Source organism: Veillonella sp. HPA0037 (assembly GCF_000411535.1).
Lineage (GTDB): Bacteria > Bacillota > Negativicutes > Veillonellales > Veillonellaceae > Veillonella > Veillonella atypica.
This window is the reverse complement of sequence record NZ_KE150483.1, coordinates 749,149-806,819: the sequence shown is the minus strand read 5'-3', so window position 1 is coordinate 806,819 and position 57,671 is coordinate 749,149. Positions and strand designations below refer to the sequence as shown.

General features: G+C 38.4%; 51 protein-coding genes, 1 tRNA gene and 2 CRISPR repeat arrays (1 of these 54 running past the window's edge). Of the genes, 45 read left to right on the top strand and 7 right to left on the bottom strand.

Annotation, left to right across the window (positions count from 1 at the left end):
- A protein-coding gene (locus HMPREF1477_RS03810; RefSeq protein WP_016475885.1) for a VWA-like domain-containing protein crosses the window boundary here: on the top strand, positions 1–1,279 show its 3' portion. The gene continues 359 nt to the left of window position 1, outside the view; only the last 1,279 of its 1,638 coding nucleotides appear in the window; its start codon lies off the left edge, out of view; the stop codon is at positions 1,277–1,279.
- A 726-nt stretch (positions 1,280–2,005) separates the two neighbouring features.
- Here the strand turns inward: HMPREF1477_RS03810 and HMPREF1477_RS03805 are convergent.
- The gene (locus tag HMPREF1477_RS03805; RefSeq protein WP_016475884.1) at positions 2,006–2,683 is read right to left on the bottom strand and encodes a metal-dependent hydrolase; all 678 of its coding nucleotides are present in this window, start codon (positions 2,681–2,683) and stop codon (positions 2,006–2,008) included.
- Between the two features lie 105 nt (positions 2,684–2,788).
- Here HMPREF1477_RS03805 and moaC point away from each other — a divergent pair, with 105 nt between their 5' ends.
- The 13 genes from moaC (at position 2,789) to HMPREF1477_RS03740 (ending at position 14,978) form a co-directional block, all read left to right on the top strand.
- Entirely contained in the window at positions 2,789–3,301 is a 513-nt protein-coding gene (gene moaC / locus HMPREF1477_RS03800; protein WP_005378574.1) for a cyclic pyranopterin monophosphate synthase MoaC, read from the top strand.
- 112 nt (positions 3,302–3,413) lie between these two features.
- Positions 3,414–3,899, top strand: coding sequence for a tRNA (uridine(34)/cytosine(34)/5-carboxymethylaminomethyluridine(34)-2'-O)-methyltransferase TrmL (gene trmL / locus HMPREF1477_RS03795; RefSeq protein ID WP_005381877.1), 486 nt, complete (start codon positions 3,414–3,416; stop codon positions 3,897–3,899).
- Between the two features lie 67 nt (positions 3,900–3,966).
- On the top strand, positions 3,967–4,335 hold the full coding sequence (locus tag HMPREF1477_RS03790) for a YlbF family regulator (protein ID WP_005378601.1): 369 nt from the start codon (positions 3,967–3,969) through the stop codon (positions 4,333–4,335).
- Complete coding sequence (gene murB, locus HMPREF1477_RS03785) at positions 4,307–5,239, top strand: UDP-N-acetylmuramate dehydrogenase (RefSeq protein ID WP_016475883.1); 933 nt, start codon at positions 4,307–4,309, stop codon at positions 5,237–5,239. Before HMPREF1477_RS03790 ends, murB begins: the two co-directional genes overlap by 29 nt.
- 139 nt (positions 5,240–5,378) lie before the next feature.
- Positions 5,379–6,335, top strand: coding sequence for an epoxyqueuosine reductase (locus tag HMPREF1477_RS03780; protein WP_016475882.1), 957 nt, complete (start codon positions 5,379–5,381; stop codon positions 6,333–6,335).
- Positions 6,336–6,540: 205 nt separating this feature from the next.
- Positions 6,541–8,352, top strand: a complete 1,812-nt coding sequence (gene typA / locus HMPREF1477_RS03775; RefSeq protein WP_005378604.1) for a translational GTPase TypA — start codon at positions 6,541–6,543, stop codon at positions 8,350–8,352.
- 264 nt (positions 8,353–8,616) lie between these two features.
- Positions 8,617–9,339 (top strand): DUF4198 domain-containing protein, encoded by a 723-nt coding sequence (locus HMPREF1477_RS03770; RefSeq protein WP_016475881.1) that lies wholly within the window; start codon positions 8,617–8,619, stop codon positions 9,337–9,339.
- Positions 9,340–9,490: 151 nt separating this feature from the next.
- Positions 9,491–11,737 (top strand): autotransporter outer membrane beta-barrel domain-containing protein, encoded by a 2,247-nt coding sequence (locus HMPREF1477_RS03765; protein ID WP_016475880.1) that lies wholly within the window; start codon positions 9,491–9,493, stop codon positions 11,735–11,737.
- A 151-nt stretch (positions 11,738–11,888) separates the two neighbouring features.
- On the top strand, positions 11,889–12,488 hold the full coding sequence (locus tag HMPREF1477_RS09835) for a helix-turn-helix domain-containing protein (RefSeq protein WP_016475879.1): 600 nt from the start codon (positions 11,889–11,891) through the stop codon (positions 12,486–12,488).
- Positions 12,404–13,330: an IS3 family transposase gene (locus HMPREF1477_RS09830; RefSeq protein ID WP_304412408.1), complete on the top strand. Its 927-nt coding sequence runs from the start codon at positions 12,404–12,406 to the stop codon at positions 13,328–13,330. The genes HMPREF1477_RS09835 and HMPREF1477_RS09830 overlap by 85 nt, the downstream gene beginning before the upstream one ends.
- 315 nt (positions 13,331–13,645) lie before the next feature.
- A complete protein-coding gene (locus tag HMPREF1477_RS03750) occupies positions 13,646–14,281 on the top strand; it encodes a flavodoxin family protein (protein ID WP_016475877.1) in 636 nt (211 codons plus the stop codon).
- A gap of 36 nt (positions 14,282–14,317) precedes the next feature.
- A complete protein-coding gene (locus HMPREF1477_RS03745; RefSeq protein WP_016475876.1) occupies positions 14,318–14,776 on the top strand; it encodes a low molecular weight protein-tyrosine-phosphatase in 459 nt (152 codons plus the stop codon).
- A gap of 127 nt (positions 14,777–14,903) precedes the next feature.
- Positions 14,904–14,978 (top strand) — tRNA-Arg (locus HMPREF1477_RS03740).
- A gap of 47 nt (positions 14,979–15,025) precedes the next feature.
- On the opposite strand, the gene HMPREF1477_RS03735 is transcribed toward HMPREF1477_RS03740, so the two are convergent.
- On the bottom strand, positions 15,026–15,442 hold the full coding sequence (locus HMPREF1477_RS03735) for a hypothetical protein (RefSeq protein WP_016475875.1): 417 nt from the start codon (positions 15,440–15,442) through the stop codon (positions 15,026–15,028).
- 298 nt (positions 15,443–15,740) lie between these two features.
- Between HMPREF1477_RS03735 and HMPREF1477_RS03730 the strand changes: the two genes are divergently transcribed.
- The 4 genes from HMPREF1477_RS03730 (at position 15,741) to HMPREF1477_RS03715 (ending at position 19,322) form a co-directional block, all read left to right on the top strand.
- On the top strand, positions 15,741–16,460 hold the full coding sequence (locus tag HMPREF1477_RS03730; RefSeq protein WP_016475874.1) for a LemA family protein: 720 nt from the start codon (positions 15,741–15,743) through the stop codon (positions 16,458–16,460).
- Positions 16,461–16,631: 171 nt separating this feature from the next.
- Positions 16,632–17,948 carry an RNA-binding domain-containing protein gene (locus tag HMPREF1477_RS03725; RefSeq protein WP_016475873.1) on the top strand — a complete coding sequence of 439 codons (1,317 nt, stop codon included), beginning with the start codon at positions 16,632–16,634 and terminating at the stop codon, positions 17,946–17,948.
- Positions 17,949–18,153: 205 nt separating this feature from the next.
- On the top strand, positions 18,154–18,972 hold the full coding sequence (locus HMPREF1477_RS03720; protein WP_016475872.1) for a class I SAM-dependent methyltransferase: 819 nt from the start codon (positions 18,154–18,156) through the stop codon (positions 18,970–18,972).
- Positions 18,973–18,980: 8 nt separating this feature from the next.
- Positions 18,981–19,322: a nitrous oxide-stimulated promoter family protein gene (locus tag HMPREF1477_RS03715; protein ID WP_005381955.1), complete on the top strand. Its 342-nt coding sequence runs from the start codon at positions 18,981–18,983 to the stop codon at positions 19,320–19,322.
- Positions 19,323–19,383: 61 nt separating this feature from the next.
- On the opposite strand, the gene HMPREF1477_RS03710 is transcribed toward HMPREF1477_RS03715, so the two are convergent.
- Complete coding sequence (locus tag HMPREF1477_RS03710) at positions 19,384–19,662, bottom strand: hypothetical protein (RefSeq protein WP_016475871.1); 279 nt, start codon at positions 19,660–19,662, stop codon at positions 19,384–19,386.
- A 172-nt stretch (positions 19,663–19,834) separates the two neighbouring features.
- On the opposite strand from HMPREF1477_RS03710, the gene ilvB reads away from it, so the two are divergent.
- The 21 genes from ilvB (at position 19,835) to cas2 (ending at position 44,030) form a co-directional block, all read left to right on the top strand.
- Positions 19,835–21,562 (top strand): biosynthetic-type acetolactate synthase large subunit, encoded by a 1,728-nt coding sequence (ilvB, locus tag HMPREF1477_RS03705; protein ID WP_016475870.1) that lies wholly within the window; start codon positions 19,835–19,837, stop codon positions 21,560–21,562.
- Between the two features lie 8 nt (positions 21,563–21,570).
- Positions 21,571–22,083, top strand: a complete 513-nt coding sequence (gene ilvN / locus HMPREF1477_RS03700; RefSeq protein ID WP_016475869.1) for an acetolactate synthase small subunit — start codon at positions 21,571–21,573, stop codon at positions 22,081–22,083.
- A gap of 281 nt (positions 22,084–22,364) precedes the next feature.
- Positions 22,365–22,952: a carbonic anhydrase gene (locus tag HMPREF1477_RS03695; protein ID WP_016475868.1), complete on the top strand. Its 588-nt coding sequence runs from the start codon at positions 22,365–22,367 to the stop codon at positions 22,950–22,952.
- Between the two features lie 167 nt (positions 22,953–23,119).
- The gene (locus HMPREF1477_RS03690) at positions 23,120–24,442 is read left to right on the top strand and encodes a metallophosphoesterase family protein (protein WP_016475867.1); all 1,323 of its coding nucleotides are present in this window, start codon (positions 23,120–23,122) and stop codon (positions 24,440–24,442) included.
- 248 nt (positions 24,443–24,690) lie between these two features.
- On the top strand, positions 24,691–25,878 hold the full coding sequence (locus HMPREF1477_RS03685; RefSeq protein WP_016475866.1) for a M20 family metallopeptidase: 1,188 nt from the start codon (positions 24,691–24,693) through the stop codon (positions 25,876–25,878).
- Positions 25,879–25,940: 62 nt separating this feature from the next.
- Positions 25,941–26,951, top strand: coding sequence for an ornithine carbamoyltransferase (gene argF, locus HMPREF1477_RS03680; protein ID WP_005378617.1), 1,011 nt, complete (start codon positions 25,941–25,943; stop codon positions 26,949–26,951).
- Between the two features lie 60 nt (positions 26,952–27,011).
- A complete protein-coding gene (gene argC, locus HMPREF1477_RS03675) occupies positions 27,012–27,962 on the top strand; it encodes an N-acetyl-gamma-glutamyl-phosphate reductase (protein ID WP_016475865.1) in 951 nt (316 codons plus the stop codon).
- On the top strand, positions 27,959–28,816 hold the full coding sequence (gene argB, locus HMPREF1477_RS03670; protein ID WP_016475864.1) for an acetylglutamate kinase: 858 nt from the start codon (positions 27,959–27,961) through the stop codon (positions 28,814–28,816). The genes argC and argB overlap by 4 nt, the downstream gene beginning before the upstream one ends.
- Before the next feature lie 89 nt (positions 28,817–28,905).
- A complete protein-coding gene (locus HMPREF1477_RS03665; protein ID WP_016475863.1) occupies positions 28,906–30,093 on the top strand; it encodes an aspartate aminotransferase family protein in 1,188 nt (395 codons plus the stop codon).
- A 131-nt stretch (positions 30,094–30,224) separates the two neighbouring features.
- Complete coding sequence (locus tag HMPREF1477_RS03660; protein ID WP_005378597.1) at positions 30,225–30,407, top strand: hypothetical protein; 183 nt, start codon at positions 30,225–30,227, stop codon at positions 30,405–30,407.
- 128 nt (positions 30,408–30,535) lie between these two features.
- A complete protein-coding gene (locus HMPREF1477_RS03655) occupies positions 30,536–31,714 on the top strand; it encodes a M20 family metallopeptidase (RefSeq protein ID WP_016475862.1) in 1,179 nt (392 codons plus the stop codon).
- Positions 31,715–31,845: 131 nt separating this feature from the next.
- Positions 31,846–33,201, top strand: a complete 1,356-nt coding sequence (gene dcuC / locus HMPREF1477_RS03650) for a C4-dicarboxylate transporter DcuC (protein WP_016475861.1) — start codon at positions 31,846–31,848, stop codon at positions 33,199–33,201.
- Positions 33,202–33,552: 351 nt separating this feature from the next.
- Positions 33,553–34,449: a CRISPR direct-repeat array (repeat unit 31 nt; unit sequence GTTAAATTAAATAATCCCCTGATGGGGACGG).
- Between the two features lie 248 nt (positions 34,450–34,697).
- Positions 34,698–37,253, top strand: a complete 2,556-nt coding sequence (gene cas10 / locus HMPREF1477_RS03645) for a type III-A CRISPR-associated protein Cas10/Csm1 (protein ID WP_016475860.1) — start codon at positions 34,698–34,700, stop codon at positions 37,251–37,253.
- A gap of 10 nt (positions 37,254–37,263) precedes the next feature.
- On the top strand, positions 37,264–37,764 hold the full coding sequence (gene csm2, locus HMPREF1477_RS03640) for a type III-A CRISPR-associated protein Csm2 (RefSeq protein ID WP_016475859.1): 501 nt from the start codon (positions 37,264–37,266) through the stop codon (positions 37,762–37,764).
- Between the two features lie 15 nt (positions 37,765–37,779).
- Positions 37,780–38,463, top strand: a complete 684-nt coding sequence (gene csm3 / locus HMPREF1477_RS03635) for a type III-A CRISPR-associated RAMP protein Csm3 (protein WP_016475858.1) — start codon at positions 37,780–37,782, stop codon at positions 38,461–38,463.
- Between the two features lie 9 nt (positions 38,464–38,472).
- Positions 38,473–39,471 (top strand): type III-A CRISPR-associated RAMP protein Csm4, encoded by a 999-nt coding sequence (csm4, locus tag HMPREF1477_RS03630; protein WP_016475857.1) that lies wholly within the window; start codon positions 38,473–38,475, stop codon positions 39,469–39,471.
- Positions 39,464–40,654: a type III-A CRISPR-associated RAMP protein Csm5 gene (gene csm5, locus HMPREF1477_RS03625; RefSeq protein ID WP_016475856.1), complete on the top strand. Its 1,191-nt coding sequence runs from the start codon at positions 39,464–39,466 to the stop codon at positions 40,652–40,654. Before csm4 ends, csm5 begins: the two co-directional genes overlap by 8 nt.
- Positions 40,644–41,414 carry a CRISPR system precrRNA processing endoribonuclease RAMP protein Cas6 gene (gene cas6, locus HMPREF1477_RS03620; RefSeq protein WP_016475855.1) on the top strand — a complete coding sequence of 257 codons (771 nt, stop codon included), beginning with the start codon at positions 40,644–40,646 and terminating at the stop codon, positions 41,412–41,414. Before csm5 ends, cas6 begins: the two co-directional genes overlap by 11 nt.
- Positions 41,411–42,730, top strand: a complete 1,320-nt coding sequence (locus HMPREF1477_RS03615; protein WP_016475854.1) for a CRISPR type III-a/mtube-associated protein csm6 — start codon at positions 41,411–41,413, stop codon at positions 42,728–42,730. The genes cas6 and HMPREF1477_RS03615 overlap by 4 nt, the downstream gene beginning before the upstream one ends.
- A gap of 27 nt (positions 42,731–42,757) precedes the next feature.
- Positions 42,758–43,753: a CRISPR-associated endonuclease Cas1 gene (gene cas1, locus HMPREF1477_RS03610; RefSeq protein WP_016475853.1), complete on the top strand. Its 996-nt coding sequence runs from the start codon at positions 42,758–42,760 to the stop codon at positions 43,751–43,753.
- Between the two features lies 1 nt (position 43,754).
- Positions 43,755–44,030: a CRISPR-associated endonuclease Cas2 gene (cas2, locus tag HMPREF1477_RS03605; protein ID WP_016475852.1), complete on the top strand. Its 276-nt coding sequence runs from the start codon at positions 43,755–43,757 to the stop codon at positions 44,028–44,030.
- A gap of 301 nt (positions 44,031–44,331) precedes the next feature.
- Positions 44,332–45,000: a CRISPR direct-repeat array (repeat unit 35 nt; unit sequence GTTAAATTAAATAATCCCCTGATGGGGACGGAAAC).
- 253 nt (positions 45,001–45,253) lie between these two features.
- On the opposite strand, the gene HMPREF1477_RS03600 is transcribed toward cas2, so the two are convergent.
- A complete protein-coding gene (locus tag HMPREF1477_RS03600; protein ID WP_016475851.1) occupies positions 45,254–46,390 on the bottom strand; it encodes a hypothetical protein in 1,137 nt (378 codons plus the stop codon).
- A 402-nt stretch (positions 46,391–46,792) separates the two neighbouring features.
- Positions 46,793–49,093 carry an autotransporter outer membrane beta-barrel domain-containing protein gene (locus HMPREF1477_RS03595; RefSeq protein ID WP_016475850.1) on the bottom strand — a complete coding sequence of 767 codons (2,301 nt, stop codon included), beginning with the start codon at positions 49,091–49,093 and terminating at the stop codon, positions 46,793–46,795.
- A gap of 378 nt (positions 49,094–49,471) precedes the next feature.
- Between HMPREF1477_RS03595 and HMPREF1477_RS03590 the strand changes: the two genes are divergently transcribed.
- The 3 genes from HMPREF1477_RS03590 (at position 49,472) to HMPREF1477_RS03580 (ending at position 52,269) form a co-directional block, all read left to right on the top strand.
- On the top strand, positions 49,472–50,068 hold the full coding sequence (locus HMPREF1477_RS03590; RefSeq protein WP_016475849.1) for a DNA-3-methyladenine glycosylase I: 597 nt from the start codon (positions 49,472–49,474) through the stop codon (positions 50,066–50,068).
- A 128-nt stretch (positions 50,069–50,196) separates the two neighbouring features.
- A complete protein-coding gene (locus tag HMPREF1477_RS03585) occupies positions 50,197–50,913 on the top strand; it encodes a DUF554 domain-containing protein (RefSeq protein ID WP_016475848.1) in 717 nt (238 codons plus the stop codon).
- A 171-nt stretch (positions 50,914–51,084) separates the two neighbouring features.
- Positions 51,085–52,269, top strand: coding sequence for an MFS transporter (locus HMPREF1477_RS03580; RefSeq protein ID WP_016475847.1), 1,185 nt, complete (start codon positions 51,085–51,087; stop codon positions 52,267–52,269).
- Positions 52,270–52,354: 85 nt separating this feature from the next.
- Here HMPREF1477_RS03580 and HMPREF1477_RS03575 read toward each other — a convergent pair whose 3' ends face one another.
- The gene (locus tag HMPREF1477_RS03575) at positions 52,355–53,341 is read right to left on the bottom strand and encodes a GMP reductase (protein WP_005378610.1); all 987 of its coding nucleotides are present in this window, start codon (positions 53,339–53,341) and stop codon (positions 52,355–52,357) included.
- Between the two features lie 195 nt (positions 53,342–53,536).
- Complete coding sequence (locus HMPREF1477_RS03570) at positions 53,537–54,466, bottom strand: IS481 family transposase (protein WP_016475598.1); 930 nt, start codon at positions 54,464–54,466, stop codon at positions 53,537–53,539.
- A 160-nt stretch (positions 54,467–54,626) separates the two neighbouring features.
- Here HMPREF1477_RS03570 and thiT point away from each other — a divergent pair, with 160 nt between their 5' ends.
- From thiT to HMPREF1477_RS03555, 3 genes are read left to right on the top strand one after another with little or no spacing between them, the layout of a single operon-like run.
- A complete protein-coding gene (thiT, locus tag HMPREF1477_RS03565; RefSeq protein ID WP_005380713.1) occupies positions 54,627–55,157 on the top strand; it encodes an energy-coupled thiamine transporter ThiT in 531 nt (176 codons plus the stop codon).
- Entirely contained in the window at positions 55,150–56,274 is a 1,125-nt protein-coding gene (locus HMPREF1477_RS03560; RefSeq protein WP_016475846.1) for a molybdopterin-guanine dinucleotide biosynthesis protein MobB, read from the top strand. Before thiT ends, HMPREF1477_RS03560 begins: the two co-directional genes overlap by 8 nt.
- The gene (locus HMPREF1477_RS03555) at positions 56,255–57,490 is read left to right on the top strand and encodes a molybdopterin molybdotransferase MoeA (protein WP_016475845.1); all 1,236 of its coding nucleotides are present in this window, start codon (positions 56,255–56,257) and stop codon (positions 57,488–57,490) included. Before HMPREF1477_RS03560 ends, HMPREF1477_RS03555 begins: the two co-directional genes overlap by 20 nt.
- Positions 57,491–57,671: the final 181 nt, after the last annotated feature.

The following is a 57,671-nucleotide window of genomic DNA, read 5'->3' as shown; positions in this document are numbered from 1 at the left end:
TGATGGATATGAACAACGGTTATGGCATATTTTGCATGATGTAAATAGTTTATTGCTTGACGAGGATCAATTCTTTGGCTATTTTTATCTACAAATGACGCATCGTGTACGCTTAGATATGACTAGTGCTTTTGGCGTAAACCTCAAACATGGGGGCTATGTGCTCTATGTCAATCCTTTCATTATGTTACGACAACCGCCGGATGTTATGAAAGACGGCATTAAACGAGAAATATTACATGTTATATCCGCTCATTTGATGCGGGTCAAAGAACTTAGTCAACGGTTTAATAAAAAAGCTGTTCACATGGCTATGGACATGGTTGTAAACGATTATTTAGAACATGTAGACCGCGATGCTATAACCGTTGCCAATGTAAATGCGAGATATGGACTATTACTAAAGAGATTTCGTACATTAGAATATTACGCAAAGGCCATTGATAAGGCGATGCAGGAAAAACCAGACCTTTTTGTATCTGTCGATGATGCTAGTCAAGTGGTGGCTATGGAGTTTAATGCCGATTCGAGTCATGATATATGGGATGAGTCCGATTCTATAGATACAGAAACTATGGATAAAATTACGGAACGTTATATCAACGAAGCATCAAAAGGGGATATGGAAGGCTATGTAAAAGGCCTTATCGATACATTCCAAAAGACGCGCCGTTCCTTGCCATGGTATTTTTATCTTAAAAAGTTGATGGGTAAAGTGGCTAGTGGACATAAAAAAACGACGATGCGTCGCAATCGTCGTCAGCCCGAGCGTTTGGAATTATCTGGCACATTACGCCAACATAAGGCGAATGTGTGGGTAGCCCTCGATATGAGCGGTAGTATTACAGATGCAGAATTTACCAATGCGTTAGAACAAGTATTACAAATTGTTCATGCCTATAATCATCGCATTACCATTGTAGAATGTGATAACGAAGTACGCCGCACTTATACAATGGAAACTGTAAAAGATGTCAAACCACGCCTTGATGTGCGCGGGTCTACCGCCTTTTCACCGGTATTTTCCTTAGCCAATCAACATCACGTAGACTTACTCGTATACTTTACGGATGGCAAAGGCGAAGATCGTCTTCGCGAATCGCCAAAAGGCTACAAAGTACTTTGGGTCCTTACGGGCTCTGAACCTAAACTGTCTTTGCATAATCCGTACGGCATAGTTCGTGAAATGGGCTACGTAGCCGTTGACGAAACACAAGACATTGACGAATTTGTGAGAATGAGCAGTCGGTCGGGGTTTTCCATGGCAAATCAAGAGTAATCATTGATTACCAATCTTAGAGTTTTTTGATTACGGCAGAGGGGGACGAGGGTGACTAAAATCTTCCACCGGCTTTTTCTTCGCCCTAAAGGGCTCAGGCCAAAGTCAGATTTTAGTCACCCTCGTCCCCTTTCTGAACGTAGATGCTACCAAGCTTATTAAGATTGGTAAGTCATTGATTACATCGGGTAAAAAGAGAACGGGCCAAAGTCAGATTTTAGACACCCATACCTCCCTTTTGAACGTAGATGATATTTGCTCCATTAAGATTGTTAAGCAGCTGATCACTTCGGGCATAATAAAGAACGGGCCAAAGTCAGATTTTAGTCACCCTCGTCCCCTTTCTGAACGTAGATGCTACCTAGCTTATTAAGATTGTTAAGGCACTGATTACACTGGGGTTCTGAAATTAGAACAGGCCTGTTCTAATTTTAAAATACATATATCAAGGGCGGGAAAGACTAGATTTTAGACGTCCCTATATCTTTTTTGAGTGTAAATACTATGTAATTTATTGAGATTATGAAAGTATTCTTCCAATATAAAAGGACGCAATTGCGTCCTTTTTTGCACTCTATTGATTTATCTGTATTAGTTTTATAATAGATAAATTACCAAGGTGGAATGACAAAAATGGCCCCCAAACTCTGACTTTGGCCTGAGCCCGTAGGGCGAAGAACAAGCCTGTGGAGGAGTTTTGGGGCTGTTTTTGTCACAACGTTGTAATTAGTTATTTAAAACAATAGAAGAACCTGGATCGATAATAACTGCAGTTTGGTTGTATTTGCCTTCTACTAGGCTTGTGAATACAGCTGGTTCGCGGTCGATAACAGGCCATGTTTTGTAGTGGATTGGGATGGAAATACGAGCTTTTACATAGCTAGCTGCAAGGGCTGCATCTTCGACGCCCATTGTGTAGTTATCACCGATAGGGAGAAGTGCGTAGTCGATATCGCCAAAGCGGTTTAATAGTTTCATGTCGCTAAAGAGGGCGGTGTCGCCTGCAAAGTATACGATGTCGCCAAAGAAGTTGACGATGCAACCTGCTGCGTGACCACCTGGTACGCCAGCACCATGGAATGCAGGAACGATACGAACGGAACCAAATTCAAAGTCATATTTACCGCCAAGGTGCATAGCGTGTGTACGGCAACCTGCAGCAGCTGCTTTGCCAGCAACTTCAGCTGTAGAGATTACGAGCGCATCGTTAGCTTTAGCGATGAACTCTGTGTCGCCGTAGTGATCATCGTGACCGTGGCTGACGAAGATGTATTGGCATTTAATATCTTCTTTTTTTTCGATGTCCCATGTATTGCCTGTTAAGAATGGGTCAAAAATCATGGATACATCACCGTTTGTTAGCATAAAGCACGCATGGCCGAAATAAGTTAATTTTGTTTTCATAGGAACACTTCCTTCCTCATATATACTAATTTAATTATATTGTATAATAGAAATGGAAAAAGTAAAACTATTGATGTACATTTATACATAAAATAAGGAAATATTATGGAATTAACACATTTTGATGAACAAGGCAACGCGTGGATGGTGGATGTGTCCGAGAAGGACCATACGCATCGCATTGCAGTAGCAGAGGGATTTATCGCCATCAATGATGATATTTTTGAGCGCATTCAAGGTGGGACGATGAAGAAAGGGGATGTTTTGTCTGTCGCTCAATTGGCTGCCATTATGGGGGCTAAGCAAACGAGTAATCTCATTCCGTTGTGCCATCCCTTGATGCTTACGAAGGTCGAGGTTCATTGTCACCTTGCTGATGGTGAAAGTCCGGCTTTCACAACGGATACACATAATAAAGCGGTTAAAATTACGGCTACGGTTAAGACAACGGGGCAAACCGGTGTGGAAATGGAGGCACTTACGGCTGTTCAAGTGGGCCTTCTTACGGTATATGATATGTGCAAGGCCATTGATAAAGGCATGATTATGGGGCCTACGTATCTCGTTGAAAAAGATGGGGGCAAGAGCGGCCATTTTATTCGAAGTAGCAGTAAATAATCTTAGTGGTGTAGGGCTATTTGTGTCCCACCTAGGAAAAATAGAATTCACTACTTGAATACGTACTTTAGATTAGGTAGAATAATATAGATATAAGAATAGAGGGAATAATATGGAAATTGTATTATATGAACCGGAGATTCCTGGTAATACCGGTAATATTGCACGCCTTTGTGCGGCAAATCATATGACCTTGCATCTTATCAAGCCATTGGGTTTTTCCATTGATGACAAGCACGTTAAACGAGCGGGCCTTGATTATTGGCATTTGGTAGATGTACAGGTACATGAAAATATAGAAGAACTATATGCGAAATATCCTGATCGTCGTTATTTTTATGCTACTACAAAGGCAAAACATGTGCATTCTGATGTGAAATTTGAAATCGGTGATATGCTCGTGTTTGGTCCTGAAACTAGAGGTTTACCTGAAAGTTTATTAGAAGGTAATGAGGAAACGTGCATTCGCATTCCTATGGTGGAAGAGGCTCGGTCTTTAAACCTTTCTAATTCTGTGGCTATTATTGCCTATGAGGCTATGCGTCAATTGGATTATCCAGATTTGAAAGAAGTTGGCAATTGGATTAGCCATAAGTAAAATAATGTATGATGTTCGTGAGACTTAGCTTTCACAAAGAATAGTGTATACAATAGGGGGAATGAATATGAATTACGATAAAGCTCATGATTTAGCACACGCAATGCGTGAATCTGAAGAGTATAAAGAGTTGATGCAAGCGCAAGAGGCTGTGAAAGCTGACGCAGAAGCAACTGCATTGGTGCGCACATTTATGGCTCAACAAATGCAATGGGAATATGCTAAGTTGTCCGGCGCGCCTGAAGCAGATGATTTGCAAAAGAAACAAGAGGAATTGATGCCTCAAATTCAAGCAAATACGGCAGCTGCTAATTATTTGCAAGCGCAAATGCGTTGGAGCCAAGTATCTAATGATATTTACAAAATCATTAGCGAACCAATCACTGAGGGGATGAAAGTGTTAGATCATGGGGAAAAACAACAACCACAACATTAAGGCCTTACAAACGGCTTTATTAAAAGAATTACCAAGTACACGTGTACGGGAAGAGGAATATTTACGTCATCATACGACATTTAAAATTGGTGGCCCTGCGGATCTATTCGTTGAACCTACAACGATGGCTGAATTGAGCTTTGCTCTTCGCACCATTCACGAGTTTGATGTGCCTGTTACCATTATCGGTTGTGGGTCCAATATTCTCGTGAAGGACGGTGGCATTCGCGGTGCTGTTGTATCGGTTCGACATATGACACAAATCATGGACTGTAATGATAATACATTGTGTATTGGTTCAGGATATATGTTAAAGGACGCTTCTGAGTTCGCATGGGAAAATGGCTTGACTGGCCTAGAGTTTGCCATCGGTATTCCAGGTACATTAGGGGGTGCCGTATTTATGAATGCCGGCGCTTATGATGGGGAAATGAGCCATGTAGTCACTGCGGTGCGAGCTGTAGATTTTCAAGGCAATATCAAAGAATATGATGCATCGCATTTAGATTTTGGGTATCGTCATAGTGTATTCCATGATAATCATGAGGTTATCGGTGAAGTGATTATGACTCTTAAACCTGGAGACAAAGCTGCTATTAAGGCACGCATGGATGAACTTACAGAAAAACGGGAGTCCAAACAACCTTTAGAATTTGCTAGTGCCGGATCCACCTTTAAACGCCCACCAGGGTATTTTGCAGGAACCTTGATTGAACAAACAGGCCTAAAGGGATTATCCGTAGGAGATGCGCAAGTATCCCATAAGCATGCGGGCTTTGTTATTAATACAGGCAGTGCTAGTGCGAAGGATGTACTCGATTTAATTGCCGAAGTACAACGTCGCGTGTATGACCAACATGGTGTACATCTTGAACCAGAAGTACGTATGATTGGTGAAGATTAATACAAACTAAATACTCATACAAGATTTCTTATGTATTGTTACTCTTTTTAAGGAGACTGTATTCATAAGAAATCTTTTTTTATGGTTTTTAAAAGAGTATGATGGTTATATAGTTCATTTGTGTTTAGGAGGCGATGATATGAATACTTTGTTGGCCCAGGAGATTCATGATAAAGCGCTAGCATGTGGGTATGATAGTTGTGGTATAGTGCCTCTTGATGCACTTGATTTTTATAAAGACCGGTTAACGAAGCGTTTAGAAGATGTACCTGAAAGTGAAGATGTATATGCTCATAGTAAAGCTTTTTTGACATTGAAAGAAAATTATCCTTGGGCACAATCTATAGTAGTTTGTACTGAATATTTTGGAAATTATAAGTTTCCTGTGTCGCTGCAGAAGCGATATGCAAAAGGGTTATTATTGTCGTTAGCTAATACCCCTGATGGTGTTGAGGCTAAACGAAGACGATCTTTTGAAAGGTGGTTACGTAGTAAGAATATCCAATTTATTGGCGGTGAAACAGCCAAGCCCGCTGGCGTTGTTCCTCTGCGTCCTGCTTCCGTAGCAGCAGGGCTTGGAATTTTTAGAAAAAATAATTTCTTTTATGGTCCTAAAGGTTCTAATTATGAATTGGTAGCCTATTTAATAGATAAGTCTTGTGAATATATTCATGATACGGATATTCCTCCGTGCCCAGATTCTTGTAACCTATGTCAGCAAGGTTGTAAAACGAAATCTTTATCTGCACCATTTACGATGAATCCAATGACATGTGTTTCTTTTATTAATACCTTTGGTGATGGGAATATGCCAGAAGGTGTGACAGAGGATATGTTGGAAGAGTGGATTATAGGTTGTGATAATTGCCAAGACTCGTGCCCATTTAATAAGAATCATGATTGGAGCGTCGGGAAAGACTATCCTGGACTTGATGAATTGGAACCTATACTACAGCCAGAATTTATTTTGAAAGCCTCTGATGAAGAGATTATAGAACAGATGATTCCTAAATTCTGTTTTCATTTAAGGAATGAACAAATTCCATTGTTGCGTCAATCTGCTAGGCGCGCGATAGAATACAAAAAAATTAGGTAGTAAAAACAATGAGCGGCCTATAAGATGAGTCAAAAGTATAATCAAATGTTGAAATTGCCATGATTAGAATAGGCGTCTGTTTTGACTTTTTTCTATAGACTGCGTTATAATTAAGTGTTGCCAATTTTGGGAATATACCTATATAGCGACTTTCACAAGCGTTATATGATATAGAATATACTAAAGGAATTAAAGGGAGGATCTTATGATTCGCGAAAATCTTCGTAATGTAGCGATTATCGCCCACGTTGACCATGGTAAAACTACTTTGGTGGACGCATTATTAAAACAAAGCCATGTGTTCCGTGAAAATGAAAAGGTAGCAGAACGCGTAATGGACTCCAATGATTTGGAACGTGAACGTGGTATTACTATCTTGTCTAAAAACACTGCAGTTATGCATGATGGCATCAAAATCAACATCGTTGATACTCCAGGCCATGCTGACTTCGGCGGTGAAGTAGAACGTGTACTTAACATGGTTGACGGCGTATTGCTTCTCGTAGACGCTTACGAAGGTCCAATGCCTCAAACTAAATACGTTTTGCGTAAAGCATTAGAACAAAAATTGAAACCAATCGTTGTTATCAACAAAATTGACCGTCCTGACCAACGTGTTAAAGAGGTTGAAGATGAAGTTCTTGAATTGTTCATGGAACTTGAAGCTGATGATGACCAACTAGATTTCCCTGTAGTATACGCATCTGCTCGTGCTGGTGTGGCTAAAACTAACTGGGATGACGAAGCTGTAAATATGGAACCATTGTTTGAAACATTGATTAAAGAAATTCCTGCACCACAAGGTGATTTGGAAGGTCCTCTTCAATTCATGGTTACTACACTTGATTACGATAACTTTATCGGTAAAATCGCAGTAGGCCGTATCGTTCGCGGTAAAATGAAAACTAACCAACAAGTAGCTATCATGACTGGTGAAAGCACTCGTAAAGCGAAAATTGGCCGCGTATATACATATAATGGCTTGAATCGTGTTGAAACTGACGAAGCTGAAATGGGCGATATCATTGCATTCGCTGGTATCGACGATATCAATATCGGCGAAACTGTAGCAGATGCTGAAAATCCTGAAGCATTACCATCCATCTCCATCGACGAACCAACATTGTCCATGGTATTCTCCGTAAACAACTCTCCATTCGCAGGTCGCGAAGGTGAATTCGTTACATCCCGTCACCTACGTGATCGTTTGTTCCGCGAAGTAGAAACTAACGTTTCTATGAAGGTAGAAGAAACTGATTCTGCAGATGCTTTCAAAGTATCTGGCCGTGGCGAATTGCATTTGGCTGTGTTGATTGAAACTATGCGTCGTGAAGGCTATGAATTACAAGTAGGTAAACCTCGCGTAATTTTCAAAACTATTAACGACAAATTGTGCGAACCATTAGAAGCATTGACTATCGACGTACCTCAAGAATTCATGGGTACTGTAATGGAAAATCTTGGTCAACGTAAAGCTGAATTGACTAACATGGTTGAGTTAGCTGGTTACCTTCGTATGGAATTCGTAATTCCTGCACGTGGTTTGATCGGTTTCCGTGCACAATTCTTAACAGCTACAAAAGGTAATGGTATCATGAACCATGTATTCCATGGTTATGCACCATACAAAGGCGAAATTCCTTCCCGTACACGCGGTGCCTTGGTAGCATTCGAAAATGGCGAAACTACACCATATGGTTTGAACTCTGTTCAAGATCGCGGTACATTGTTCGTTGGTCCTAACCAAGACGTGTACGCAGGCCAAGTTATCGGTGAAAACACTCGTGAACTTGATATGGACGTTAACCCATGTAAGAAAAAACACGTTACTAACATGCGTTCCAGCTCCTCTGATGAAGCAGTTCGCTTGACTCCACCTCGCATCTTCTCCTTGGAACAAGCTCTTGAGTGGATCAACGATGACGAACTTGTTGAAGTAACACCTGAAAGCATTCGTATGCGTAAAACAATCCTTGATCGTGCTGCACGTGCGAAAGCTGCAAAAAATAAAAAATAATATCTATACAAGATATATGAAAACGACACTCCTGGTGAGTGTCGTTTTTGTATTTTTATGAGATTTAGGTATTCCTATTTATTATATGCATATGAAAGTTAGATGATAAAGTTATCATTTATGATAGATAAGCATAGTAATGCTTGCATATATAGAATATGCATAATAGCTTGATTATACGGGTATAGGTATATACGAAACCTCTATAAATTTGTATAATAATAACAAGTTTGTTGATATAAGTTATTGATTATGGAGGTTTTTATGAATAAGAAATTATTAGCATCCTTATTTGCTGTAGGTTTGGCTGCAGGTTTTGTATGCTCTTCCGTTGACGCTCATGGTGTATTCTTTGCTAACCGTACCGATGAAAAAGTCCTTGTTCTTGGTGAAGGTCCGGTAGATAATGCCTATAGTGCAGATATGGTGAAAAATATTACTGGCTATGATGTTCAAGGTAAACAAATTCCAGTACAAGTTGTTAAACATGAAAAAAATGTAGCCATTGTTCCACCAGCAGATCTTGGTGTTACAGTGACTAATTTTGACTATGGCTACTGGACTAAAACTAAAGATGGCAAAATGATTCATAAACCAATTACAGAAGTACCAGGTGCTGTTAAGAGTACACATGCTATCAAATATGATGTTCATTATTGGAATGCACAAGCAAAACCTTTCGTAGATAAAAATGCATTTATCCAAATCATTCCATCTGTTAACCCATTAACACTTAGAAAAGGCGATACTTATGAAATTCAAGTATTGAAAGATGGTAAACCTTATGCAAATGCACCTCTTATTAAAGATTTAGTAAATGATTTGACTGGTGAAGCTAAAGCTGATGAAAACGGTAAAGCTACTGTAGCGGTTACTGCTGATGGTTTAAATGTAGTGGGCGTAGAAGTTGCATTCCCTACACAAAATAAAGGAGAACAAAATAAATACTTTAGTGCATTGTCATTCCTTATTTCTCCTGAAGAATAATAATTAGTATTTTCTAGTACTTACCGAGTGTGTGAGTTAATAAAAGACCTCCTAAGTTGGACTTAGGGGGTCTTTCTATGTTTTTGAGAGTATATAAATCAGTCTGTTGAGAGTGTAAATTAAGACTGGCTAAGAAAGAAGAGAGAACTTTATGAAATTATATCGTCATGTATCGGCAGTTATGGCTGCTTTAGTGTTAACAGGTTTATCTTATTCTGCTGGGGCTACTGATATTAATGTATCGAGTGATAAAGCAGAAGAATTACTTGGTTTATCTATGGGTTCCCCTACACAAACGCAACCAGAGGTTAAGCATATTGAAGATACATTAACGGTTAATGTACATGGTAAAAGCTTGACCGATGAAGGGAAAACCAAAAATGTAACAGGTATTTACAATGGATTTGGATCCCAGTTAACGGTAGATAAGGATTTAGTGGTTCATCTTAAAAATGATGCGCCTGCTTCTAAACGAGAATTGGGTCATTATTATATGAGTGCTGTTTATGCTGGTTACGGTGGGAAGGTGCCACGTCTTAGCAAGGATAATCCGGACCGAGATTTTGGGGATACCAATATTCATGTTAAAGGCAATGTAGATATCGATGCTATCGGCTCTGGTTTACAAGTCAATCAACGAGGTCATATCCTTGTTGATGGAGGCGGTAAGATTATCACGCATCCTGTAGAAACATCTGATACCTATTCTGTAGTAGCAGAAGAAGGGGATGTATATGTTAATGCAGGCGCTGATGGCAAACATCCAGGTACTAAGGACCTAGTTGCTGTTGGTAATGTGGGCCTTATCAACAAGGACTATGGCCGTGATCCAAATCATAATGTTGAACCAACTAATATAGCACTGGCTTTCACAACACCTAACTCTAGCCTTACCGGTGCTGTTTTGAATGAATATGCTGAAAGCAATAAAAATCCACATAATTCTGGTGCCGATATTTATCTACAAAATGGGGCTACTTGGAATAATGAATGGATTGGTATGGAACGTCCTACTCCTAAAAAAGAACGTCCTTCTGGGGATAATGCGGCGTACCTATATAAGGGGAGTAAAGTACGTAATCTCGTAGGTGGGGCGAACCCAACTGCGGCAGGTATTATCCACCCTATCGATGCACGTCCAATTACCATTCAAAATTATAGCGGCTTTGTGAATGCCGATTATAAGGCTGGTGTACCAGCTAGTGAAGACGGTAAGGGGCAAATCATTATCCAACATGCAGCTGACAATAGCCATGTAATGGTGCAAGGGGATAGTGCAAAAAATCTAACTGATGATGCAAGTTACCGTACGGAAATGCAAGCATTGGCAAATAAATTGCAATATACTGGAAATGATAAAAAATTAGCTACCGCAGTTCAAATCAATGAAGGCATAACACGCCCTGCAGCTGTTGCAGAACTTGGTACAGATGCGTTTGATGCGCAAGGTAATCTCGTTGTAGGTAATACGGCGACTGTTAAACACGCTGGGGAATCCTCATTGGTAAGCGGTACCAAATCCGCTCTTGCATCTACGGCTATGGCATGGCGTAATAATACAAACGATTTACAACGCCGTTTAGGCGACCTTCGTTTAGCTAATACAGATCAAGGTGTATGGGCTAAATATATTGGTGGTAAATCAAAGATTACAGATGGCGCTGATGCTCGTATGACCTATAATGGTGTTCAAGTTGGTTATGACCATAAGGTATCGAATGGCTGGGTAGTTGGTGGTGCCCTAGATTATAGTACATCTAGCAATTCCTACGCTGTTGGCAGTGGGGATGGTAAAATTGGAGGCCTTGCGTTATATGGCACAAAACAACATGATGATGGTCGCTATCTAGACATCATCGCTCGTGGAAATCGTTTGTCCAATAATTACAAACTTTATTCTGTAGGCGGTCAACGTGTGAACGGTGATTACCACACATTTGGCACATCCTTGAGCGCTGAATACGGTAAGCGCATTAAGAAACAAAATGGCTTCTACATCGACCCTAGCGTAGAATTCATCGTAGGTCGTTTGAATGGCGTATCTTATGATGCTAATATTGCTGGTGGTGGCTCCATGCATGTGAAAGCAGACGGCGTTAACTCCGCTGTGGGTAGATTAGGTTTTGGCATTGGTAAAGAAACAGAAAAATCTAATATCTTTGCAAAACTTGCATTGGCCCATGAATTTGCTGGTAAGATGAATACAACCTATTCCGCACCTGGCAATCCAACAGTAAAAACGGAACTCGATTTGAAAGATACTTGGATCGATGCTGAAATAGGCGGTTCCTGGAGCGTTCGCCCTAGTACATACCTATATGGCACATTTACGAAAAACTTTGGTGCTACTATAGATAATATATGGCGTATCGATGCGGGGGTACGACATAATTTCTAATTGAATATATAACTATTTTGTAGGTTTATTTTAATAGAAGTTTTAGACGGCCATGAATAGTTAACTTTATAGTGCAAAAAACATCGACTAATTTGAACCGACCCCTTAATGTTAGACCAAAAATCTTAACGTTAAGGAGGTCGGTTTTTCTATGGCAAAATATAGCTTTACATTTAAATTAAAAGTCGTTACCGCATATCTAAATAGCGAGGGCGGATATAGCTCTTTAGCTAAGAAATACGGTGTAAAGGATGCAACGCAAGTTCTGCGTTGGGTTAATGCATTTAAAGAATTTGGTAAAGATGGTTTATGTCGAAAACGAAATAATACAAGATATACTTCAGAATTTAAGCTAGCTGTGGTAGAGTCATACTTAACTAGTGAACTATCATATCGGCAAATTGCATTTCAATATGGTCTAAATAATCCTTCATTAGTAACTCGTTGGAAATTGGAGTTTATGAAATATGGGGCCAATGCTTTTGTCGAGCGACCGAAAGGACGAGTACCTACTATGAGACGGACAGATGAAAAAGTAAAGATTACCACACATACTAAATCACGTAGCCAAAAGCAGAAAAAAGAATTAACACCAGAGCAAGCTCGTATTTTAGAATTAGAAAAACAATTACGCTATGCACAAATAGAGAATGCCTATTTAAAAGAATTGAGGAGATTGCGCCTCGAGGACGCTCGAAAAATGAAAGAGCAGCAAGAATCATTAGCAGTCTCCGAAGAGAATTCAATCTAACTGAGATTCTTGCTGCCTTACATTTTCCCAAAGCAACATATATGTACTGGCAACAGCGCTTGGACCGAGTGGATCCAGATTTACAAATACGAATAGCTATTGAAGATATTCGTAAAGACCATCCCCACTATGGATATAGACGGTTGTTACCCTTGTTACAATCACGAGGTATTGTTATTAATAAGAAACGATTACAACGAATTATGCAAAAGTTTAATCTGCAAGTAATAACATTCTCCCGTAAGAGCCGAAAATATAACTCATATAAAGGTGTTAAAGGGCGGATTGCACCTAATCGCATCAAGCGTAGATTCCATTGCACTCAACCACATCAAAAAATTACTACAGATACAACTGAATTTAAATATTATGAAATAGATGCAAATGGTGCTTTAAAAGTCAGAAAACTATACTTAGATCCATTTATGGATTTATATAATCTTGAAATTATCAGTTTTAGTATAAGTCCTACACCATCGGCTGAGTCCATACTTTCAGCACAACAACAAGCGATTGAAAAGACTGCCGATGCTAAGTATCGGCGAACATTTCATTCTGACCGTGGCTGGGGTTACCAAATGAAAACGTATCAATATAATTTAAAAGTGCATAATATATTCCAAAGTATGTCTAGAAAAGGTAATTGTCTCGACAATTCACCAATGGAAAATTTCTTTGCCATCTTAAAACAAGAGCTGTATTATGGCAATACCTTTCATAGCTATGATGAATTAAAAGAGGCGATTGAAAACTATATTATGTATTACAATACTAAACGAATTAAGGAGAAATTGAACTGGCTAAGTCCAGTTGACTATCGTTTAGCTACTACTGCAGCATAAAAAATTCCGAGCAACTAGTTTAAGTTACTCGGAATAATAAGTCTAACTTTTTGGGGTCACTACAATTCATATGATAGTAGTCGATGTTTTTGTTTATAAGATAAAAGATTATTATTTTATAATATGACAATTGATTATTTATTAAAATTACTAGGGCTATATTTTACGGCGATAATGTGTAATTATATTTTCTTTAATTCTGAAAAGAGGATTCGGGCATCTAAATCTATTAATTTAACAAATTCACATTTCTATGCTAATATATAAAAACTAGAGCTTATACAATTTTTTAAGTAAAAATTAGGAGAATAGAATATGAAAGTTTTGATCGTAAATGGTAGTAGCCATGTAAATGGTACGACTATGCAAGCTATACAAGAGGTACAAAAGGTATTCAGCGAAGCCAATGTAGAGACAGAGGTCATTCAGCTTGGCAATAAACCTATTCGTGATTGTATTCAATGTGGCTATTGTTTTAAACATGGTGAATGTGTATTCAAAGATGATGATGTAAATGCATTTGTAGAAAAAGCGAAGGATGCAGATGGTTTTATCTTTGCCACACCTGTATATTATGCACATCCAAGTGGTCGTATTTTATCCTTTTTAGATCGTGTATTTTTCAGTGCAGAAAATGTAACACCAAATCCATTTGCCTTTAAACCAGGTGCATCTATTGCGGTAGCTCGTCGTGGTGGCACAACGGCATCCTTTGATGTGCTTAATAAATATTTTGGTATTTCTCAAATGCCAATTGCAGGCTCTACGTATTGGAATATTAGCCACGGCCTAGTAGCAGAGGATGCTAAGCAAGATGAAGAAGGCATGCAAACCATGCGTAACTTGGCTCGTAATATGATTTGGATGATACGTAGCTTTGCGGTAGCCAAGGAGCAAGGTGTGCCATATCCAGATACAGAGAAAAATGTATCTACGAACTTTGTACGTTAATAATTTGGCACTTGGTGTGGTGTTAAAGGAGATATAATGGTTAATGTTTTATTTATCTGTCACGGAAATATTTGTCGTTCTACGATGGCAGAGTTTTATATGAAGCATATCGTTAATAAGGCTGGTCTGACTGAGTCAATTTATATCGAGTCCGCTGCCACATCTCGTGAGGAGATAGGAAATGATACTCATTATGGGACTAAACAAAAATTAGATGAAATGGGGATTCCTTATACTCGTCGTAAGGCTCGTCAAGTGACTGTAGATGATTACCATACATTTGATTACCTCATCATCATGGATGAAAATAATGCACGAAACTTACGTCGTATTATCGGTGATGATGTGGATCATAAGGTGCATAAGGCTATGTCCTTTGTTGGTGAAAGCCGAGATGTAAAAGATCCTTGGTATACGGGAAACTTTGACGAAACCTATGATGATGTCAGTCGTAGCTGTGATGCACTCTTACAGGTCATTAAAAAGAATATGTAAAATAATACGCCTCTATTATTATTTCATCGATTAGTTAATGATAGGGGCGTATGTTATATGACCATATGCTAATATACTTTATACTATCGAAGCATGCTGTAATATGGTATAATTCTTTAGTACACATGCGCCTATAGCTCAGGGGATAGAGCGCCGGTCTCCGGAACCGGGTGCGCAGGTTCGAATCCTGCTAGGCGCACCAATAGCAAACGGCTTCTCGAAATTTCGAGAAGCCGTTTTTGTATGTTACTATCTATATTTATTACACTGGATTCCTCTGGATCTAAATTCTTTCATGAGTATGTCTATTGATTTATCAATAATTTCTTCGTTAGATATATATACCATTTTTTTGTAATAGACAGTACCATCAAACTCTATCCAACGACTTGTTTTACCATTTATTTTGCAAATCTTCATTCTACCGGCCCAGCTACCCATGCTGCGGAATTTTTTGCCTTTAGAGAAACGCACTTCGCGAATATCTTTTAAATTATATGTTCTTCTTACTAATCCAATGCCTATAGAGACTTGATCATCTTTAAAATAGAGGAGTTTATAACGTTCTTCAGGCGGCATGGATTTAATTATAGATAAGTTATAAGTAGCAAATGTCACGGCAATAGCAACTAATACAAACATTAGGATTAGTATATAGGTTCCCATACTTTCAAGTCCTCCTTTTCTTTATTATAATAAATATAAGTGGTGTACGAAATAATTTTTATCGTTAACATTGAAGCGATATTTGTATGTATTAATAGGAGAGAAATGAATGGACATACATGAACGTACTACTAAATGGAGTAAAGGTATATCTGAAATGTATTCTATAGTTTACACTTCATGAATAAAATTTCATATCAGTTATATATTTGATATGGTATAATGTTACCAAATTATTTATGTTGTTCATGTTAGTTTGGTTTTCATTATAGTATTACAGAAATGGAGAGAGGATTATATGAGTTCATTAATATTTCTGCTGATATTAGCATTGGTAATTTTCTTTATTAAGCAATATAATACATTGCAAAAATTAACTGTAGAGATTAAAGAAGCTCGCGCTAATATTATCGTAGCCTATGAGAAAAAGGTAGCTATTATCAATCAATACTCTGGTTTAGTTGATGAATATGGCGATTATGAGAAATCCATTCAATTAAAGGTGTCTGATAATTTCTTGGAAATGGCACGTGCAACGGCTAAGGCTGTTCAAAATATTACGGCGTTAGCTAATCAATTCCCAGAGTTAAAAGCAGATAGTCAATATGGTAAATTTTTAGAAGCAATTAGTGAAAATGAAACTTTCATTTCTAATAAACGGGAAATCTATAACTTCCAAGTTAAAGAATACAACAGTGCTATCGCTCAAATTCCAATGGTGTTTGTAGCAGCTATGTTAGGCTTTAAACAAGCGCCTTTCTTTGATCCTAAGAATGAAGAAGCTCTTGCAGCATTCAGCGGTGCAGATCCTGAGGCTATCAAAAATTTAGCTAAAGAAGGTACTGATAAACTTAGAGATACATTCGATAAGAAACCTGCTGAATTTAAACCTCAAGATAAACCTGAACAATCTGAACAACCAACTAGTGTAGAAGAATTAGAACAACAAGTTTTAAAACAAAATGAGCTTGGTAAATCTGTAGATACAGAAGAAACTAAGCAAGATGATAAAAAATAATTTATCTAACTATAAGGGACTATACCTTATGCAAATGTATTGCATGTGGTTATAGTCCCTTTTGATGATTATGGGGGAATAATGAAATATATTGTTTTCTAATCATTAAAATAGTACAATATGATTAGATTAGATTAGATTAGATTAGATTAGATTGGAAAGGAGGATTTTATGTATAAAGAATCGGAAATAATAGAATTAAAAAGAGAATATACAGCGGATATTCGTAAGGAGATTATTGCCTTTGCTAATACTAATGGTGGTACTATTTATGTTGGTATTGATGATAATGGCGATATTGTAGGTATAGATGATTGTGATGCCCTTATGTTGAAAATAGGTAATTTAGTTCGAGATTCCATTAAGCCAGATATTACTGCATTTATTCATTACGATAATTTGGTAGAGCATGATAAAAATATATTAAAAATTACAGTCCAACGTGGCACGTTAAGGCCTTATTATATTCATAGTAAGGGATTAAAACCTAGTGGTGTATATGTGCGACAAGGTTTCGCTTCTGTGCCAGCTAGTGATATGTTAATTAAGGATATGATTCGCGATACTGACGGAGATAGTTACGAAAGTGCTAGATCCTTACAACAAAAATTAACATTTAAACGGTTAAAACATGAATTTGATGATAAAACTCTAGCCTTTAATGATTCGCAAAAAAGAACCTTAGGCATTACTGAATTTGATGATATTTATACCAATCTGGGGTTACTATTGTCTGATCAATGTCCTCATGAGTTGAAAATTGCAGTATTTCAGGGAACCGATGGATATATTTTTAGAGACAGGCGTGAAATCAGAGGGGCCTTATTAGAACAATTATATGAAGCGTACGCGTATATAGATAATCGAAATGCAGTTAAAGCCACTATTGAAGGGCTTCATAGAAAGGATAAACGAGATTATCCACAGATTGCTATTCGTGAAGCATTATTAAATATGCTAGTTCATAGAGATTATTCGTATATGGCTAGTCCAACCATAGGCATATATGATAATCGTATTGAGTTTACATCGCTTGGCGGTTTGCCACCTAGAACTAGTTTAGACGATATTTTATTAGATGGGTTTTCATTGTGCCGGAATCCCAAATTAGCTAATGTATTTTATCGGTTAGAATTAATTGAAGCCTATGGGACAGGCTTACAAAAAATTATGGATGCCTATAAAAATAAAACAGTTAAACCTCAAATTATTGTGACTACTAATGCATTTAAATTAATATTACCAAATTGCAATATTGATGAGCCTATATCTGAACATAATGTACCTAAAATTAGCTATCAGCAAGAAGAGCAGATTATAAATCTAGTTCGTGATTGTGGAAGCATCAAACGGAGTGATGTTGATACAGAATTAAAAGTAGCACAGGCCACGAGCGGTAGAGTGTTACGACGATTAGTGGAGAAGGGGCGACTTAAACAGATTGGCAAGGGACGTTCTATACGATATATTTTATCCGATACAATGTAAATATATAGAATAGGATATTCGATACTTTAGATAATATATGTAAATGTGACTATAGTAACACAAATTTTATTGAGAATAATATACAATAAAAATATAGTATCCATATACAAAATCTGAACTGCCCATTTGGAACGATAGGGCCATATGGATATTGCGTTAACTATATTTACAGTCACATATACAGTATCATAGTAGAGGATATAATATGAATAATACAATACAAGAAGTATCCGTTGATCTCCATGATTGGCGCGATGAACAAGCGGCCTGGAATAATCGATCTAAATTTTTCGTAGAACTACATAATCGAGCAGATCGTAAGGCACAGGTAACTGACTTTCTCTCATTTTTAAAGGACGAACATCTATTACCTCCAAATGGTGGGACTGCCCTCGATATTGGTTGTGGTGTCGGCGATTACGCACTTGGACTAGCTAGAGAAGGCTATAAAACTACGGGCATTGATTTATCCGATGGTATGATTCAGGGTGCAAAACAACTGGCAGATACAGAAGGCCTTGATGTGAGTTTATATATTGCACCATGGTCTGAAGAAACTAGACAAAGATTAGGTTGGAATAAAACGTTTGATTTGGCATATAGTATTTTCTGTCCTATCATGTTTGATGTAGAGAATATACGTGCCATGCATGATGCAAGCCATGATACATGTCTATGGATTGCGTTTAGTGAACGTATGGATGAAACGGTAGATATGTTGTCAAAACATTTCTTCGGACGAGATTCATTTCCGTGGGCTGGTAAAATGAAAGAATGTTTAGATGCCATTCATGAGATAGGTCATAATGTGAAAGTTACCTACAAAACAGTTCCTGAAACAGAGGTTATGAGCATCGATAAAGCGGTAGATTATTTTACGTTGCGCCTCCACAATACTGAGTGGGGGACCATAGAAGATATGAAGCGAGAAATTAGACAACTCATTGAACCTCGTACTATAGATGGTAAAATTCATAATAAAACAGTGGATACGGTTGCATGGGTATCGTGGTCGGTTAAGTAGGAGGTATTATGACAGTAGAAGAGAAGCGTCAATTAGAACTAAAAACGATGCGTCAAATCATTGGCATCTATTGTCATGATAAACATCATACGCCGAAGGGCCAACTATGCGAAGATTGTGAACAGGTATGGCAGTATGCACAGCATCGTATCGATGTATGCCCACATATGGAGCATAAGACGTTCTGTAGCGTATGCAAAACACATTGTTATGCGCCGACCTACCGAGAAAAAATCCGTGAAATCATGCGCTATGGTGGTCCGCGGATGCTACTACATTCTCCAATTCAGGTTATTCGTCATATGTATTTAGAATGGAAAGACAAAAAAAGTATTAATACTAAGGCATAATAAAATGCACCTCTTACATTAAATTGTATGTTAGAGGTGCATTTTTATTAGTTATATAGTTTTATGCAAGCGCTTTGTCGAATACAGCCTTGATGTATGCCTTAGTTTGGTCATAGCTTTCACCAGGTTGTGCTTCGTATTGTTTATCAGTACCGAACCAAAGGTTAGGGTAGTATTCATATGGATGCGTTTTGAATAATTCGTGAGCATCTTGATCCTCAACCCAGTTGATTTTGATATTTTTATATGCAGGATTTTCTGCTTGTAATTCTTCGATTGCACGGAATGCGTTATGGCAATAAGGGCAACCGTTTAAGTGGAAACCTAAAATTTCTTTCATAGTATTCAGTCCTTTCAGAAAATACGACTAAATTTAGTGATTTATTGAGTTATTTCATACTCACATCAACTAAGATATGATATATTAAAAAGTATATCATAAATAACAGTAATATTCAATTTTTTAGATATAATCTACTAGCATTTGTAGGTTGGTATATAGGAGGATGGCTATGATTTCAGGTGCCGCATATGTGGTGAAAGCATTGCAAGAGGAGAATGTTGAGATTTTATTCAACTATCCTGGTGCAGCAACCATCGATATTATGGATGAATTATACAAACAAGATCAGGTGAAAGTAATTTTACCTCGCCATGAGCAAGCATTAGCACATGCTGCTGATGGTTATGCACGCAGCACTGGTAAGGTTGGCGTTTGCATGGTTACTTCTGGCCCAGGTGCGACAAATCTTGTTACCGGTATTGCTACAGCCTACTCAGATAGTGTACCTATGGTGTGTATTACAGGCCAAGTTGATTTGGCGTTGATGGGAAATGATGCATTCCAAGAAGTAGATACGGTCGGCATTGTTCGTAATGTAAGTAAATATGCTGTTACCGTTCGTGACCGTAAAGATTTAGGACGTATTTTGAAAGAAGCCTTTTACATTGCTCGAACAGGTCGTCCAGGCCCTGTTGTTGTAGATATTCCGAAGAATATCCAAAAAGCGATGGGCTCTGATGTATACCCTGATGAAGTTAACATTCGTGGTTATAAGCCAAACACGACAGTTCACATTGGTCAGGTAAAAAAAGCGTGCTCCGTTATTGCTAAGGCTAAACGTCCTTTATTCTTATTAGGTGGCGGTATTAGCATCAGTGGTGCTAATGAATTGATGACACAGCTGGTAGATAAAACGGGTATCCCTGTAGTCACTACCTTGATGGGGAAAGGTGCTATTAGTTCACGTCATCCATTGTACTTAGGCAATGTAGGCATTCACGGTGGTTATGCACCGAATGTGGCTATTACCGATTGTGATGTGATGATCTCCATTGGTACTCGTTTCAATGACCGTATTACTGGCAAATTGAGTACATTTGCACAAAACTGCAAAATTGTACATATTGACGTAGATGCTGCATCTATCTCTAAAAATATTAAGGTAGATATTCCAATCGTGGCGGATGCAAAACTAGCGATTGAAGCTCTATTAGAATATATTGAACCTCACGACTTAGGCGATTGGCCAGCTCAATTGCAACAGTTAAAAGAAGAGCGTCCTGTTACGCAAGCTGGTGAAGAAGGTCTTACGCCTCAAAATATTATCGACTACATTAATAATCATTATGACCGTCCAGTGGTGACAACCGATGTAGGTCAAAACCAATTGTGGACTACGCAATTCCTCGAAATTGAAGGCAATCATCAATTGTTGACATCTGGTGGTTTAGGTACGATGGGTTATGGATTCCCTGCGGCTATTGGTGCTCAATTTGGCAATCCTACAAAACGCGTATTCGCCATTTGTGGGGATGGGGGCGTGCAAATGAATATTCAAGAATTTGCAACAGCTATGCATTACCATTTGCCTGTGACCTTGGTTGTCATCAACAATGGCTATCTTGGCAATGTACGTCAGTGGCAACAATTATTCTACGATAAACGCTATGCATGTACTAATTTATTGATGGATGAAAGCGCTATTGTCACTCGTGATATGATTGATAACGATGAATTTGAATATGTACCAGACTTTGTGAAATTAGCAGAAGCCTATGGTGCACAAGGTATACGTGTTACAAAAGTTGAAGAACTAGAAGCGGCCTTTACAAAAGCGGATGCTTTCAAAAAAGGACCAACACTTATTGAATGTATCGTTCCAACAGAGTTAAATGTATTGCCAATGGTACCAGCAGGTAAATCGTTGAGCGACATGTTATTAAAGGATAAAAAATAGGAGGGGCTATGGAATTACATTTAGAAAAACGCTGCATTTCAGCATATGTAGAAAACCAAATCGGCGTATTGGCCAAAATTTCAGGCCTCTTCGCTGGTAAAAACTATAACCTTGATACGTTGACAGTCGGTGAAACAGAAGACCCTACCATGTCACGTATGACCATAGAGCTCACATGCGATGATTTGACATATGAACAAATCATTAAGCAACTTAACCGCAGTGTAGAAGTCATTAAGGTTATCGATTTTACGGATATGCCGATTACAAAAAAAGAATTACTATTCATCAAGATTAATAGCTGTAAAGAAGCAGACAAACAAGAAATATTCCGCATTGCAGAAACCTTTGACCTTAAGGTCATCGACTACAATCGAAAATCCGTACTTGTACAATGCGTAAAGACCGTGTCTAAGAATAATGATATGATTGCCTTGTTTAAAGACATGTTCGTTAATCGCATCGAAGTCGTCCGTGGTGGTAGTGTCGCTATTGAAGCATTGGCGACTCCGGATCGCTAGTGACATATAGACCTAGAGTATTCAGGTTGAGTAGCCCATACTTGCTCGCTCCACCGGCCGGGTCTGACTTCGCCCTTCGGGCTTCGCAGGGCCAAAGTCGCTCGCGAGCACGGACTACTCAACACTCTCTTCCTTTCGGTTTATTACTGTCACTAAGCGAGCCGAAGTCTATGGACAGGAGAAATCGGGGATTCAGATTTATGGTATAATAAAATATCGAATGTATTAAATATAGAGACCTTGCTTTAATTTAGACAAGGTCTTTTTGAGTAGGAGGACATATGAGTTTATTAGAAGATATTTTGGCACACAATCGTGAGTATGTAGAGGACCAGAATACTGGTTATGTAGAAACGGATACAAAATGCAGTAAGATGCCGAGCCGTCAGATGGCGATTGTAACGTGTATGGATACGCGCCTTGTGAATTTCTTAGAGGATTCCATGGATATTGGTCGTGGTGAGGCTAAGATTGTTAAGACAGCAGGTAATTGTATTACAGGACCTTTTGATGGTGTTGTTCGTAGTTTATTGGTTTGCATTTATGAACTCGGTGTTAATGAAATCTTTATCATCGGTCACCATGAATGTGGTATGGCTAAAACAACAGCTAAAAACTTAACAGAGAAAATGTTAGCTCGTGGTATTGCACCAGAAGCGATTCACATGGTTAAAAAGGAAATGGAACACTGGGCGGATGGGTTTACACATCCTGCTGAAAATGTAGAGGAAACAGTGGACGAATTGCGTATGAATCCGTTGATTCCAAAAGACGTACCTGTTCATGGTCTTATTTTTCATCCTAGAACTGGTGAAATTGAGGTCATCGTCAATGGCTATACACAAATGAAACAATATTACGAAAAATAGTAGAGAAATTCTTTAATAGAGGTATTGTGAATTGAGTAATATAGATAGATTAGATACATTTGAGGTAGCCTGTGATATCTATTTACCTAATGAATGGAACATACCGCAATTAAATATGTTGGGATGTATTTCTGCTAGATATAGAAAAGTAGATGTTCAAGAATTTTATGAGAAAAAATAGATTAGTAAAAATGACTGTAGCTATTGTAGCGCTAGCTGCTTTAGTTACTGGAGGCTATATATATAAAGATGCCATACAAAGTCGAATCGCTCGAACGGTAGCTGTTGTAAGTGGCCAAGAGATAAAACCTCTCCTTGATTCTGAAAGTCGTTATATACGCCAAATCGTAGCAAAGGATAATAGCACGAGTCGAACCATTATGTGGCAATCGGATAGTAGCGAACCTGATGCGGTTATTGAGTATCGGCTAGTTGGTAGTGATGATATTAAGACATTATCGGCTACGGATACTGCTTTCACAGATGATGGTAGTACGACGTATATTCATGAAGGGACAATTACGGATTTAACACCTAATACTAAATATGAATATCGCGTTGGTTATAGTACAGACCGCCGTAGTGATTGGTATTCCTTAGAAACGGCAGGTGCTGGTGAGTATGAGGTTCTCATCTATCCAGATTCTCAATCTGGCGATTATTCTGGGTGGGAACAAATTGTAAAGAATTCTGCTGATAGGAATCCAAATGCGGCCTTGTATATCAGTATGGGGGACCTCGTAGATAATGGTGAACAGGCTTATCAATGGCGTACGTGGCTCGATTCCATTAAGCCGTTGAGTGCACGTATTCCTTTGGCCCCTACACTGGGCAATCACGAGATGTATACCTTAGATTGGAAGATGCGTGAGCCTCGTGCCTATTTGAGCTATTTTGATGTACCGAATAATGGTAATGCCACTTTCAATCGTAGGTATTATTCCTATGATTATGGCGATGTCCATTATGTTGTGTTGGATACGCAGCTATATGAAAGTACTCATGAGGATAATCACGATACACATCACCCTGATTTATACGATGTACAGGTGCAGTGGCTAAGACAAGATTTAGCGTCGAATACGAAGAAATGGACCGTAGTCCTCATGCATCGAGATCCATTTCAATATGCCTTTGATCGACCTGGCGCTAGCCGTGCTGCAGGATTTGATGAAGAAGGTGTATTATTCATGCCTATCTTCGATGAGTTTCATGTAGATTTAGTCTTATCCGCTCATTTACATTCTTATCGTAATCGGGGCCATGTACGAAACTTTGACCGCGATGCATCGGGGCCTTTATATATTCTTACCGGTATAGCAGGGGATGCGCAGCGTCCTAAGTGGAAACAACATCCCCTCGATGTATATGTAATACCAGATCGAGAGGTAAGTAATTATATGACTATGACGGTTACACCAAATCGATTAGTTGTAAGAGCCTTTTTGGCTGATGGTACACAGATAGATGAGTCTGTCATTGAAAAATAAATAGAGCTGTAGTAGTATGCGTTACATCAACGCATGCTATTACAGCTTTTTTTATACTTAGAAATTCATATAATTTATAGCTTATAGTTCTATGATTAAAATTAATGCATAGCATAACAAATAAAAATACAAAATATATGTATAAAACTTGAATAATATAAGTGATAGTATTATAATACGTACATAGGTTATAAAAATACACAATAAATGTATAAATTATACATGGTGTGTATAAAGGAGATAACGTCATGAATACATTACAAGATTTAATAAAAAAATATGCAGCACAATATAAAGAACAAGTTATAGCATGGCGTCGACATATTCATAGTCATCCAGAATTATCTGGTCAAGAAAAAGAAACATCTTTATTCATTCAAAAGACTCTTGGAGAACTAGGGATTCCATTTGTCAATGATGTTTCAGATTATGCAGTTATCGGTGAAATACAGGGCGCTCACACAGGCCCTGTTATTGCGTTACGAGCTGATATTGATGCATTGCCAATACATGAAGAGACGGGTTTACCTTTTGCATCACAAAACGAAGGTGTTATGCATGCTTGCGGACACGATGGACATATATCGATTTTGCTTGGTGCGGCGGCTGTGTTGCAATCTATAAAAGATGAATTGCACGGTACCGTTAAACTCGTATTCCAACCTTCTGAAGAAGAGGCGTTATTTCCTGGTGCACAAGGCATTGTGGACAGCGGTATCCTAGATGATGTAGATGAAATTTTTGGACTTCATGTATGGCCTCAATTGCCGGTAGGCACGGTAGGCCTTAAGAAAGGTCATCTTATGGCGGCATCTGATCATTTTTTCGTGCACATCCACGGTAAATCTACGCATGGTGCAGAACCTCACAATGGTATCGATGCCATCGTGGCTGCGGCCAACTGGATTGTTAATGTAGAATCCATGGTGGCCCGTGAGACGAATCCAATGGAAAATCTCGTATGCACCATTGGGGTAATCAACGGTGGTGACCGCTATAATGTAGGCTGCGGCGATGTATACCTCGAAGGGACTTGTCGTACCTACGAACCAGCGAAACGTGACTATATTGAACGTCGTTTAGGTGAAAGCTTACAAGCTTTGGATATGATGTACAAAACAAAGAGTACCTTAGATTATAAACGCGGCCACGGAGCGACAACGAATGACCCAGATGCCATCGACTATGCTACATCAATCGTAGAAAAATACCTTGGCAAAGACGCTGTGGTACATCCAGAACATCCGTCTATGGCGGCAGAAGATTTTTCTGCATACTTACACAAAATCAAAGGTGCTTTCCTTTGGTTGGGAACCGGTTTTGAAGGCAATCCAGCACTTCATAATGCAGAGTTTACCATTGATGAAAAGATTTTAGAATCCGGTATTACCATGATGGCGGCACTAGCTGCAGAATATTTACAACCGAAAGAGTAGCTTTCACAAATAACAAAAATAAAATTGTATAAATATATACCGTATAGATTGAAGGAGTTATCATGAAAAGTTTACATAATAAATCATTTAAGACAATGCTAGATTACACACCAGAAGAAATTAAATATTACTTAGATCTAGCTGCTAAATTAAAGGCAGATAAAAAAGCGGGCACAGAAATCAAAACGATGGAAGGCAAAAATTTCGTACTCATCTTTGAAAAGGATTCTACGAGAACACGGTGTGCCTTTGAAGTAGGGGCAGCAGACCAAGGGGCGCATACGACATACCTTGGTCCTACAGGATCCCAAATGAATAAAAAAGAATCCTTAAAGGATACGGCGCGTGTTCTTGGTTCCATGTATGATGCTATTGAATTCCGTGGCTTTGACCAAGAAGACGTGGATACATTGGAACAATATTCAGGCGTGCCTGTATGGAATGGCCTAACCGATATGGATCATCCTACACAAACATTGGCTAATTTCCTTACATTGCAAGAAAATATCGACAAGCCATTGAACGAAATTTCCTATGCTTATGTAGGCCATGGTCAATCCAATATGTGTAACGCTTTGATGAGCGGTGCCGTGAAAATGGGCATGGATTTCCGCCTCATCGGTCCTAAACAATTCTGGCCAGCAGGTCCGTTCTACGAAGAATGCTTGAAGGTAGCGAAGGAAACAGGCGCTACGATTACATGCACAGATAATGTGGCGGAAGGCGTGAAAGGCCTTGATGTGATTTACACAGGTGTATGGGTAACGATGGGCGATACTTACGATATGTGGGAAGAACGGATTAACCTCTTTAAACCATTCCAAATCAATGCGGATATGATGGCTTTAACAGGCAATCCAAATACGAAATTCTGTCACTGCTTGCCAGCATTCCACAATACGGAAACGCAAGTTGGTAAAGATATCTTTGAACGGTTCGGCATGAATGGTATCGAAGTCACAGAGGACGTATTTGAAGGTCCAAACTCCTTGGCATTCCAAGAAGCAGAAAATCGCTTGCATACCATTAAGGCGGTTATGGTTGCTACATTTGGCGACTATCCAATGAAATAATAGTTAGAACACAGATGGCGGGAGAGGTCATCTAGCACGTATAGTAAAGAAGGTTATCATATGAATCCATATAAGGTATTTATCGTAGGTCACGAAGGAACGACGGGCCTTAGAATTCATGAACGGCTATCCGGTCGGAAGGATATTACATTATTATCCATCTCCGATGAGGACCGTAAAAATATTGATGTTATTGCGAGTATTGCAAAGGACGCGGATATTGTGTTCTTGTGCTTGCCTGATGCGGCCTCCAAAGAGGTGGTGGCTGCTATCGGCGATTACCCTTGCAAGATTATCGACACATCCACAGCATTTAGAACGGCTGATGATTGGGCCTATGGCTTTCCTGAACTTGGTGAAAGCTATGAAAACGATATTAAAACAAAACAACATATTGCCAATCCTGGCTGTCATGCAAGCGGCATGATTGCTTGCATTGCACCTCTTGTGAAAGCAGGCATTGCCCCAGTAGATTATCCTTTTACCATTACATCCTTAACAGGCTATAGCGGTGGCGGTAAGAAGATGATTGGTCAATATGAATCGGAGCCAAAGGATTATTTCCTTTACGCACCACGTCAATATGGCCTTAGTCAACAACATAAACATTTGCCAGAAGTAACCCATGTATGTGGCCTTACAGAAGCGCCAATATTCATACCTATCGTAGACGATTACTACAGCGGTATGGAGGTCAGTGTTGGCCTACATACACGTCTATTAGCAAAATCTGTTACCGTAGAAGATGTGCATGCTGCACTCGTAGATTTCTACAAGGATAGCATTATCGTCAAGGTAGCACCACTTAACTTAGAAGAAGACAATAAACAATTGTTAAATGCTAATAAACTAAGCAATACGGATGGCATGATTATCTCTGTAACGGGCAATAATGACCGCATGGTCGTTCACGCTATTTTTGATAATTTAGGTAAGGGCGCTTCTGGTGCAGCCGTACAATGTATGAACATCGCACTTGGATTGCCAGAAGAAACGGGGCTTTCACTATGAACAGTGTAACAAATGCAATGCGGGCGCACATTTTAACGGCGGCCGTTCCATATATCAAACAATATACAGATAAATACGTAGTCGTAAAATACGGCGGCAATGCCATGACGGATCCGGAATTAAAAAAATCCGTTATGAATGATTTGTTACTACTTCAATTGGTAGGTGTGAAAGTAGTCCTCGTTCACGGCGGTGGTCCAGATATTAATAGCACCTTGAAGGCTATGAATATTGAATCGAAATTCAGTAATGGCTTGCGCGTTACCGACAAAGAAACGATGAATGTAGTACAAATGGTGCTGGCCGGCAAGGTCAATAAAGGCCTCGTAGCGGACCTCATCAGCTTTGGTGGCCGTGCTATCGGCCTTTGTGGCGTGGATGGTGAACTCATTCAAGTGCACAAGAAAAATGAAGAACTTGGCTATGTAGGCGAAGTTGATACAATCGATCCAAAGGTTATCGACGATGTCATCAGTAAGGGATATATTCCGGTTATTTCTTCCGTTGGTTGTGACGCAGAAGGCAATGTATATAATGTCAATGCCGATACAGCAGCTGCAAAAATTGCAGGTGCCCTCAATGCGGAAACCATGGTGGCCATGACGAATATCGATGGCGTACTACGGGATGTAAACGATCCTGATTCCCTTATTTCAAAGATTACTCTTGCTGAAGCGGAACAGTTGAAAAAAGAGGGCGTCATCGCTGGTGGCATGATACCAAAGGTAGACTGTTGCTTAGAGGCCATCAATGCAGGGGCTCAAAAGGTTTTCATCATCAATGGTGAAATTCCACATGCCATTCTCATCGAACTATTAACCGATGAAGGTCTTGGCACAATGTTTGTAAAGTAATATAGTAGATATAACGATGGTAACATCATTTGCCATCGTTACATTGCATATAGATTGACGGCGGCTAGGCCGTACGTTTGGAGGATATGATGAGTAAGACACAAGATTTTGAACAACAAGATAAAGAGTATATAGCCAATACGTATGGCCGGTTTAACGTTTGCTTTGAAAAAGGCAAAGGTTCTTTGTTATGGGATGTAGAAGGCAAAGAATATATTGACCTTGGCTCTGGTATCGGTGTTACCGCCTTTGGTGTAGACGATGATGAATGGTCCAAGGCCGTGATTGCACAAACTCATGCATTAAACCATATTTCAAATTTATATTATTCCGTACCACAAATTAAATTGGCTGAAATGTTATGTAAACGGACAGGCATGAAAAAGGTGTTCTTCTGTAACTCTGGTGCCGAATCTAATGAATGTGCTATCAAGGCAGCTCGTAAGTATAGCCATGACAAATACGGCGATGGTCGTAATGTCATCGTTACGCTTGTAAATAGCTTCCATGGTCGTACAGTAACAACCTTGTCCGCTACAGGTCAAGATGTGTTTCATCAACATTTCTTCCCATTCACAGAAGGATTCGTTCATACGCCTGCTAATGATATTGATGCGGCTTTGAAAGTCCTTGCTAATCCAGCAGTTTGCGCTATCATGATGGAACCAATTCAAGGTGAAGGTGGCGTTATGCCTCTCGATAAGGAATTCGTACAAGCGGTTACAAAATACGCGCATGAACACGATCAACTCGTGCTTATCGATGAAGTGCAAACGGGTAATGGTCGGACTGGTAGCCTGTATGCATATGAACAATTTGGTATCGAACCAGATATCGTATCTACGGCTAAGGGCTTAGCTGGTGGCTTGCCTATGGGAGCTACTTTATTCAATGAAAAAACGCAATTCGTATTAACCGCAGGTGCGCATGCCACTACATTTGGTGGTAACCCAATCTGTGCGGCTGCAGGTTGCACTATCATTGAACGGTTAACACCAGAATTTTTGGCTACTGTGAAAGCTAAAGGAGATTACGTAAAACACGCCTTAGAAGGGGAACCAGGCGTTATTGGCGTTAGCGGTATGGGCCTCATGATTGGTATCGAAACAACTGTAGATCCTAAAGACGTCATTGCTAAATGTCTAGAAAAAGGCGTAGTATGTTTATCTGCTAAAAACAAGGTTCGTTTATTGCCAGCCCTTAATATCCCTCAAGAACAACTAGAAAAAGCAATTACCATCTTGGCTGATGTAATTGGTGAATTGGCTAGCAAATAGTCTTACATTGATAGATTCATTCGTTTTGTATGAACAATTGATAAATATATAGATAAAATCCGATGAATATGTAGACTTTATATTCTATTCGTGATAACCTAGAATAAATAGTCTATATTGGAGGAGTAAATATGAATACAGAATCCTTACGTAATGATGTATTGGTTCCTGCTGTTGCTAAAACATTAGACATTGCAGCAAAAGCAAAACCAACAAAAGATGAGCTCTGCACAACTGCAAAAATTACAGCAGCTGTAGCGGTAGCAACTGCTGTTGTATCCTTGGCGGTACAAGCAGTATTGCGCAATCGATAAGAGAAGCATAAAGAAAACGACATGGCATTGCCTGTCGTTTTCTTTTACATTTACCCTGTTATTCCCATAAATATGGGGATTTCCAGTATATTTTGTTAATCTGTGCTGAAAGCTAAGGAGGCGATACCATGCATAGTCGCGATTTAATTGAACAATATAAAATCTATGTACAAGATTGGCGTAGGTATTTTCATAAACATCCAGAACTCAGTAATGAAGAGTTCGAAACCACAAAAACACTAGCCAAAGAATTAGAGTCCATGGGCGTAGAGGTTCATGTAGATACAGAACGTGGAACTGGTCTCATCGGCATTATTCATGGCGCTAAATCTGGTAAAGCGATTGCCCTTCGTGCAGATATCGATGCCTTGCCTGTACAGGAACATAATACATTTGATTTTAAATCCGATGTAGATGGCAAGATGCATGCCTGTGGTCATGACGGACATATGGCGATATTACTCGGTGCGGCTAAGATGCTTACTGCTATGAAAGACCGTATCGAAGGTGACGTATACCTTGCCTTCCAACCGGCCGAAGAAACCGGTGCAGGCGCTCCTGATTTCATGAAGTTTGATAATTGGTTTGAAAAAATTGATGCCATCTTTGGCGGTCACGTATGGATAGATTTACCAGCTGGTCTTATTTCTGTAGAAGAAGGCCCACGCATGGCAGCTAGCAGTAAAATTACGATTCGTGTAAAGGGCAAACAAGGTCATGGCGCGCAACCGCATCAAGCCATTGATGCCGTTGTCGTAGCCAGTGCCATCGTTATGAACCTACAAACTGTAGTGTCTCGTAATGTGAGCGCCCTAGACTCTCTTGTACTTACCATCGGTAATATTCATTCTGGCTCAGAATGGAATGTCATCCCAGGCGAAGCACAAATGGGTGGTACCATTCGTTTCTTTGATCCAACGCAAGAAGATTATTATGTAGAATCTATACGTCGCGTAGTAGAACATACAGCATTAGCTTATGGTGCTACTGCGGAATTGATTTATGAAAAGAAAGTACCGCCAACCATTAATGACGCAGCTGCCAGTGAACTAGCTGAACGTGTTGTTATCGACACACTAGGAAAAGAAAAACTTTCCAAAATGCGCAAGGTTATGCCTGGCGAAGACTTTGCATGGTACTTACAAGAAAAACCAGGGTGCTTTGCTTTTATTGGTATTCAGAATCCAGAGGTGGGTGCAACCTTTGATCACCATAACAATCGATTCACCATGGACGATAGCGTACTATCTGCTGCATCGGCGGTGTATGCGGAATATGCTATTGCGTGGTTGAAAGAGCATAAGTAATAGTATTACTGTATAAAAACTATAGAGCACCATCATCGTAGCTGATGATGGTGCTTTTATCATGTATTTTTATTTGTACTTTGTGTATACTATAAATATATAATACAAGAATTGTTATATGAGAGGTATTTATGAATATACTTATATGTCTCATCATTATTGTTATTACCGGTATATTACTGATGAAGCGCTATCAACCGCAGCCAATTTTGATAGGCATGGGCATCCTGATGATGTATATCGCCTATGAAGGTAACTGGATTAATGCCATATTAGATGAATCTCAGTCTACAGGCGTTCTGGTGTTTGATGCGATGGATATTGTGCGGATTACAACATCAGAGAATGTAGTGAGCTTAGGACTCATGATCATGACCTGTGCTGGTTATGCAAAATATATGGAACACATTGGGGCTGGGACGAGGCTGGCTCATACATTTATAAAGCCTTTGTATCGTCTTAACAGGCCATACATAGTGCTAGCTCTTATGTTTCTACTCAATATGGGGTTATCCATATGTGTACCGAATCCGTTGAGCCTTGCTTTGCTTATGATGGTCACCATCTATCCTGTTCTGTTGCGTCTTGGGGTGAGTCCTGTCGGTGCTGCTGCAGTTATTGCTACAGGCCATTTGATGGATGTAGGGCCCGGTGCCGTTTCGACATTGCTCATAGCCAAGACACTTAATATACCGGTACCAAACTATTTCGTAGGTTATCAGTTACGCCTCTATTTCTTGGTGGCTGTTGTGACGGCGGTAGCACACTTTTTATGGCAACGATATCGCGATCGATTAGATGGTCCTATGGATGTAGGTGACTGTGAAAGTATTTCTGAGGCGCCAATTGGGCCTAAGCCATACATGATATTCCCTTTGTTACCACTATGTTTCATCTTGGGCTTTAGCCAATATGGCTTGCCTGGCGTAAAGATGAATGTAACCCTTGCCATGATGCTTGCCTTTGGCATTGCTTTATTGGCAGAACTCATTCGTCATCGTAATTTAAGGACCGTCCTTAAAAGTACAACTGTATTTTTTGAAGGCATGGGAAATCAGTTTTCCTATGCGGTAACCCTCATTATAGGTGGACAAGTCTTTGCACAAGGCTTAGTGAGTTTAGGACTTATTGATTCGTTAGTTAGTGCACTGCAAACTTTATCTCTAAATTCAGAGGAACTTACCTCTGTTATGGGTGGAGGCATGCTAGGCCTTAGCATGGTAACTGGCAGTAATGTAGCACCTTTATTTACATTAGTGCCACTCGTGCCTAATATTGTATCTAATCTCGGACTAGATCCGATTACGACCATGCTTGGCATGCAAAATGGGGCTAGTCTAGGTTTGTTCTTGAGTCCTATCAGCCCTGTTATGGTCGGTGTAGCAGGGGTAGCGCATATTAAATCTGTAGATTTACTTAAACGAACCTCTGTGCCTGTACTTGTAGCACTAATTACGAGTTGTTTGGGGATATGGATATTATACTAATATTAATATTAATGGATAATATAATAACGAATACTGTAACGAAAAAAATAAGCCTCCCATTATCGCAATAGATAATGGGAGCGTTATAACATGGATTTATTTACCAGATTATAGAGTCTCTGTTTTTATATGCAAATTTTAATTATATAAGATATGGCACTTCCTTAAAAATTTTGTGCTATAATATACACAAATATTAACTCTCTGAAATTAAATTTCCGCCGTTACGATAGTGGCGCGATTTATAGATGTTATTTTAGTATGCTAAAGTACCTTTTAAGCCCAATTTATGATCTCCGCCGTTAATGGTAGTTTTAGGTTAGATAACATCTGTTGTTTCAGATACAGGGTGTTAAATTAAATAATCCCCTGATGGGGACGGTAGTGACTATTTCAAAAGTTGATAATAATAGTTTACATCGTATTGTGTTAAATTAAATAATCCCCTGATGGGGACGGTAGGTGTAAATATCCATGTTTTTATTCAAGGAGGAATTACCCTATGGAGTGTTAAATTAAATAATCCCCTGATGGGGACGGAAACACTTCTTGCGTTAACTCATCCACTAAGCGTTCCAACTTGCTGATAGTTAAATTAAATAATCCCCTGATGGGGACGGAAACTTTAAAATACTTTTCTTCACAATGCTATAACATTCCCGCAAAGTTAAATTAAATAATCCCCTGATGGGGACGGAAACCATCTCTTGTACATATTGTCTAAACTCTTCAAGTGGTGAGTGCGTTAAATTAAATAATCCCCTGATGGGGACGGAAACATGTTTTCACTTCCAAATGTACCTGCAATGCCTAGTAATACTTGTTAAATTAAATAATCCCCTGATGGGGACGGAAACCGCTTGTAAATCGTGGCTGTTTTTGCATTTCTAACCCTAACACGGTTAAATTAAATAATCCCCTGATGGGGACGGAAACTCATGTCAGTCCATGGCTTAGGCTTCACGATCGTTGGTGTGCGGTTAAATTAAATAACCCCCTGATGGGGACGGAAACCATAGCACATTCCTTTCTTAAATAAAACATGGATATTTACACGTTAAATTAAATAATCCCCTGATGGGGACGGAAACGTACTTACCGCATCAGCAAATATCACTTTTGGTCGTTGAGCCTCAAGTTAAATTAAATAATCCCCTGATGGGGACGAAATCAATATCACACTCAATAATATTAACAATCAAAATAACATCCCATTAAATTAAATAACCCCATAATGGGGACGAAAATATCTAACTCTAACTCTAGTTCTTTCTCTAACTCTATTTTTATCGTTAACTAAATCCCTTTATAGGGTAATGAGTCTTATCTCAAAAACTCATATGAGTACAAAAATATATCCAGTATATTCTTTTTTTGTGAATATGCTGGATTTTTTGTATAAATAAGACTATTTCTCTATTGGTTTTAAACAGAGATGAATATATAATGAAAGTAATAAGTCGTTTATTTCGTAATAAAAGTTTGGAGGCGATGTGATGGGTAAATGGGATGCACTGGTAAAGGGTGCATTGCTTCATGATATCGGCAAAGTTGTGTATCGAGCTAATCAGGGAACTGATGCACATTCTAAGCGCGGCGCTGCTTTCATCGAGCCCTATTTTTCCGATATGGGCTTGAAGCAAAGTATTACTCATTGTTTAAAGTATCATCATGAGAAAGAGCTTAGTGCAGCTCAACTAAAAAATGATGATTATGCATACATTGTGTATGAAGCAGATAATATTGCGGCTGCTGTAGATCGTCGGGATCTTGATGAGGGGGAAAATACCTCTACACAAAAATTTGATAAAGAGTTACCGCTCCAATCAATTTTTCGTGTATTTGGTGGTAATACTAGTAATAAACCTTTACAGTATTACCTACGTGGCATTGATGTATCTGATCACTTTAATTATCCTGAAAGCGATAAAACGATACGTGCATCAAGTGATAAGTATAAGGCGTTATATGATGTATTAGTATGTAACTTTCAGCAACAACCAATCGATAAGATGTCCGTTAATGAGTTGCTGAGAATTTATGAAGATACTGTGTCTTATATGCCATCTAGCACAGCAACAGATCAGGCTAATGATATTTCTTTGTATATGCACTCAAAGATAACAGCTGCTGTTGCACATAGTATAGTACATTATTTTGAAGATCAGGGGATTACTGATTATAAAGAATACTGTTATCAGAATTCTAAAAAGTTCCGTAACATGCCAGCTTTTAGACTCATATCTGGAGATATTTCTGGTATCCAGAATTTTATTTATACGATTCCGTCTAAAGGTGCATTGAAATCATTACGTGGTCGTTCATTCTATTTAGAAATCTTGATGGAACAAATTGTAGATGAGTTGTTAGATGCATTGCAGTTAACACGAGTAAATCTTATTTACAATGGTGGCGGTCATTTTTATATATTGGCCCCTAATACAACAAAAACTAGTACTGCTATTGAAGCTATGGAGAAATCCATTAATGAATGGTTCTTAACAGTATTCGGTACTAAATTGTATTTAGCGCTTGGCTCCGCCACAGCAACAGCCGATGAGTTAATTCAATCGCAACGTACATTATTCCGCAAGGTGAGCCAATCTGTTGGTGAGGCTAAGTCTAAACGATATTCTGAACAGCACTTAGCAGATCTATTTAATCCCAATAGTACGTATAATACAGTTCTTCATGGTGAACGAGAATGTTCCATTTGCCACACATCAACAGCAACACTGTCTCCTTATGGTAAGGATGTAGATGCAGAGGCTTGTCCTATCTGTAATGGTTTGTACCGACTAGGGGAACAGATTGTTGATAGTCGAGATACTGTTTTTGTATTAGCTCGACAAAATAATAGTGATACTTGTGAAAGTATTCCAAAGGTTGAAGTATATGTTAACAACTGGAATGATGATGCAGATAATTTGAGACTCTATCTCTATGTAGTTACTGAATCATCACTACAAAAGTTTGAAACTGATCATGAGATTCTAAGAATCTACTCTAAGAATACAGCTAAAACTGGACATAATGTATTCAATCGTATCTGGTTAGCAGATTATGTAGCACGTAAGGACAATGGTCAAGTTTATGAATTTGAAGAACTTGCTGCATCTAGTGGTTTAGGTGATGATAAAGGTATTAAGCGACTTGGTGTATTACGAGCTGACGTAGATAATCTTGGTGCTGCTTTTATTGGAGGCTTTATTTCTGAGGGCTCTAATAAATTTAAATATGGTACATTATCACGCTATGCTGACTTATCTCGTGATTTAGCGATGTTCTTTAAGGTTGCCGTTAATAAAATAGCTCAAGGCGATGTACAAGGTTTCGGTACATCTGTTATGCCATTTACTATTTGGGCAAATAAACAAGTTACGACTAGAAAAATACACGTTATTTATTCTGGTGGTGATGATGTATTCCTTGTTGGTGCATGGGATGAATTATTAGAATTAGCCATCGATATTCGTAAGAAATTAGCTGAGGTTACAGATAAAAAAATCACTATGTCTGCTGGTTTAGCTTTATTCTCTCCATCCTATCCAATTAGTCAAATGGCAACGATTACAGGGTTACTTGAAAGTGTGGCTAAAGATAATGATGGCAAAGATAGTATCGCTTTATTTGGCTTCGAAACAAATAAAAATGCGAGTGGTGAAGAACGTATATGTCGACATGTGTATAAGTGGGATGATTTAATTAAGCAAGTAATAAAAGATAAACTTGATAGATTAGAGAAACTATTTGTTATTCCAGGTGTTAATGTTAAGGATGATTCAAAACTAGTATTAGGTAAAGGCTTAATTTATAAGTTGATGTACTTATTACAAGGTCTTTTAAATGATAGAGTACAAGGAAAGCATATTAATGTAGCACGTATTCTTTATTTGTTGGCTTGTCTAGAACCTAAGAAAGATGACCCTAAATATGGATCATATAAAAAATTTGTTACAGCAATTCATACTTGGATTCAAACAGAAGCAGATTGTAAAGCGTTATTAACAGCTTGCAACCTCATTCTTTACTATATGCGTGATACGAAATGAGGATAACTATATGGCACAAGATACATTTAATTGGAGTAAAGACCTTGTTAAGGTGGCTGAAGCCGTTATTAATAAGTTGGATAAGAATAAAGATGGTAATGCTTTTTTGTTAAAATATGCGCAGCTACGTAAAATTTTATCAAGCGTAGTAGTGATAAAAAATAAATTGAGTGTTGCTCAACGAAAAAATAAATCTTTTGATAAGTTACCTGATGATATTGCAATGGATGTACGGTTTTTAAAAACTACGCTTTTGTATCAAGCTGGACGAATTGAAGAGCCTATTGGTCGTAATAAAAAGGCTTATCCAGTAAAGCAATTGATTGATATTAGTAAGCTTTTGAATATGATTGAAGATATTGGAACCGATGTTAAGCGTTTTGATTTGCTTTGTAAATATATAGAGGCCTTAGTAGCATTCTATAAGTACCGTTCAGTAGAGTTATCTAAATCACCAGAACCAGCATTTAATACGAACCAAAATAATCGTCCATCATCTGGTAATCGATAATAGGAGGCGCTTAATATGGAGAGCAACGATACATTAAAATCCTTACATGGTAAATTACTAATTACGGGCACTATTAATCTAGAAACTGGTATGCATATTGGGGCTAGTAAAGATTTTGCTCCTATCGGTGCTGTTGATGCACCGTTTATTCGTGATGTAGTGACTCAGGAGCCAATTCTTCCTGGCAGTTCAATTAAAGGTAAATTACGCACCTTACTCGTTAAAAGTCATTGTGATAGTTATATAATGAATACGATAGATAAGGATAAATTGGAAATCAAACGTTTATTTGGATCAGCAGACCCTATAATGCCAGCACGTTTACAGTTTTATGATTTGTTTATTACAGACGAAACACGTCAACTGTTTGCCAATATAGCTACTGATACTTATATGGGTGAAGTTAAGTTTGAAAACGTTATTAATCGTATTGATGGTAGTGCTAAGCCTCGACAAATTGAACGTGTTCCAGCGGGTACAGTATTTGAGTTTAAGGTGGCATATAATATTGAAAACGAAGCTGAAGTCACTGAAGATATGAAGATTTTACAAGAGGGTCTTGCATTACTAGAAATTGATTATCTTGGAGGACATGGTTCTCGAGGTTATGGTCGTGTAAGTATTTCTATTGATGATGTAAAGTCAGTAGGTAATAGTGCTATTAATACGCAGGATTTATTAGATATATTAAGAAAGTAGGTTGTTACTATGAACTACTATCTATATCCACTGCGTTTTCTTACACCAGTGCATTTTGGGGATACCTCAGAGGGTGGTAGTTTAGAAACTATTTCCCTTACATTAAGCTCTGATGCACTATTTGGTGCATGCTGTCATGAAATTAGCAATGATACAGGTTTACTACAATCTTTTATCGACTCTGTAAAAGAACAGCATATTGTGCTATCTAGTTTGTTTCCGTACTGTATAGATAATGGTGAGTATCAATTATATGTTCCCTCACCTATTATGCAAATCGATTCAAAAGAGATGCCGATAACAAGTTTTGAAGAAGCCAAGCGGGTAGCAACGGAACAAAAAAAGATAAAGAAAATTGAGTACATTCGAGCATCACAGTTACAAAATTTTAGTCAATATATAGAGGCAGATACCTTACAAAAACATATGCCTATATTTGGAACTAAGCAAGCTGTGACACAAGTAAATATGCGTGGAGAGAAGAGTCGACCATATTATGTGGGGAACTATCAATTTATGTCACATACAGGACTATATATTATTGCTGGTTTTAGTGATGATTCTAGTCGTGATTTATTTGAAGCTATTCTTGAAATGTTAGGTCTTTCTGGGCTTGGTGGCAAGCGTAGTGGCGGCTATGGGAAATTTGAATTAGCCGATGATCCAATTGAATTGGAATCTGAAGGTGTCTATGAAGATGATTCTGCTTTATATGCATTGCTTCATAATAAGCACGGACAGATGATGTGTATTAGTGCTTGTGTTCCGACTAATGATGAAGTGGCTACTTTAAAACAAGGTTCTTATAAATTACAAAAGCGTGGTGGCTTTGTAGGCTCTACTGGAAGTGAGACTCAAGTAAAACGTAATTCCTATTATGTTATTAAAGAAGGCTCTGTTTGTCCAAAAGCATTAGTCGGACAAATGCTTACTATTACGGGGGATAGTTTACCGCATCCTGTATATCGTAATGGTATGGGCTTATGGATTGGGGTGGATTATGAGTAATCGTATTGATCATGCACAATTATCACTCACTATTGTGAGTCCTACCAATATTGGTGGCCCTGAAAAACTAACAACTAAAGACTATATGTACAATTACGATGCCGGTGAAGTATATCTCCTTAATAACTATGAATGGTTTCGCTTTTTAGCTCGTCATAATAAATTAGCAGAGTTTGAAATATACATGCAGAATGAAATGGTAAGACCGAATGGTCGAACTATGTATGACTGGGCTAAAAATACTATTGGAGCAACTCAGCTAACAAAAGATGTATTAGGCCCTGCTATTGGTTCAATTATGAAATCATCGATATATAATGAAGGCCGTAAAAACTCATTAAATGATATTACCCCTCAGATTCGTGGGGCAAATGGAGAAGTTTATATTCCTGGTAGTTCTATTAAAGGTGTTATTGACAGTGCTATTATTTCACATATGCTTCATAGAGATGCTAGATTTAGAGCTGCGGTACAGCAAAAGCTAAAGGAAATTTTATATAAATATAGAGATTTCCAATATGATAAGAGACGTTGTAAAAGTGAATTTGGTTCTGTATTACGAGAAGTGAATAAGTTGATTGATCGTAATATACAAGTACTATTCAAGAATTCAGAAAAGAGAGTTAATGGTATTTTAGCTAGTGCTTTCCGAGGTATTTCTGTTTCTGATGCTATGCCTATGGGTGCGATTCAAACAGAGATATTAAAGAAAGAGGATTCTTGTGTTGATGAAGATGGGACTCACGCTATTTCGGTGCATCGTGAGTGTATTTTACCAAATCAGAAGTTTTCCTTTACATTAACTCTTGATACGGCAATAACAAAGGAAATCGGGATTACTAGTGTTAATCAAGTATTAGAAATCTTACAAGAGGATTTTGATGCTACTCATGAGTTATTATCTTCTAAATTTAAGAAAGTTAGTTCGTCTATCTTTAAAGCTTTAGAACCAGCTAATGCCTATATTGGTAGCAATACAGGCTTTGTTCAAAAAACTATTATTATGGCTGCTTTTATAGATGACGAAAAAACAGGAATTGATATTATTAAAGCTATTTTAGATGTTAATTTCCAAAAGGCTAAGCATGCTAGCAAGGATCATTTTATGGCACCTCGTGCAATCAAATTAGTAAAGTGGAATGGTCATTATTATGAGATGGGGGGCATTCATATTGGCAGATAATGTAGAAATTATGGCCATAGAGTTAGAAATAACAGCAGATCCATCGATTAAAGTTGTGCAGTCTATAGGCAGCTTATTGCATGGTGTGCTAATGGAGATAATAGGAACAGAATACGCAGGTAAGTTGCATGAAACAGGCCTGCGCCCTTATAGTCAATATATATTTTTTGATAAAGAAAAAGGTCAATATATTTGGCGACTTTCTGCTGTAACTGCAGAGGCTGTTGAACGTATATTACGACCTGCATTAGATATGACTGAAAAGATTTTTTTGAAACAAAAGCGAGGACATATTTATATTCAAAATAGAACTATCTTAGAGGAAACCTCATATGAAGATTTAATGGCTAAGTTTTGGAGTGGTGAAGTGGAATACACGCAGGCTAAATTGCGGTGTGTGACAACAACAAGCTTTAAGGTAGACCAACAGTATACGATTTTCCCTGAAGCGTTCCGTATTTATCGGTACTTGCTACGTCAATGGAACCAATTTACAACGTTTGAAATGATGGATTCCGATGATTTATTAGCGGCACTTGAATCAGCGACTTTCATCCGTGATTATAATTTGCGTATGGGCATGTATGGATTAGAAGGGGTTAAAATTCGTGGTTTCCGTGGAGAGATTGTTATGCAATTTAAGCGGAACCTTGTGATGCAACGTATCCTATCTTTATTAACCTATTATAGCCAATTCACAGGGCTCGGTATTAAGACTGCATTAGGAATGGGTGGCGTACAAAGTGAGGTAGTACAATGAGAATTCTTTATACCCCTGTAGGGGATACAGATCCTATTCGCGGGTGCTATGATGGGGGCATGCTTCATATTGTGAGGCATTATAATCCTGATATAGCAATTCTAGTATTGAGTAAGGATATGGAGAAAAAGGAAGCTGCTAATCATAGATTTACCAAAGCTTTAAAACATGTGAAAGCTGACTTAGATATTACGCTTATACATACAGGCCTTGAAGACGTACACCGTATCGACACTTTACAATCGTTTGTTGACCATTTCTATGAAATGCTTTCAAACTACCCTGATGCAGAGATATTAATTAACTTAAGCTCTGGAACACCTCAAATGAAGTTGATTATGTCTTATCTTAGTGTAGAACATGATGCGGTACGAGGCATTCAAGTTGATAGTCCTCAACGTGGTTCTAATCGCTCTGAGCCTGCCGTAAACGATGACGAAAATATTGAAATTGTTATTGAAAATAACTTTGATGATCAAGACGACAGTGAAAACCGATGCCATGAGCCTAAAATGGGATATATTAAACGGAATAATATTAAGCAATCCCTTCATACTCTTATTGCTAGCTATAAATATAAAGAGGCTATAAGCGCTTATCATAGTTATAAAAGAAGCTTTGAAGATGGTGTTGCTAATGATGTATTACCATTATTAGAACATGCTCAATTACGTTTGGGCTTAGACTATGATGGTGCTTTACAAAAGTCTCGTAAAGTGGGAGCTATATCCTTGTCCTCTTTATTTGCTAATAAGGAAGTGCGTAAATTACATGAGTTTTTAATGCTTATGGAAGTGCGGTTAAAACAAGGGCAAATTGAGGACTTTATTTTAAAAACCACTCCATTTATGTATGAGTTAATGCGTTATTATTTTACTAAAGAGATCCATGTAAACTGGCGTCAAATTGAGAAAAAAACATCCAAGGGAATACGCCTTGATATGGTAGCATTTGAAAAGCAATATCCTAAACTATATAAATCATGGAAGGCTAACACTCATACTCCTTTTCTACAAGAACTTCAGCTATCCTTTTATCACATGTTACATATGCTAGAAGAGCAGGATATAGTTGATAGCTTATTATTGAAGCAGTTAAAAGAGATACGTAGAATTGAGCAAAAAATTCGTAATAAAATGGCTCATGAGGTTGTTGTCTTTACTGAACAAGATATTTGTAAGGCTGCTGAAATTCAATCATTACAATCTTTCTTACATCAGATTAAAGGCGTATTCTTTATTATTACTGGACAAGCAAAACAGAATAAACTTATATATGATGTTATTAATCAATATGTGTTAGAACAAATACAATAGATATACTAGCGTAAAGGAGGCGATATTATGTCATCCTTATATGTTACAGAAGCAGGTTCATTTATTAAACGACAAGGCGGTCATGTTGTAGTAGGCCGTAATAATGAAATTCTATTTGAAGTTCCATTAGAACGTATTGAAGATATTACAGTTTTTGATACAGTATCTATATCTAGTTCACTCATTACTGATTTTATTGAACGTGGTGTACCTATAACTTGGTTATCTGGATATGGTAAGTATTTTGGTACCTTAATTAATACAAATACTATTGATATTAATAAACACAAGAAACAATTTGATTTATTAGATAATCATGAGTTTAGACTGGCAATGTCACGTAAAATTATTCGTGCAAAGGTTCGTAATCAGCTAACTATATTGCGTCGGTATGCTCGTAATTTAGATGTAGACATAAATATAGATACACAGATTGATAATATTAAATCCGTTCGTAGTCACATTGGTGAATGTGTTCGTATTTCTGAACTCATGGGTTATGAAGGTATAATTAGTCGATTGTACTTTGAGGCTCTCGGAAAAATTGTTCCGCCTACATTTTCTTTTACTAAGCGATCTAAACAACCTCCGCGAGATGATTTTAACGCCATGCTAGGCTTAGGATACAGCATGCTATTTAATGAAATTCTAGCAGGTTTAATTAATGCGGGCTTACATCCTTTTGTTGGTGTTATGCATAGCCTTGGCAAGGGGCACCCTGCACTTGCATCAGATTTGATCGAGGAATGGAGAGCTCCTATTATAGATTCTTTAGTTCTTTCTATGGTGAGTCGTAACATGGTGGACCTATCTGATTTTGATAACTCAGATAAAGGTTGTTATATGACTCCAGAAGGTAGAAAAGGACTTTTGACCGCGTATAATAAGAAAATTCGTTCTGAAAATCAATATATTGAGGATCGTAAAAGTTATAGGGAATCAATCTATAAGCAGTGTAAGCAATTTGCTAGTGCCATTATGCACGAAGACGTAGATTTGTATACACCTTTGGAGATTCACTGATATGAAAAAGTTTATAGTATTAGTCATTTATGATGTAGTAGATAATAAAACGCGTAATCGTTTAGTAAAATGTTTAGAGCGTTATGGCGTGCGTGTTCAAAAATCAGCATTTGAGGCACTACTAAATAGAAAGCAATATGATGCTATGATGCGGCGTGCCAGTCGAATTATCAATCCCGTAGAAGATTCCCTACGTGTATATATACTTGACGATATAATTAATATCTATACATGGGGAATTGGAGAACGAAAAGAGCAAGATTGTATTATATTGTAATGAAAATTAATGTATTTATTAGAGATGTTATTTACTGAGCAATGGTAGAATCATCTGTTTTTATTAGTTATCTATCTTTAATTTGATATCCTTGATAATTCTACTATTGCAATTTCTTTGTTTATTTATGCTATAATATATCTAGATTATAACCTTGTGAAATAAAATTTCCGCCGTTGTGATAGTGGTGCGGTTTATAGGTGTTATTTTAGCGTTCTAAAGTGCTGTTTGAGGTCGACTTATGATCTCCGCCGTTAATGGTGATTTATGGCTAGATAACATCTACTGTTTCAGATACAGAGTTAAATTAAATAATCCCCTGATGGGGACGGAAACATTTCATCTTTGTTCCATTTGAAAACTTGTTCGTTTTTACTAAGTTAAATTAAATAATCCCCTGATGGGGACGGAAACCAAAGAAACTCAATAAACCACTCTGACAACCATCCATGTCTACGTTAAATTAAATAATCCCCTGATGGGGACGGAAACCCAATTGTGTCACCCCCAATTAAAACGTAACGCTTTTCTTGCAACGTTAAATTAAATAATCCCCTGATGGGGACGGAAACTCCATTATGCACCCTCTACCAATTCGACAATATCACGAATATAATGTTAAATTAAATAATCCCCTGATGGGGACGGAAACTCCATTATGCACCCTCTACCAATTCGACAATATCACGAATATAATGTTAAATTAAATAATCCCCTGATGGGGACGGAAACTCCATTATGCACCCTCTACCAATTCGACAATATCACGAATATAATGTTAAATTAAATAATCCCCTGATGGGGACGGAAACTTGAATGTGTAACGGCAGTAATATGTGTCGGTAATATATAGAAGGTTAAATTAAATAATCCCCTGATGGGGACGGAAACATTTTTTCTAGTTCAACAGAACCTACTGAACCAGCAATAAGAATGTTAAATTAAATAATCCCCTAATGGGGACAGAAACTATTTAGCTTTGTTAAAATTATTAGGCTTACTATAAGGCTTTATTTGAATATAAGGATTCCTGAAATATCATTTTCCAAAATTTATTCTATATATCTCCTGATCTTTGACTAGGTTTCGATTATGATGTAATTTACAATAAAAAAGTAGCATTACTATACATAATATAGGGCACCTGGCATATGCCATCTATGTCTATACGTTAGTAATGCTACTTTTATTCTGATATTGAATTTATTCTGTTAAATTTTATATTACTTTAATTTCGTTAGATATGCATTTAGCATGTCTAATCGCTCAGCAAATAATGTTTTCATCATAGTAAGGCGATCTTCCGTAATATTTGAATTTTTTGCATATATGGAATCCATCAATTCCATTGCTATTTTAGACAATGACTGCGGAATTGTTAGTGGTGTTGTTACATACTTTATTTGCTTATCATGTTTCGATTTAAACGGTAATGATGGATACGTATGGAATGGTCTATGTGGATTAATCGTCATTTCGTTGTACCATAGGGTATTGCCATTATCGAAGATCGGGGCCATGCCAAGGAATTCAAGTGTTGTAGAATTCCGTAAGAATCCAAAGTTACCGTAGTGACGGTCGTCATTTAATGTTAGATAGTCCAAAGCAAGTGTCGCATCTAAATGGGCTTTCACATTTGGAATTGAAAAATGTGTACACTCATCTAAGAACACTTGGTATTTATTATCGCGTCGTTTAAGTGGCGCTGCTATGTGCCAGGCAGGGATGTATTCAATGTCTCCGCTCGTAAATAGTGGGCAAGATGACACGATTTCACCAGATGCGATTGTTTCTAATTCATATGGTACATGGTAAAAGTTTAGTTCTTTGCATAATTTTGACACAAATACTTCATTAAATGGTTGTTGATTGAGGAAGTTTCCAGCTTTTAATAGGCGAATACCTTTTTTTTGTTGCACCCACATCTGACGAAGAGAACCATTTACAGATGAATTCGGTGTAATTAAATCGATATCGATATCGTCGGAATCAGATAAGAATAAAGGCGTGTCAATTATAGGATGGTCATAAAAATTGATAGTATCCCAATCTAAATTAGAGTGTATTGGTTTCATCCAATAGTGGTCAGATAGATTAAGTTGATATGATTTTAATGAAAATTCTAATGCATCTGATGCGTGATAGGCCTCTAGTAAATCTTCTAAATTAGGTCGCGAACCGGGAATCGCACGATGCTTTAAAAAATCATTAAGTGCGATTTCTTGATTGTCCATGACCATCATATTCAATGGTTTGCGGTCTGGATTTATTATTTCAGTAACCTTTGTTACTGTTAAAGTATCATCTAATATTGCTGTTAACACAGGAATATTTTTATGCATTAGGATATATCTGCACATAGCATCACCTCCTTTATGTTAAGAATTAATAATTATATATATTATATCGTAAAATAGAGCTATAGGTATACATTTTACATAGTAATCTAATATTTCTTAATAAAATGACTATTAGCAAAACAAAACGCCCCCTTCACAGCAACTATCTAAGGTTGCTCATGAAGAGGGCGTTTTGCATTGTAGTAAGAAAGTTAGTAAACATTTAGACGGAATCTAAATGTATGTATATAAGGCCATACAGCTTACGATAAGAGGGGGGAAGTAGCATCCTATGGGAAGTAGTATTGCATAAAAAGGGGAAATATATTAGGATGCGTCTCTCATAGATATGCAAGGGATATACAGGGGAGATATCTATGGTTGTACAACTATATGGCCGTATATAACGGTATGTAATATAAATTAGAATTTATGAGTAAATCCAGCGTTTACACCCCAGTCAGCTTGGTAATCACCAGATAGACCGGTAGTAATGTCCGCATATACACTGTTGTTCGTATTGAAACCATAACGGCCACCGAATGCGAGTTCAGTCCAAGTGCCTTTGAGGTCTTGTTCTGTCAATTTTACCGCATTACCGCTAGCATAGGTAGTTTTTACATTGCCTGTGAAAGCATGACCTGCAGCAAAGCGTGTATATAGGTTACCATTGCCAAATTGTTTGCCTACTTCCAGGCCGAGTTTGCCGGATGTGCTGTTTACACCAGCTTGGTTAACGGAAACATTGCCTGCTGTAAAGTCACGACCACCGAAGTGTGTATAGTTCAATTGTGCTTGTGGTTCTACATAGAAACCATTAGCAGATTTTATAGTTTTGCCGTAGCGAACGCCGATGCTATACGCATTAGATTTTACATCGCCAGATTTAGCTTGGCCGAGTTCATTACGCGCTGTAAATTCATTAGAGATACGACCTACTTGAGATTCTACATGTACGTATTGATCCTTACCAAGGTCTTTCAATCCATAAGCGCCAACAGCATAGGATTTTACCTTGCTAGAACCATTGAATACATAATCTTCAGAACCGCGTAGGTAAGAAACTTGACCGCCTACGGTCCAGTCACGGCTAGTTTTAGTATCATAACCGCCTTGGATGCTTGTGTAATCAGTAGCTGTATTGATACCGTCATTAGCATAATTATATCGACCGCCACCAATACGAGCCCAAATACCTGTTGGGGAACCTTGTTGTAATTGGTTAGCACGATTCATATCGCTCGTCATTGTACGCCATGCGTTGATAGTACCAACTACAGCAGAACGAATGCCGCGCATTTGTGGTGTATCATAAGCGCCAGGCGTTACTACAGGACTTGGTGTTACAGGAGTAGGTGCTGGAGTAACAGGCGTAACCGGAGTTACAGGAGTAGGAGCCGGAGTAACAGGTGTCACAGGGGTAACGGGAGTTACAGGTGTGACAGGTGTCACAGGGCTAGGCGCTGGAGTTACCGGAGTAACAGGAGAAGGTGTTGGCGTAACTGGAGTAACAGGGCTAGGTGCCGGAGTAACAGGAGTTACTGGTGTTGGAGCTGGCGTAGGCGTTGGAGTAGGAGCCGAATAGGAACCTTGACCATTACCGTTTTGCCATGTAATAGCACCTTCTTTTTGGTCTGTAGTTAACGCTTTTTGGAAGCTTGACACGATGCCATTAGAAGCGATGGATACAGTACCAGAAAGGTTCCTTTCACCATTCATATAATTTTCGTAATAGAATTTATGCGCCAAGTTATCTAGAATCTTGTTTACATTGCTTTCAGAGGACGTATCGAGATGATCGCCTGTTACATAGCCATGTACACCAGACCCTGTTGTAGCGGATTTTACGATGAAGTTACCGCCTTCGATGTCAGATGCATCAAGGCCTGTTTTTTGAGCGGCTGGTTTAGAGAAGTTCAAACCAGTACCAGCGCTCATATCGTAAATGACATTGATGTGGCCGTCTAAATTATTAACGTGGATGTCGCTACGAGAATCTTGAGAAATACGGCTGAATCCTTCACGTGTACGAGTGCCTTTGAGTGTATTGATACTGCTGCGCGCTTCGTTGCCTTTAATTTGGAATGCCTCCAAGCCACCCATGTTATCGTGGCTCCACATGCCACCATCAAAGGTCATGTTGATTTCGCCACCCTTATCCTCTAATGTGTTCACAGCCTTGCCGGTAAATTGATTAGGGCTATTGTGCGCACGGCCGAGGCCAATATTAATCACGGATGGTTGCTGTTGTTGGTATGGAGGCATCGTTTTATCAGATACAAGTATATTACCTTGCATATTAAATACTTTATGTTTTACAGTACCTGAATCATCGATACCAAGATTAATTTTACTGTTATAGGCAAATGCTAATGGATAGGGTGCGTCCCATGGGGCCGTATTCACGTTCATAACCCCGCCATCCACTTGAATGGAACTATTATCTAGCATGCCTGTAATGAAAGCTGGTTGGCGATGGCGCTTAGGCAATTGGTTTTGATCAGGCGTATCCAAGGATGCAATAGTCACTTGACCACCGTTTGATGCAATGACACCTGTTGCCGTCGTATTGCCAGTGCTTTCAAATTTACTTTCAGAACCTACTGCAAATACATTGCCATTAGAACCAAGGCCTGCTGCCGCCCACGTGCTAGGGAGGGCCACTGTAGATGATAACATAGTCATCATTACAGCGGACAATAACATCTTATTTCTCGCTCTCATTCTCTTACACCTCAACTATATTACTTAATTTGTAATTTATTTTTATATTGTGAAAGACTCTTCATAAATGAATATATAGCTATCGGTTGATTTAATACTCTCTTATATAATGAAAGATAGATATATACTCGCTTTATAAAGACTTTGTGTCAGACACATTTAAAATATATTTAAAATAATATAACATTTTTCGTGAATTGTAAATGAATTTCTACAATTTTATTTTAAAAACATTTAAATTATTAATAGATGAGTTACATATTAGGGGCGGTGAATACGACGTATGGTATTCTTTACAAATCTAGTGAGCATGGGTATTATTGTATGTATAGCGCGATTTCTAGTAACAGGCTAGTTGTAGCATAGAAAGGAGCCTTCATGAAAGTCACTTGTTCCTGGCCCACAACGCCACTGTATCAGGCGTATCATGATTATGAATGGGGGCGTCCTATTCATGATGACCAACATCAATTTGAACATTTATGTTTGGAGAGCCTACAATGCGGTCTGAGTTGGCTCACGATTTTAAATAAACGAGACATTATACGTCAGTGCTTTGACTATTTTGATGTTGATGTAGTAGCTAAATATACGGAAACAGATATAGAGCGTATTATGAGTACAGAGGGAATGTTAAAATCCCGCAAGAAGATTGAGGCCATCATCAATAATGCACAGGCGTTCCAACGCATTCAAGACGAATTTGGATCCTTTTGCGAATATATATGGGCTTTCACCAATCATAAGACTCTTATTTATGAAGGCCATTCTGAGGGAAGGGTGCCTGCTCAAAATGAATTGTCTACGCGCATTAGCAAAGACCTTAAGAAACGAGGGTTCAAATTTGTAGGACCTGTGACCATCTATTCCCATTTACAAGCTAGTGGTCTCATCAACGATCACGGTAAGGATTGCCCTTGTTTTAATGAAATCAATGAGGCTAATCCTGTGGTTTATATGACCATAGATGATTAATATAAATAGAACCGTATCTACTGAAACATAGATACGGTTTTTTTGTGATATTTTATATTGATTGTTATCGATGTAGTTGATATACTACTTTCATAATAACTTTCAGAAATAAGGAAAAGGATACAAGTATGATTGGGTTAGGAACGGCCATCAACATGGGGCTCATTATCGGTGGTAGTATTATTGGGCTCACGTGCGGCCGATTTATGAAGGATAATTTAAAACAAACCCTTATGGTAGTATGTGGTATCATCGTGCTGTTACTAGGGATGAGCGGGGCCATGCAATTTATGCTGGTTATCGTTAATGGTTCCTTGCAAACTACTGGACCTTTGTTGATGATTATCAGCATGGTAGTTGGTGCTGTGATTGGTGAAATCATTGATTTAGACCGATGGATTACGGTCTTTGGTGACTTGGTGAAAGATAAAACCGGTAATACCGGGGACCCTAAGTTTACGCAAGCGTTTATCACTGCATCACTTACGTTTACTGTTGGTGCAATGGGCGTGCTCGGTTCCATTCAAGATGGATTGACAGGAGATTACCAAACCTTGCTACTCAAAGGAATTCTTGATGGTGTTATCGTTATGGTTATGACCTCATCTATGGGGAAGGGCGCATTATTTTCCTTCATTCCTGTAGGTATCACGCAGTGGTTGATCACGGCCTTAGCGCATGTTGCGGCGCCACTTATGACACAGCAGGCTATCGACAATTTATCCTATGTAGGATCCATCTTAATTTTCTGTGTAGGCATTAATATGATTTGGCCTAATAAGATTCGTTTAGCTAATTTATTACCTGCTATTTTTATCGCTATGGGCCTTACGTTTTTAATTTAAATTTAAATTTTAAGAACCCTCTTTACATTATGTGTAAAGAGGGTTACTATATTCTCAATATAATTTTCTTGTAGTTAAAATGGTTTCCCCTAGAAACGCATGTTATCGCGGTCTAGCGGATACAAAAGGGCCTTTCTTCGCCGAACGGTTCTAGAAACCAGAAAGGACATGATGAGCGAACAAGTTTCTGTTTCAAAATCTAATATTCGTGGTGCATTTGGTGCATTTTTTATCCCTGGTATGTACACTGCCTTATGGGCCGGATTTGTGCCATATTTAAAAGCGAAACTAAGCATCGGTGAGGATGTATTAGGTTCCATGATTTTGTTGCTCGGTGTAGGTTCTTGTTTATCCATGGCTATAGCTGGTAAACTTGTAGAAAGCTTTGGCTGTAAGCGAGTCGTTTTATTAGCTAGTTTTATCGGCATGTTGTCTCTGGCTATTGTTACCATGTGTTCTACAATTGTGACAACCACAATAGCATTATTTTTCTTTGGCATTGGCGTAGGCCTTAGTGGTGCTTCTGCTAATTTGCAAGCTATTTTAACGGAAAAGGTAAGTAAAAAGCATTTAATGGGTGCTTATCACGGTGGGTGGAGCTTAGGTGGCTTTGCAGGTGCCGGTGTATTGCTTGTTCTCTTAAAAATCTTATCTTTACCTGTTAATGAAAGTATTTGGGGGCTTCTTATCATACTCTTTATTGCGATGATCGCGGTTAGTCAATTTATGTTAACCTTTGGTCGTGATCCAAATGCAAAGGTTATGAAGAAGTCTAAAAGTCCGTTATCATTTCATCCAATTGCCATCATTTTTGGTCTATTGTCCTTTGTATCCTATTTGGTAGAGGGGGCTGTAGGGGACTGGAGTGCACTTTACTTATTTGAAGATAAAGGCATTGTTATTCAAGAAGCCGTAATGGGCGTTATGCTGTTTAATGGGACTATGTGTATTGGTCGCCTTCTTGGTAATACAATTGGTAAACATGTAACATCTAAACAAGTTGTTGTAGGTGGTTATCTACTAGGTGCTATTGCAATGGCACTCATCGTATTCCTACCTGGCCATGCGTCTATGTATACGTACTTATTATTAGGTATCTCATTAGCCATGGTTGTGCCAAATTTATTCTCTGCGATGGGGGAACAAAATGTAATTCCTATGACACAAGCAGTGGCTACATCTACCATGCTCGGTTATATGGGGATTTTGATGGGACCTGCATTGATTGGATTCATTGCTCATGGTACGAGTCTTACCATTGCATTCGTCGTCTTGACTGTATTGCTTGTTATCAGTGCTGGCATCGGTAAATATGCATATTATTTAATGAATAAAAATTGTGGCGTAGAAGAATAGTTTCTTCGTTTAAATGCTGCAAATAAAAAGAAGAGGGGCTACGATTCGTATGAATCGTAGCCCCTCTTGGTATGTTAGTAACCGATTAGCGGTCGCCGTTAAAGATGGAGTTTTTAACAAGAACGTAGTCTACTTTGCGGATAGCTTGTAGTGTTGTACCACCAGCGTAGGAGATAGCGGATTGTAAATCTTGTTCCATTTCGATTAATGTATCGAAGATAGAGCCTTTGGAAGGAATGAAGATTTTTTTGCCTTCTACGTTTTTACGTTCCCCTTTTTGGAACTCAGAAGCGGAACCGAAGTATTCTTTTACAGCTTGGCCGTCAACAATTTTTTCTTCCCCTGGAGATTCTTGGTGACCAGCAAATAGGGAACCAATCATAACCATAGTAGCGCCAAAGCGAATGGATTTAGCGATGTCGCCGTGATCGCGAATGCCGCCGTCAGCGATGATAGGTTTTGTAGCTGCTTTTGCACACCAACGTACAGCCGCTAATTGCCAACCGCCAGTACCAAAGCCAGTTTTTAATTTTGTGATACAAACCTTACCAGGGCCGATACCTACTTTTGTAGCATCAGCACCAGCATTTTCAAGTTCACGAACTGCTTCAGGAGTACCTACGTTACCAGCAATAACAAATGTTGTTGGTAAATTCTTTTTAATGTATTGAATCATGTCGATAACAGCATTAGAGTGACCATGTGCGATATCGATTGTGATATAATCAGGAATAAGGTTAGCTTTTGCTAATTCATCAACTAATGCGAATTCTTCTTCTTTTACGCCGATGGAAATAGAAGAATATAAGTTTTTTTCTTGCATGCGTTTTACAAAGTCAAGACGGCGTTCAGGTTGGAAACGATGCATGATATAGAAATAGCCTTTTTCTGCTAGTTTTTCAGCTAACTCTTCATCGATGATAGTTTGCATGTTTGCAGGAACTACAGGCAAGTTAAATGTACGATTACCTAGTTTAACATGAGTATCACATTCGCTACGGCTGTTTACGATACATTTATTAGGAATCAGTTGTACGTCTTCATAATCGAAGATGTTAGTTGTATTAATCATAGTTTCTATATCTCCTTTGAGGTATAATAAATTGAACCTGTACCATTATACTGAATTTGTTTTCAATTTTCAATACATTCCGAATATTAAAAACACTCATATAGTTATTATACAATTTTATAGGTAGCTTGTCTGTACATTTTCTCTATGTTCAGCCCATTATATCTAGAGTAATCAAACATTTGTGACAAATACTTATGCCTTTTGATTCATAAAGTACTCTGTTATAACTTGGTTTGGTGATTTAAAGTTTAAGACTTTTTGTGCAATGTTATTATATCTATTAGCATATCGACTATGTGCTTTTAGAAAACTCTCCATACTATTAAACTTACGAGAATAAAATCTTTCACTATCAATTCGATGACTGCGCTCTACCTTTCCATTCTGCCACGGAGAAAATGGTCTTGTCGTTTTATGCTCTATTCCTAATCTTTTTAATACAATATCAAATAAACACTCTCGATCTTTTACTCCATAGTTTGTAAATTCACGACCATTATCTGTTTGTATTGTATGAATAGGAAATCCCATTTTGGCTTCTAAATTTAATAAGAAGCGACTTGTATTAGTAACACTTTTTTCATCTATAATTTTTAGAATTCTCTTTCTAGAAAACTCATCAATAGCTGTAAGTTGATAGTAAGATTTTCCTTGTGTTGAAAAGGCTAAACTCTCGCGAGGTACGTATTTTATATCAATCTGAACCTTTTCTCCTGGATATGTTATTATATCCGGTTTCCACTTGCTTTTAGGAACAGATTTAACAACCTTTTTCTCTTTAATATGACACCTGATTTGTCGGCACATAGAGCCATATGAGCGTTTATAACCACGCTTTTTTGCCTCAACATATACTTGAGACAGCCCTTCATGTTTAAACTTAGAATGCATACGCTTGATAAGTGCTAGTTCTTCCTCAGTGTGTTGATTAGGATGAGAATGTGGTTTACGACTATACAATCGAAGTGAATCAATAGTCCCGTCGAAACGCTTCACCCAACGTTGTACTTGTTGTCTACTAGTATGATAGCGACGTGCAGCTTCAGCATTATTTCCATACTTTATAGCATATTCACATACTCGTTTACGAAATCTTAATTCTTCAGTTATAATAGAATGCATGAGAAGGAACTCCTTTTGTTGTAATGTTTGGATTAAGCAACTTCATTATAACAGAGTTCCTTCTCATTTTTTATTCACTTGTCACAAATGTATTATACTCTTACATTTTCTCTATGTTCAGCCCATTATATACACATTATATTAATAGGAGGTTATTTTAATGGAGCATTCCAAGACACGCATGATAGCAGAAGCTGGTGTAGCTATTGCTATTGCACAAGTATTATCTTTTATTACACTTTTTCATATGCCACAAGGCGGTTCCATTAAGGCCGCATCCATGGTACCTCTCATGATTTTTGCATATCGCTGGGGTGGTGCACGCGGTATTTTGGCTGGCGTTGTATATGGCATACTTCATTTCTTGCTCGGTTTTAAATCATCTATCCATTATCTAAGCATCATCCTAGACTATCTTGTTGCTTACGGTGTTATTGGTGTGTGCGGGTATTTCAAGGACAATATGACAGGTCTTGTTAGCGGATCTATTGTTGCTATTGCGCTTCGTTGGTTTGCGTCCGTAACAAGTGGTGCTGTTGTATTTGCTAGCTATGCACCGCAAGGTCAAAATCCATGGATCTACTCTATGATTTATAATGCATCTTATATGGTGCCGGATGGAATTCTTAATATTGTTGTGTTGTTGTTTATTTACCAAGGGGTAAAAAGAGGGTTGAAACGCGGTGCTTAATTTAGGCGTAATTATTTTGGCCGGTGGCCTAAGTTCACGCATGGGATATCCTAAGGCTTTATTGCCTTGGACGAATGGTGAAAGTCTCATTTCTCATGCGTTGCGCAATGCATTAGAACATGATGCTAATGACATTCTCATTTCTATCGGTGACGATGAAAGTCTAGGCCAAGCCATTCAGGCTAACATTATCGACACATTGTCGAATAAAGAGAAAGAAAAAGTTTCTATCGTTCGGGATTCTGTTCCTCGAAGTGGTCCATTAGGCGGATTATATAGCACATTGGCCGTAGGCAAGAGTCATGCTTATGCGGTGTTAGCTGTAGATATGCCGTTTATGAATTTTAATTTATATTACGATTGGCTCTACCAAGTAGAGGGCGATGACTGGCGTGTTATTGTGCCTGTTGGTGAAAGTGGACGTTATGAGCCTATGGCGGGGATATATAAGCCATCCATTGCTCCATTATTGCAAACCACTTTAGCAGGAGAGGATGTATCTTTGCAGCATGCATTAGATATTGTAGGACCTGTGGTAACCATTGATGCAGGTGATTACGGTCATCATTTACGTAATGTTAATCATATAGAGGATTATAAGTGGGCCCGCGCAGAGGCTGTTAATGCAAATCGTCATGTTCCACTTATCAGCGTAGTTGCCGAAAAACGTAAGACTGGTAAAACTACGGTGGTAACACGACTCGTGAAGGAATTAGAAGAAATTGGTTTCTCTGTAGGCGTTGTAAAAAGCGATAAACATGGCTTTCACATGGACTATGAAGGAACCGATACAGATCTCGCTATGAATGCAGGCGCCACGGCCGTAGCCATTGCAGGCCCAACGGAAACGGCCATACGAATTCGCACCGAAAAGCAATCTAATCTGTACGATTTGGTACAGCAATTACCTGTAGATATTGCTATACTAGAAACGAGATCTCAAGGGATATTTCCGATTGTAGAGGTAACCAGAGAGGGGTATACAGAATCACTTATATCTAGTGATATAGAACGCGTAGGGACCATAGAGGTTACTGAATTAGATCAATGTTTACCAGCGTTGGTATGTCGAATACAAAGTATGATGAGGAATTTAGATGATAGCCGTTACTGTTGATGAAGCGCTTCATTTGTGGAATGAGGCTTTACGAGAACAACATCATAGCATCGAATCCATTGCCGTTGACGACGCAAAAGGATGTGTGTTAGCCGAAGATGTTTTGGCACCTACCGATGTGCCCGCTTTTCATAAATCCGCAATGGATGGGTATGCCTTAGCATATGATCCTAATTGTGATACCTATATCGTCGATGGTATCATCGGCGCTGGTGTCGTGTGGGATAAGCCTGTAACTACTGGTCATGCCGTACGTATCATGACAGGTGCTCCTGTACCAAGTACTTGTGATACAGTTATTATGCAAGAACAGGTGAAAGGTACTGGCGAAGTAGGGGCTACAATTACTTTACAAGGTACGCAACAAAAGGGTAGCCATATTATCCCTCGTGGTGAAGAATGTTCCGCAGGGACCGTTGTCATACCAAAAGGCACAGAAATAACCTCTACGGTGCAGACAATTTTGATCGGCCTTGGTTGCATCGATGTGTCTGTGTATGCGATGCCACGTATACTGGTTCTTACATCAGGCCATGAAGTTATTGAGCCGGGCGAACCCTTAAGTGCAGGAAAAATTTACAATTCAAATCGCATGATGATTTGTAGTTTACTTGCTGATTTAGGTTTTCGGCGCGTTACCCATTATCATGTGAGTGATGCACCGGATAGACTATACGCAGAAATTGAACGCGTTCTTGAACTCAGTGAACAAGCAGATATTATCATCAGCTCAGGCGGAGTATCTGTAGGTATGTTTGATACAATGCCTCTTATATATGAAAAGTTAGGAGCTAAAACCTTATACGGTCGTATCCAAATGCGTCCCGGTGCAGCCTCCTATGGGGCCGTTACGCCTAAAGGTCAACTTATCTTTGGTTTATCGGGAAATCCCGGTGCAGCCTTTAATGGTTGGCACCTATTAGTGGTTCCTACCTTGCGTAGATATAAAGGTATTAAAAATTGGTCCACCCCAGTACTTAATTGTGTAATGGATTGTGATCTATCTAAACGTAATGCCTTTGATCGCTACGTGCAAGGCAAGGTCATATTTGGTGATGGACAACCTCGTTTTGTGGCAAATCGTCACTTTAACAGTAGCAGCATGCTTGGATTATATACCGTTAATGCCTTAGCCTGCATTCCTAAAGGCGTACATGAGGTACATGAAGGAGATATATTTAAGGTATATTTGCTAGGCCTCTTACCAACAATATAATAAATTGCAAGGGACTCATGTATGAGTCCCTTTTTAAATTAGTACAGGCCTGTACTAATTCTGGGCCCATATGTATAGGCTCGTTACAAATAGAACAGGCGTGTACTAATTCTAGGACTGCATGTATAGGCTCATCGCAAATAGAACAGGCCTGTACTAATTCTAGGACTGCATGTATAGG

Coding starts and splice junctions, on each gene's coding strand:
- HMPREF1477_RS03690 (WP_016475867.1), top strand. CDS start 23,120: ATGAGAAAAAATAGATTAGTAAAAATGACTGTAGCTATTGTAGCGCTA.
- csm3 (WP_016475858.1), top strand. CDS start 37,780: ATGGAGAGCAACGATACATTAAAATCCTTACATGGTAAATTACTAATT.
- HMPREF1477_RS03555 (WP_016475845.1), top strand. CDS start 56,255: ATGATAGCCGTTACTGTTGATGAAGCGCTTCATTTGTGGAATGAGGCT.
- HMPREF1477_RS03730 (WP_016475874.1), top strand. CDS start 15,741: ATGAGTTCATTAATATTTCTGCTGATATTAGCATTGGTAATTTTCTTT.
- cas10 (WP_016475860.1), top strand. CDS start 34,698: ATGGGTAAATGGGATGCACTGGTAAAGGGTGCATTGCTTCATGATATC.
- HMPREF1477_RS03805 (WP_016475884.1), bottom strand. CDS start 2,683: ATGAAAACAAAATTAACTTATTTCGGCCATGCGTGCTTTATGCTAACA.
- typA (WP_005378604.1), top strand. CDS start 6,541: ATGATTCGCGAAAATCTTCGTAATGTAGCGATTATCGCCCACGTTGAC.
- HMPREF1477_RS03655 (WP_016475862.1), top strand. CDS start 30,536: ATGCATAGTCGCGATTTAATTGAACAATATAAAATCTATGTACAAGAT.
- HMPREF1477_RS03695 (WP_016475868.1), top strand. CDS start 22,365: ATGAGTTTATTAGAAGATATTTTGGCACACAATCGTGAGTATGTAGAG.
- argC (WP_016475865.1), top strand. CDS start 27,012: ATGAATCCATATAAGGTATTTATCGTAGGTCACGAAGGAACGACGGGC.
- cas2 (WP_016475852.1), top strand. CDS start 43,755: ATGAAAAAGTTTATAGTATTAGTCATTTATGATGTAGTAGATAATAAA.
- HMPREF1477_RS03600 (WP_016475851.1), bottom strand. CDS start 46,390: ATGTGCAGATATATCCTAATGCATAAAAATATTCCTGTGTTAACAGCA.
- cas1 (WP_016475853.1), top strand. CDS start 42,758: ATGTCATCCTTATATGTTACAGAAGCAGGTTCATTTATTAAACGACAA.
- HMPREF1477_RS03765 (WP_016475880.1), top strand. CDS start 9,491: ATGAAATTATATCGTCATGTATCGGCAGTTATGGCTGCTTTAGTGTTA.
- argB (WP_016475864.1), top strand. CDS start 27,959: ATGAACAGTGTAACAAATGCAATGCGGGCGCACATTTTAACGGCGGCC.
- HMPREF1477_RS03715 (WP_005381955.1), top strand. CDS start 18,981: ATGACAGTAGAAGAGAAGCGTCAATTAGAACTAAAAACGATGCGTCAA.
- HMPREF1477_RS03660 (WP_005378597.1), top strand. CDS start 30,225: ATGAATACAGAATCCTTACGTAATGATGTATTGGTTCCTGCTGTTGCT.
- HMPREF1477_RS03570 (WP_016475598.1), bottom strand. CDS start 54,466: ATGCATTCTATTATAACTGAAGAATTAAGATTTCGTAAACGAGTATGT.
- HMPREF1477_RS03595 (WP_016475850.1), bottom strand. CDS start 49,093: ATGAGAGCGAGAAATAAGATGTTATTGTCCGCTGTAATGATGACTATG.
- HMPREF1477_RS03780 (WP_016475882.1), top strand. CDS start 5,379: ATGAATACTTTGTTGGCCCAGGAGATTCATGATAAAGCGCTAGCATGT.
- HMPREF1477_RS03745 (WP_016475876.1), top strand. CDS start 14,318: ATGGTTAATGTTTTATTTATCTGTCACGGAAATATTTGTCGTTCTACG.
- HMPREF1477_RS03770 (WP_016475881.1), top strand. CDS start 8,617: ATGAATAAGAAATTATTAGCATCCTTATTTGCTGTAGGTTTGGCTGCA.
- HMPREF1477_RS03725 (WP_016475873.1), top strand. CDS start 16,632: ATGTATAAAGAATCGGAAATAATAGAATTAAAAAGAGAATATACAGCG.
- HMPREF1477_RS09835 (WP_016475879.1), top strand. CDS start 11,889: ATGGCAAAATATAGCTTTACATTTAAATTAAAAGTCGTTACCGCATAT.
- HMPREF1477_RS03575 (WP_005378610.1), bottom strand. CDS start 53,341: ATGATTAATACAACTAACATCTTCGATTATGAAGACGTACAACTGATT.
- thiT (WP_005380713.1), top strand. CDS start 54,627: ATGGAGCATTCCAAGACACGCATGATAGCAGAAGCTGGTGTAGCTATT.
- HMPREF1477_RS03585 (WP_016475848.1), top strand. CDS start 50,197: ATGATTGGGTTAGGAACGGCCATCAACATGGGGCTCATTATCGGTGGT.
- HMPREF1477_RS03750 (WP_016475877.1), top strand. CDS start 13,646: ATGAAAGTTTTGATCGTAAATGGTAGTAGCCATGTAAATGGTACGACT.
- csm4 (WP_016475857.1), top strand. CDS start 38,473: ATGAACTACTATCTATATCCACTGCGTTTTCTTACACCAGTGCATTTT.
- HMPREF1477_RS03580 (WP_016475847.1), top strand. CDS start 51,085: ATGAGCGAACAAGTTTCTGTTTCAAAATCTAATATTCGTGGTGCATTT.
- HMPREF1477_RS03720 (WP_016475872.1), top strand. CDS start 18,154: ATGAATAATACAATACAAGAAGTATCCGTTGATCTCCATGATTGGCGC.
- ilvB (WP_016475870.1), top strand. CDS start 19,835: ATGATTTCAGGTGCCGCATATGTGGTGAAAGCATTGCAAGAGGAGAAT.
- argF (WP_005378617.1), top strand. CDS start 25,941: ATGAAAAGTTTACATAATAAATCATTTAAGACAATGCTAGATTACACA.
- murB (WP_016475883.1), top strand. CDS start 4,307: ATGGGGAAAAACAACAACCACAACATTAAGGCCTTACAAACGGCTTTA.
- HMPREF1477_RS03615 (WP_016475854.1), top strand. CDS start 41,411: ATGAGAATTCTTTATACCCCTGTAGGGGATACAGATCCTATTCGCGGG.
- HMPREF1477_RS03590 (WP_016475849.1), top strand. CDS start 49,472: ATGAAAGTCACTTGTTCCTGGCCCACAACGCCACTGTATCAGGCGTAT.
- csm5 (WP_016475856.1), top strand. CDS start 39,464: ATGAGTAATCGTATTGATCATGCACAATTATCACTCACTATTGTGAGT.
- ilvN (WP_016475869.1), top strand. CDS start 21,571: ATGGAATTACATTTAGAAAAACGCTGCATTTCAGCATATGTAGAAAAC.
- csm2 (WP_016475859.1), top strand. CDS start 37,264: ATGGCACAAGATACATTTAATTGGAGTAAAGACCTTGTTAAGGTGGCT.
- dcuC (WP_016475861.1), top strand. CDS start 31,846: ATGAATATACTTATATGTCTCATCATTATTGTTATTACCGGTATATTA.
- HMPREF1477_RS03685 (WP_016475866.1), top strand. CDS start 24,691: ATGAATACATTACAAGATTTAATAAAAAAATATGCAGCACAATATAAA.
- HMPREF1477_RS03710 (WP_016475871.1), bottom strand. CDS start 19,662: ATGAAAGAAATTTTAGGTTTCCACTTAAACGGTTGCCCTTATTGCCAT.
- HMPREF1477_RS03790 (WP_005378601.1), top strand. CDS start 3,967: ATGAATTACGATAAAGCTCATGATTTAGCACACGCAATGCGTGAATCT.
- moaC (WP_005378574.1), top strand. CDS start 2,789: ATGGAATTAACACATTTTGATGAACAAGGCAACGCGTGGATGGTGGAT.
- HMPREF1477_RS03735 (WP_016475875.1), bottom strand. CDS start 15,442: ATGGGAACCTATATACTAATCCTAATGTTTGTATTAGTTGCTATTGCC.
- trmL (WP_005381877.1), top strand. CDS start 3,414: ATGGAAATTGTATTATATGAACCGGAGATTCCTGGTAATACCGGTAAT.
- HMPREF1477_RS03665 (WP_016475863.1), top strand. CDS start 28,906: ATGAGTAAGACACAAGATTTTGAACAACAAGATAAAGAGTATATAGCC.